The organism is Streptomyces mayonensis, from assembly GCF_018982965.1.
Taxonomy (GTDB): domain Bacteria; phylum Actinomycetota; class Actinomycetes; order Streptomycetales; family Streptomycetaceae; genus Streptomyces; species Streptomyces mayonensis.
Genome location: NZ_JACBYP010000076.1, coordinates 1 through 41,854 on the forward strand (window position 1 = coordinate 1; position 41,854 = coordinate 41,854).

Genomic DNA, 41,854 nt, shown 5'->3' on the forward strand with positions numbered 1-41,854 from the left:
GGGCTGGGGGGTGTCCGGCATGCGGGGAGTGTGGGGCGGTGCGGAGTGCCGCCGTTATTGTTTCGCGTGGAGGCGAAACGACAGCGCGTCCGGCCGACAGACGCCGCCCAGCCCGTCCGGTGCCGACATAGGGATAGGGGCCACCCGACCCGTCCGGCGCCGCCCAGCCCGTCCGGCGCCGTCCGGTGCCGTCCGGTGCCGCCAGGCCGTCCGGCGCCGTCCAGCGCCGTCCGGCACCGGCGGGTTCTCCTCGTCCGTGTCCGCGTGTCCGGGAAGGTGGTGGTCGTCGTATGGGCTGGTGGCAGATCGACACCGACACCCTCGCCCGCAGCCGGTTCGTGATCTCACCGCTCGACGAGACCCTGGCCTGTCTGAAGATGCTGTACTTCGGCGTGGCCGGGCACCCGGGCGAGCGGGCCTGGCTCGACGCCCACCGCCCCGCCCACCTGCGCCGCATGGCGGCCGACCCGGTGACGGCGCTGCTCGTCGCCGCGGGCCTGGGCAGGGAGTGGAACGCCGACTTCCTCACCCCCACCCCGGCCGAGGGCCAGAGCTTCGCGGACGGCATCGCCCGGATCCGGGCCACCGGCCCCGACGCGGCCCGCGCCGACCTGGCCGTCTCCCTCGGGGGCACGCTGCCCGCCGCCCTGGACCGCGACGACCTGCCCGAGCGGGCCGCCACGGTGCTGGAGGACGTCTGGGCCGAGGCGGTACGACCGGACTGGGACCGGCGCCGCCGGGTCCTGGAGGCGGATGTCGTCGCACGGGTCGCGCAGGTGAGCCGGGGCGGCTGGGCGGCCGCACTGGACGCCCTGCGGCCCGGCACCCGCTGGCTCGGCGACAGCCGGCTCCAGATCAACCTGAACCCCTACCCGCCCCGCGACCTGTCCGGCGCCGAGCTGATCCTCGTACCGATCACTCCGCAGCGGCACGGCTGGGTGGCGTGGGAGGAGCCCGAGCGGTACGCGGTGGTCTACCCCTGCTCGGGCACCCTCGCGGACGGCGGCGCCCGGCGCGTGCCCGCCGCCCTCGGCGCCCTGCTCGGGCCGGCCCGCGCGGCCGTGCTGACGCTGCTCGCCACCCCCATGAGCACCAGCCAGCTGGTCGGGGTGACCGGTCAGGGGCTCGGCTCGGTCGGCCGGCACCTGCGGGTGCTCCTCGACGCGGGGCTGGTGCAGCGGCGGCGGGCGGGGCGGTCGGTGCTGTACTCCCGCACGCCCGCCGGGGAGGTGCTCGCCGAGGCGGCCGGCGGAGGCCGGGGCGCGGGGGCGCCGGACTAGCATCCGTTCCATGACGAGCTCACCGAACACGCGGAACGACGACAGCCTCCCCCTCGACGTGGAGATCGGCGCCCTGCAGGGCGGAAGCGCGGACCTCGCCCAGTACGCGGGTCAGGTCGTGCTGGTGGTCAACGTGGCCTCCAAGTGCGGGCTCACCCCGCAGTACTCCGGCCTGGAGCGCCTGCACGAGCGGTACGCGGAGCAGGGGTTCACCGTGCTGGGCGTGCCCTGCAACCAGTTCATGGGCCAGGAGCCGGGCAGCGCCGACGAGATCGCGGAGTTCTGCTCGGCGACGTACGGGGTCACCTTCCCGATGACCGAGAAGGTCGAGGTGAACGGGGAGGGCCGGCATCCGCTGTACGACCGGCTGACCGGCTTCGCGGACGCCGAGGGCCACAGCGGGGACATGCGCTGGAACTTCGAGAAGTTCCTGATCGGCCGGGACGGGAAGGTCGCCGCCCGGTTCGCACCGCAGACGGAGCCGGAGTCCGACGAGGTCGTGACGGCCGTGGAGAGCCGGCTGGCGGGCTGATCGCGCGGAGCTGCGTCGCCTTTCCGGTGGTGCGGTGAGGTGACGTGACGGAGCCCCCTCGGCAAGGTCGGCGAACTGGTCGAGAGGGCTCCGTCGGCGGCACTCGTGATGGTGATGAGAGCTGTGGTGCTGTGGTGCTGTCTGGTGGTCAGCGGTACGGGTGGGACGGTGTGCGGTGGGCTACTTCTTGACCGAGGTCACGAAGGCGTTCCACGCGTCCGCGGGGAAGGCCAGGACCGGGCCCGCGGGGACCTTCGAGTCACGGACGGCGAGTGCCGCCACGAGCGGTGACCTGACCTCGACGCACGCGCCGTTCCCTCCGGAGTAGGAGGACTTGGTCCACGATGACTGGGCGCCCTGAAGAATTGCCATGTCTGCTCCGATGGCGAGATGCTGAGTGCGGTATACGCCAATGACGTGTGATCTTTGGCGTGATCGACGCTACTCGCTGACCTCCCCGTACGGAGCAGCCATTCACCCGACCGAGTGGCATATTCCAGGCGACTCTTCCAGTACGTCGCGGCAGGGGTGTACTCTGCCGCCCGCGCCCGCCCTGGCCGCCTTTACGGTTCTTACGGTTACGGTCCGCTAGCGCGCGTACTCCTTCGCGACGTCCTCGATGCGCTGCCGCGACTGCTCCACGTTCAGGGCCTGCGCCCGCAGGTGCTCGTACATCACCGTGTACTTCTGCACGTCCGGCGCCTTCTCCAGGTACAGGTCACTGGTGACGCCCTCGATGTAGACCACGCTGGAGTCGGCCGCGTCGGCGAACTCCAGGATGGAGTACTGGCCGTTGATGCCGGGGTGCGCCCCGACGTCGAACGGCAGCACCTGCACCGTGATGTGCGGCAGCTGCGACATCTCGGCGACGTGCTCCAGCTGCTCCCGCATCACCTGCCTGCTGCCCACCACCCGGCGCAGGCTGGCCTCGTCGAGGACCACCCACAGGCGCAGCGGGTTGTTCTCCGCGGAGATCCGCTCCTGCCGCCGTATCCGGACCCGCACGCGCTTCTCGACGTCCGCGACCGACGTCTCCGGCAACGCACCCTGGATGAGGGCCTCGGCGTACGCGCTGGTCTGCAACAGGCCGGTGATGATCTGGGGTTCGTAGGTACGCAGTGACTCCGCGTCCGTCTCCAGGCCGATGTAGACGCTGTACGGGATGTCGCCGAAGGCGTGCCACCAGCCCTGCTGGCGCGAGTCCTTGGCCATCTGCATCAGCGAGTCGACGACCCGCTGGTCCTCGACCTCGTACACCCCGCACAGGTCGCGCACGTCACGCTGACTGATGCTGCGCCGCCCGTTCTCCAGACGGCTGATCTTCGACTGCGAGACCAGCAGCCGCTCGGCGACCTCCTCGGCCGTCATGCCCTTGAGCTCACGGAGCCGGCGCAGCTCCTGGCCCAGCCGACGCCGCCTTACGGTGGGATTGACACTCGACGCCACGGGACGTGCACCTCCGGCTGCGTGACTCATACTTGCCACTTTGTGTATCTGCTGCTGAGCAGACTGCCACCAAGGTGCTTACTACCGCTGGGAAACGGTCGATATGCGCCGCGTACACGCCAGTTCGGGGAGCCACTCGTTCATGTGGCCCGCGTGGGGCGGCGGAACCTTTCCGCAAGTCCGGGCGTGCCGGACGTACGGTCGGTCCCGCCGCCCCGCGCGAACCTGCGGCTCCCGTGACCGGGCCTGGGGACTGACGGTGCGGCGATGCTGTTGTTGCGGTGTTCCGGTCGTGCCGTACTGCGGCCCGGTGCGGCTCAGTGGACCGCCGCGCGCGCCATGGATCCGTGGCGCGGTTGCGCCGGAACGCCGCGGGCGGGCTCCGGGGCGGGCCTCGCCGCCGGTCCGGCGGCCTGGCGGCCGGCCGCCGGGGCCGGAGCGCGGCGTGGCTGGGCCGCCGCGCCGTTCTGGACGTCCATCACCGCGTGCGCCACCAGGCCGCCCATGGGGTCGTGCCTGATGAGGTCCCGCAGCCGGGACCGCGACGAGCGTCCTTCGTTGCCCGGGTAGAGGTGCTTGCCGAGACCGACCGCGTGGGCCAGCGCGGCGAGCGCCGCGGTCCGCGGATCCGGCGGGACGCCGGTGCGGATCGCCGAGTCGAGACGGGCCTTGATCTCCCTGCTGATCGCCGTGTCCGTCGCCTGGTAGCGAGTCGTCGGCAGCACCCCGCACATCTGGCCCTCCACGGCATGCACCATGCCGCATCGCTCCAGGTGCGAGAGGTAGGTCTGGCGCAGCCCCAGGCGGGGTCCGCCAATCCAGTTGACCGCCCGTACGGGAGCGCCGCGCCTTCGCAGCAACTCCAACGCGCAGTCCAGTGTTGGATCTCCTGTCGGCCGTGGGGCCACCACGGCGATACGATCCCCGTCTGGGGCTATCCGTCCGGCCAGCGCCAGCTCCACCAGCTGTGCTCCGGCCAGACCGAGGTCGAGCGACTGCGGCTGTGCGGTGGTACCCGTGGTCGGGTCCAGCGCCAGCAACAGAAGCTCCTCCGGAAGTGTTCTGCGGCTCCTGCCCATCCATGCCTCCCCGCGTGGATGACAGACAGGGTGACCCCTCTCACATTGGTCTGTCGAGGGTGCGTGACCGGTTCGTAGTGGAACCAGTAGGTATGTCGTTCTCGTCTACCGCGTGGGTTCCCCCCGTACGCAGGACACTGGTAGATGGTTTCGGTACGGGTTCGGTAGCGCGCACAGGTCGTGCGGCGCATGGAGGAGGCATCGGTGGCGGGCGAGTCCCCCGACAGGTCGAAACAGCGCGAGTCGTCGGAAGAACCGACGTCGGGGAGCGCGGGTCCGGTTCCCGAAGCCAGGACCGGGACGAGTGAGGCGCGCGATCCGCGGCTGTCGGTCGCACGGGAGGACCGGGAGGACACGGAGCGCTCCGCGGGGTCGACGTCTTCGGCCTCCAGCGTGACGGCGGGGTCCGGGGGCGGCGTCGACACGGCCACGCGCGTGCTGTCGGTGCGCGAGACGGACACGGAAACGGAAACGGAGACGGAAACCGAGGAAGGGCCCGGGACCGGTGCCGGGGGCCGGGGCGAGGCCGGGACCGAGAACCGGACCGAGGCCGACGCGGAGGCATCGGGCTCCCCCTCGGAGGACTCCACCGGGGCGACCGAGACGGCCGAGACGGATACGGCGGTCAGCTCAGCCCCCGCAGACGCCACAGACGCCACAGACGCCTCGGACGCCTCGGACACGGCGGAGACCTCCAAGGCGGGCGACAGGCCCGAGACAGCCGACGACTCGGATACCGCCGACAGGCCTGACGCGCCTGACACATCCGATACGTCCGATACCTCTGATACACCCGACGCGTCCGAGTCCGCCGGTGGCAACAACGGTCGGCTGCGGGATGCCGTGGCCGCCTGGGTGGCCACCGCGGACGAGCGTGCCGCAGCCAACGCACAGCTCAAGGACGCACAGGACGAGGACGAGCAGGGCGAGGAAGCCGCCGAGAAGCGCGCAGGAGACACCGGGAAGGCCGCCGAGGGCGCCGGTGCCGGCGAGGGCGCGCCGGGCAGCGACACGGCCGACGGCGGCGCCGAGGACGGCGACAAGCGCGAGCAGCCCGCGGAGGCCGACAGCGACGGCGACGCGGACCCGGACGCCCCCTCCGACGCCTCCGACGCCTCCGACGCCCCCGGATCCGACGAGGACTCCGTCGCGGGCTCCGACCGGCCCGTCGACCAGCCCACCGCCGTGTTCAAGGCGCCCCGGCCCGACAAGCCCGCCGTCGACCAGCCGACGACGATGCTGAAGCTGGGCGACACCCCCACCCCCTCCAAGACGACCGACAAGACGACCGACAAGACGACCGGCAAGACGACCGACCGGCCCGGGAAGCCCGAAAAGCCCGGGAAGCAGCCCGGTCAGCCCCGGGATGTCGAGCGGACCAGCAAGTTCGTGGCGTTGCGGCAGCCGGACGACCTCGCGACGCGCAAGCCCCCGGCGCCCCCGAAGCCGCCGTCCGGGGCGCCCCGTACCGGGACCACCACCGCCGTACCGCATGTCGGGCCCGAGCGGACCACGCAGCAGCCGGTGCCGCCGAAGCCGCCGCTGGACCTGCTGGCGGAGCTGACGAACACCCCGCCGCCGCCGGAGACCGCGCTGCGTACGACGGTGCGCCGGGTCAAGATCTGGACCCCGCTGGTCGTCCTGCTGCTGATCGTCTTCGCCGTCGTGCAGTCGATGCGCTCGCTGCCCCAGCCGACGCTCGACCTGACGGCGCAGGAGAGCTTCACGTTCGAGGGCGGCAAGCCCCAGATCCCGTGGCCGTCCAGCGGGCAGGCCGCGCTCGACGTGCAGGGAATCGGCACGTTCGGCTCCTCCGGCGACCAGAAGCCGGTGCCGATCGCGAGCGTGGCCAAGGTCATGACCGCGTACGTCGTCCTGCGCGACCACCCGCTCAAGAGCGGCGCCGACGGCCCGAAGATCAAGATCGACCAGTCGGCGGAGGACCAGTCGGACGCCGGCCAGGAGTCCACGGTCGACGTCACCGCGGGCGACTCGATCACACAGCGCGAGGCCCTGCAGAGCATCCTGATCGCGTCCGCGAACAACGTGGCGCGGCTGCTGGCCCGCTGGGACGCGGGGTCCGAGAAGGCGTTCGTGGAGAAGATGAACGCCGCCGCCGAGGACCTCGGCATGAGCAACACGACGTACACCGACCCCTCAGGGCTCAACAACACGACGGTGTCCACGGCCGTGGACCAGGTCAAACTGGCCAAGGACGCGATGAAGCAGCCCGCGTTCCGCGAGGTCGCCGCGATGATGTCGTACGACGACTACAAGGGCACCAACCACTCCAACTGGAACCAGCTGGTCGGTCACAACGACGTGGTCGGCATCAAGACCGGCACCACCACCTCCGCCCTCGGCAACCTCGTCTTCGCGGCGAAGAAGGAGGTCGACGGCGAGACCCGGACGGTCGTCGGAGCCGTGGTGCGGCAGCCGGCGGGCGGCGCGGACAACACCATCCTCGGTGCCGCCCTGGACTCCAGCGACAAGCTGATCCGGGCCGCGCAGGACGCTCTCGAGTCGTCGACGATCGTGAAGAAGGGCACCGTCGTCGGGTACGTGGACGACGGCCTCGGCGGCCGTACGCCGGTCGTCACCACGCAGGACGTCAAGGCCGCCGGCTGGGCCGGACTGACCGTGAAGCTGACGTTCGACGCGGACGAGGTGCCCCACACGGCCGCGGCCGGCACCAAGGTCGGCAGCCTCGCGGTCGGTGACGGCGGCACGAGCGGCGCGGTCAAGGTGCCGGTCGCGCTGCAGGAGGAGCTGGTCGAGCCCGGGTTCGCCGCCAAGCTGACCCGCCTGGGCTGACGGCCGGCCCCGCACGCGCCACCCGCCCGCACGCCACGCGCCACGCGCCGCACGCCCGCGTCCGCAGGCCCCGCGCCCCCGCGGTCACCCGACCGCGGGGGCGTTCGCGCGCGCCGGAAGCGTCCCGGAAGCCCGTCGGCGCCCGTCGCGGAACGTTCCGGAGGACCTCCGGAGGACCTCTGGAGGGCGTGTGACGCCCCTGCGGGGTAGCCGAAAGGGAGGAAGCCACGGCGTGCGGGTGCGTGCTAGCGTCACGAAACGGGGCAGTCGCCGGTCGCGGAACGGGACACGGCCCACAGCAGAAGACGGGACACGGGGAGTGCCTTCAGGTGGCCACTGCGGAGCCGACACGCGCCGACGACGCCGATCCGGGCCCGGGTGCCGACCCGGGAGCCGATGCGCGCCCGCACGTGCCCGCGCCCCGCAGGGACGACGCGAACCCCGCACGGTCGGACGCCGCACGGTCGGACGGCGATCAGGCGGACGGCGATCAGGCGGGCACCGTACGGTCGGACGGCGAACGGGCGGGCGACGGTGAACCGGAGCGTGCCGAGACGGAAGCGCCCTCGGCGATGAGAACCGCGTTCCTCGCGCTGCGCGAGCGCATGCTGCGCCACCCGGTGCTCTCCGTGACCGCTCTGGCCGGAGCCCTCCACATCGTCTGGTTCTTCACGTTCGCGAACAGCGGCGGCGACCTGGCGGCGCAGGACGCGTGGGCGGAGTTCGTCGGCCGGCACCCGGACTCGGCGTACAACCTCGCCTGGTACGGCGGCATGCACCCGGTGTCGTACAGCGTGGTCTCGCCGTACCTGATGTCGGTGCTCGGCGTGCGGACCACGATGATGATCGCGGGGACGCTGTCGGCCGGGCTGCTGACGATGATCCTGATCCGCAGCCGGGTGGTGCGCAATCCGCTGTGGGCGTCACTGGCCGGCCTGTTCGCACTGCTGGGCAACGCCGCGTCGGGGCGGGTGACGTTCGGGCTCGGCATGATGTTCGGGCTCGGCGCGGTCGCCGCGGTGTTCTGCTGGCCGCACCGCTGGCGGCACGAACGCTGGGCCAAGGGGCTGTGCGCGGCACCGCTGGCCGCGCTGTCCACGATGGCCTCGCCGGTCGCGGGGCTCTTCGTCGGTCTGGTGGCGGTCGCGCTGTTCCTCCAGAAGCGCCGCCCGGGCGCCTGGTCGCTGGGCCTGGCGCCGGCCGCCGTCGTCGCGCTCTCGGCGTGGCTGTTCCCCTTCTCGGGCACGCAGCCGATGTCCATCGGCTCGGCGATCCTGCCGGTGGTGTTCTCGGGGCTGGTGTACGCGCTCGTGCCCCGGGACTGGGTGACCGTACGGATCACCTCGGCGGTCTACGGCCTGTCCGTGCTGCTGGTCTGGCTGATCAGCTCACAGATCGGCTCCAACATCACGCGCCTGGCGATGCTCTTCGCGGGCGTGGCGCTGGTGGCGGCGCTGCCGTTCACGGTGCGCAAGACACGCAAGTGGTACGCGCTGGTGGTGTCGGTCGTCGGCTTCGTGACCTGGATCGGCGCCGCGTCGGCCAACGACATCGTCCACACCACGCCCGCCGCGTCCTGGGCGCGCGAGCTGGCGCCGCTGGTCAACGAGCTCCAGCAGGTCGGTGCCGGGCGCGGCCGGGTGGAGGTCGTGCCGGCCCGCTCGCACCGGGAGGCGTCGGCGCTCGCGCCGTACGTCAACCTGGCGCGCGGCTGGAACCGCCAGGCCGACATGGAGCGCAACCCGCTCTTCTACGACGACACGCTCAACTCGGCGAACTACCACGAGTGGCTGCGCCGCTGGGCCGTGCACTTCGTGGTGCTGCCCAAGGACGAGCCGGACGGCGACGGCGGTGAGCGCGAGCGGGAGCTGGTGCAGCGGGGGCTGCCGTTCCTGAAGCAGATCTGGGGCGACGCCAACTGGCAGCTGTTCCAGGTGACGAACCCGACCCCGCTCGCCGAGCCCGACGCGGAGGTCCGGCGCGCCGAGCAGGGCGAGTGGACCATCGATGTGAAGAAGCCGGGGCGCGTCCTCGTCCGGGTGCCGTACTCGCCGTGGCTGAGCCTGGTCGACGCCGAGGGCAACAAGCTCGAGCCGCCGGAGGAGACGGAGGCCTCCAAGAACGCCCCGGAGGGCACGCCGAAGACGTACAAGAACGTGAACGGCTGTGTGACGGAGACGGAGGAGACCGCCGAGGGCGACCGGTGGACGTGGCTGGAGGCTCCCAGGGAGGGCACCTACCGGCTGGCCGCGCCGTACGGGCTGAAGCGGGGCACGCCGTGCCCGGAGGAGATGCGTCCGACGCTGGAGTGAGCCGCCCCTCGTGACGGCGTCCACCGACGCCGAGACCGATGCCGACGGCGGCGCTCGACGACCGATGCCGACGGCGGCGCTCGACCCGCCCGCGACCCGCCCGCAGCACCTCCGCGACCCGCCCGCAGCACCTCCGCGACCTGCCACGGCACGTCCGCGATCCGCCGCGGCACCTCCGTGATCCGCCGCGGCGACGCGCTCGCGGCGGCGGTTCATGTAGGTGAACCAGGAACAGTCCGCCGAACCTTTTTACCTCCTCTTGACCTTCCGCTTTCTTGTCGTGCCCGCGTCGACGCAACCACGATGAGCGGGCACTTCGCGGCCTGCCTCGCCCCTACCCCGCTCGTGCGAAGTGCCAACCAGCTGAGCGGAGTTCACAAGGCGGACCCCGGAAGGGGGGCACATGAACGGTCTCGACTGGTCCGTGCTCATCGGCTACTTCGCGGTCATGGTGGCGATCGGCGTCTGGTCCCACAAACGTGTGGGCACCGTCAGCGACTTCTTCACGGCCGGCGGCAAGATGCCCTGGTGGCTGTCCGGCATCTCGCACCACATGTCCGGCTACAGCGCGGTGATGTTCACCGGCTACGCCGGCATCGCCTACACCTACGGCGTCACCTCCTTCGTGACGTGGTCGTTCCCCATCGCGCTCGGCATCGCCATCGGCTCCAAGCTGTTCGCGCCGCGCATCAACCGGCTGCGCTCGCGGCTGCACGTCGCCTCGCCGCTCGAGTACCTGAAGAACCGGTACAACCTGCCCACCCAGCAGGCCCTGGCCTGGTCCGGCATGCTGCTGAAGATCGTGGACGTGGCCGCGAAGTGGGCGGCCATCGCCACGCTCCTGTCGGTCTTCACCGGCATCACCCTCAACCAGGGCATCCTCATCACCGGCGTCATCACGGGCATCTACTGCACGATCGGCGGCCTGTGGGCGGACGCGCTGACGGAGCTGGGCCAGTTCGTCATCCAGCTGCTGGCCGGTGTCGCGATGTTCGTGGCCGTGGTGCTGGAGCTCGGCGACCACGGCGGCTTCTTCGGCGTCTGGGACGAGCCCGCCCTCCAAGGACACGAGAAGCCGCTGGTCGGCCCGTACGGAACGGTGTTCCTGCTCGCCTTCCTCTTCATCAAGCTCTTCGAGTACAACGGCGGCATGCTCAACCAGGCCCAGCGCTACATGGCCACGAAGAACGCCCACGAGGCCACCCGGTCGGCGCGGCTGTCGGCGGTGCTGTGGCTGGTGTGGCCGCTGGTGCTGTTCTTCCCCATGTGGATGTCGCCGCTGCTGGTGGAGTCCCAGAAGGCGGACGGCTCCGACTCCTACGCCCTGATGACCGAGCAGCTGCTGCCGCACGGGCTGCTCGGCCTGGTGATCGTCGGCTTCTTCTCGCACACCATGGCCATGTGCTCCTCGGACGCCAACGCCATCGCGGCCGTCTTCACCCGTGACGTGGCACCGGTGCTGTCGAAGCGGGCGCGGGGCTGGGGGCAGCGGTCGGGGCTGCTGGCGGCGCGGCTGACGACGGTGGTCTTCCTCGGCTTGTCGATGGCGGTGGCGACGCAGGTGGATTCGCCGACGTTCAAGGACATCATCACCGTCGTGATCAAGTGGGTCGCCGGGCTGATGGGCCCGATCGCGATCCCGATGATGCTCGGTCTGCTGCGGCCCTTCCGCCGCTCCGGCCCGACGGCCGCGCTCACCAGCTGGGGGCTGGGGCTGGTCGCGTTCTGGCTGGTCAACTACCCGATCAACTGGAACGTGGACGGCGGGGTGCCGCTGGAGTACCAGGTCTCCGTCCCGCTGGCGGTCTCGCTCGTCCTGTACGTCCTGATCGGCTACCTGAAGCCGGAGGACACCCCGGAGCGACTCGCGATCATCGAGCGCGTCAACACCGACGGGGACGGCGACGCCTCCGGAGCGGCGGCCGCGATCCCGACACCCGCGGACGGCGCGGACGGCGTGGTCGGGCGGGGCAGCCGCGTGGGCGACTAGAGAACGACCACGCGTGGGCGACCGGAGGACCGCAGGACGACCGGAGGACCGCAGGACGACCGGAGGACCGCAGGACGACCGGAGGACCGCAGGACAGGAGGAGCAGGACAAGAGGATGGGAGGAGACAGGCCCTATCCCCGCGGGTAGCGGGTCAGCCAGCCCGGGGAGGAGCCCGCCGGGCCGTGCAGGGCGGGGCCCTGGGTCATCTCCATCGCGAAGTCGTCGGCCAGTTCCAGGACGGTCGGGCGGCCCTCCAGTTCGGCCAGCCAGGCCGGTGGCAGGGCCGTCTCGCCGTGCAGGGCGCCGAGCAGGCCGCCGGTGAGGGCGCCGGTCGCCGCGGAGGGGCCGTCGTGGTTGACGGCGAGCCGCAGTCCGTGCCGTACGTCCTCGCCGACGAGGGCGCAGTACACGGCGGCGGCGACCAGGCCCTCCGCCGTGCCCTCGCCGATCAGCGCGGTCACCCGGCCCGGCGCCGGCATGCCCTGCCGCACCGTGCCCAGGGCGTGCTGGAGGGCGTCCGTCACGGCCTGGTGGCCGGGGCGTGCGGCGAGCAGGGCCAGCCCCTTCTGCACCGCGGCGTCCAGGCTCTCCCCGCGCGCCAGCCCGTGCACGATCACGGCGTACGCGCCCGCGGCCAGGTAGCCGGTGGGGTGGCCGTGGGTCTGGGCGGCGCACTCGACGGCGAGCTGGGCGACCAGTTGCGGCTCCCAGCCGACCAGGAGCCCGAACGGCGCCGAGCGGGCGGCGGCCTCGGGGCCGCGCTCGTCGGGGTTCTTGGGCGCCTCGGGCGTACCCATCGTCTCGTCGCCGAGGCCCAGCAGCAGCGCGCGCGGCGCGTCCCGGCGGACGTACAGCCACTCCTCGTGGGCCAGCCAGCCGTCGTCCTTGCGCCGCAGGTCGGGCCCCCAGTCGCGCTGGGTCGCGGCCCAGCGCCGGTAGGCCCGGTGCAGGTCGGTCGGCGGGTGCCAGGCGCCGGTGTCGCGCCGTACCTGGGCGCGGATCAGCCCGTCCACGGAGAACAGGCTGAGCTGCGTGAGGTGGGTGACCGCGCCGCGCCGTCCATAGGCGGGGGCCAGGTCGGTCAGCCCCTCCGCGCCGTGCGCCTCCCGGATCCCGTCGAGGCCGAGGCCGTCGACGGGGGCGCCGAGCGCGTCCCCCACGGCCACGCCGAGGAGCGTCCCGCGCACCCGGCTGCGGAAGTCCTGCTGCTCGGTACGCCCCCAGACGGCACCCGCTGTCGCGCCCACCAGGACCTCCCTTCGGCACTGTCCACAGCGCTGTCCGACGTCACCGCCGTCCACACGGCTGCTGTCCACGTCACTGTCCGTACGTACGACTGTCGTACGTGCGACGCCCAGCACTGTATGCGAACGGGGGCGGTCAGTTCAGGGCCGGAACGGACCACAACGGTGTGGAAACGCTCACGGCGGGGGTGGTGCCAGGTACACCCCGTGTCCGCCGCCTGACACCATCGAACGGACGGCGGGACTGCGAAAGGCTCAAGGAGTCGCGAGAACAGTCCTGTTGCTCCTGTTGGAAGGAAATCCCCGTGTCCGCTCGTCTCCACACCTCCTCCGTCCCCGGCACACAGGACGTGCACAGCGCCCCGGGCAAGGACAAGCCGAAGAAGCAGCGCGGGCGCGTGCTGTCCGTGGTCGCCGCGCTGGCGGTCCTGGGCGGCGGCCTCGCGGTGAGCGGTTCCCTGGCCTACGGCTCCCCGGACGGCGCCGGTCACCGCGACGCCGTCAGCGAGGGCGCGAAGGACCTGGTGCGCGAGGACGGCTTCCCCGCCGCGCTCGCCGCCGTCGAGGGCCGGGACGGACACGTCCGGGACTACACGGCGGGCGCGGGCGACCTGGAGACCGGCGCCTCCGTGCCGGTGAACGGCCAGGTCCGGGCAGGCAGCAACACCAAGTCCTTCACCGCGGCGGTCGTGCTCCAGCTGGTCGGCGAGGGCAAGGTGAAGCTGGACGAGCCGATCGAGACGTACCTGCCGGGTCTGGTGCGCGGCGACGGCATCGACGGCAACCGGATCACGGTGCGCAACCTGCTCCAGCACACCAGCGGCCTGCCCGACTACGTCCAGGCGCTGGGCGCCGACCCGTTCGACATCCGCGACACGTACTACAACCCGCGCGACGTGCTCGACCTCGCGCTGAGCCAGAAGGCCGCGTTCGAGCCGGGCGCGCAGTGGCAGTACAGCAACACCAACTACGTCCTGGCGGGCCTGCTCGTCGAGAAGGTCACCGGCCGCCCCTTCGGCGAGGAGATCACCCACCGGATCATCGAGCCGCTCGGCCTGAAGGACACGTACTGGCCGGGCACGGGCGAGCGCGGCATCCGGGGCGAGCACCCCAAGGGCTACGCCGCCGCCACTCCCGGCGCTCCCCTGGAGGACATCACGCGCCTCGACCCGTCCCAGGCCTGGGCCGCCGGGCAGCTCGTCACCACCCCGCGCGACCTCAACCGCTTCTTCTCGGCCCTGCTCGACGGCGACGTGCTGGGAGCCGCCGAGCTGAAGGAGATGACGACCACGGTCCCGGTGACCGAGGGCGCCCCCGCGCCCGGCACCGGATACGGACTGGGCCTGTTCAGCACTCCCCTGTCCTGCGGCGGCGAGCTGTGGGGCCACGGCGGCTCGATCCACGGCTACGAGACCTACGGCGGCGCCACGGAGGACGGCCGCGCGGCGACCGTGGCGACCACGGCGCTCTCCAGCTCGGTGGCGGCGGACCCCGAGGACATGATGGCGGCCCACCAGCACGTCTACGACCTGGTGGACACGGCCGTCTGCCGGTAGCAGTCGTCAGCAGTCGTTGCCGGCCCCCGGGGAGGGGAAGGCAGGCACCGGGAGGGGGAGGGCGGGACGGCGTGATCACGATCCGCGAACCGGGCCACGTGGGGCATGGCGGACCTGGGAACATCGCTCCCATGGCCAACACTTCACGAAACAGCACCCTTTCCCTCGCGGCCACCGTGCTGACCGCCGTCCTCGCCCTTTACATCGCCCTCGTCGCCTTCGGCAACATCACCGACTTCGGCACGAACCGGGACTTCGTACGGCACGTCCTGGCGATGGACACGACGTTCAAGGACGACGACCTGATGTGGCGGGCGATCACGAGCAAGGGCCTCCAGGACACCGCCTACGTGGCGATCATCGTCTGGGAGACGGTCTCCGCGCTGGTGCTGATCGCCGCGACCTGGCTGTGGATACGCCGGGACACGGCGGGCGCGCGGCGCCTGACCACGTACGGCACCCTGATGCTGATGCTGCTCTTCGGCGCCGGGTTCATCGGGATCGGCGGCGAGTGGTTCTCGATGTGGCAGTCCGGGGACTGGAACGGGCTGGAGGCGGCGACGCGGGTGTTCCTGTTCAGCGGCGTCGTGCTGATCGTCACGCACCTGCCGTCCGACCGGGCGGAGGCCGACCGTCCGCAGTGACCGCGGGGCCGACCGTCCGCAGTGACCGCAGCAGGCGGGGATCGGCCGGTGCCGGTGACCGTGACGGTGGCCGTGACCGTGGCCGGCAGGGATCAGCCGACCACGGTGACCGTCGTCCCGGAGCTGCCGAACTCCCAGAGCGCGTCGCCGTCCGCCTTGGGCAGCCGTATGCCGCCCGTCTTGGCGCCGTCGGCCGCCGGGGGCGGCGAGGAGCCGTCCACGGCGTTGGAGAAGGCGACCCAGACGCCGCCCTCCTGGGTGAAGTACATGATCTGCTCGATCCGCACCCCGTCGGAGCCGGTGGTCGGCTCCGGACGGCGGGTGCCGATGCTGTACTCGCCGGGGTCGGGGTCGACCGTCCCCGGCCACGCCTCGAAGGTCCGCCGGGTGGTGTCGCTGGCGTCGACCAGCCACACCCGGTCCTGTCCGAGCGAGTAGACGACGCGCCGCCCGGTTCCCGAGTCCGCCGGCACCGGGGCGGGCGCGGTCTCCTTCGGCGTGGGCTGCGCGTCCGCCGACGCCGAAGGGTTCGGCTTCGTCGCCGCGGCGGTGGGATGGGGTCCCTGGTCCGCCTGCACGGCCAGGACGGTCACCGCCGCGAGCGCGCCCACGGTCAGACCGGAGACCCACGCCCATGAGGGAAGTCGGGCAGGCACGGGCACGCATCTCCTCAGCTGTGAGAACCCCGACACACCGGGGGTCCGATCATCTTACTGCGAGCGGTCCCTGCCCCGGCGCGCCGGAAGGGCTCACTCCAGCACCGGCAGCAGCTCGGGCAGGTGCCCGTCCGACTCCCCCGCGGCCCGCTGCCGCTCCTCGCTCACCGGGCCGTACAGCGTCGTCCGCGGCCGTGCCGGGCGGCCCGCCGCGTCCGCGACCGCGATCAGGTCCTTGACCGACTTGTACGACCCGTACGACGAGCCCGCCATCCGCGAGATCGTCTCCTCCATGAGGGTGCCGCCCAGGTCGTTCGCGCCGGAGCGGAGCATCTCCGCCGCGCCCTCCGTGCCCAGTTTCACCCAGCTCGTCTGGATGTTGGGGATGTGCGGGTGCAGGAGCAGCCGGGCCATGGCCGTCACCGCGCGGTTGTCCCGCACGGACGGGCCGGGCCGCGCGATGCCCGCCAGGTAGACCGGTGCGTTGGTGTGGATGAAGGGCAGCGTCACGAACTCCGTGAAGCCGCCCGTGCGCTGCTGGATCCCGGCGAGGGTGCGCAGGTGGCCGAGCCAGTGGCGGGGCTGGTCGACGTGGCCGTACATCATCGTGGAGCTCGACCGGAGGCCCAGCTCGTGGGCCGTCTCGACCACCTCGATCCAGGTGGCCGCCGGCAGCTTGCCCTTGGTCAGGATCCAGCGGACCTCGTCGTCCAGGATCTCCGCGGCCGTGCCCGGGATCGAGTCCAGGCCCGCCTCCTTGGCCGCGGCCAGCCACTCGCGGACCGACATCCCGGTGCGGGTCGCGCCGTTGACCACCTCCATCGGCGAGAAGGCGTGCACGTGCATGCCGGGTACGCGCTCCTTCACGGCCCGCGCGATGTCGAAGTACGCCGTGCCGGGCAGGTCGGGGTGGATGCCGCCCTGCATGCAGACCTCGACCGCTCCCACGTCCCAGGCCTGCTGCGCACGGTCGGCGACCTGGTCCAGGGAGAGCGTGTAGGCGTCGGCGTCCGTGCGGCGCTGGGCGAAGGCGCAGAAACGGCAGCCGGTGTAGCAGACGTTGGTGAAGTTGATGTTGCGGGTGACGATGTACGTCACGTCGTCGCCGACGACGCTCCTGCGGACGTCGTCCGCGATGCCGCACAGCGCGTCGAGGGCCGGGCCGTCGGCGTGCAGCAGGGCGAGGGCCTCGTCGTCCGTGAGCCGGGTCGGGTCGTCGGCCGCGGTGGCGAGGGCGGCGCGTACGTCGGTGTCGATGCGCTCGGGCGCCATGCCGGGGGCGGCGGCCTCGCGCAGGGCGCCCCAGTCGCCGTACACCTCGTCGAAGTCGTCGCGGCGGTCCGACGTACGGCCCTCGGTGTCGATGGTGGTGTGCAGGTCGGTGCGGCCGCTCGCGGTGAACGCCTCGTCCGGCTCCTGCCACGGGCGGCCCTCGACCACCGCGTCCGCGCGCGCCAGGCCCGTCGCCGGGTCCGCGAGGGCCGCCACGTGCGGGCGCAGCCGCGGGTCCAGCCAGGGCTCGCCGCGCTGGACGAACTCCGGGTACACGCACAGGCGTTCGCGCAGCTCGAAGCCGACCGCCCGGGACTTCGCGGCGAGTTCGTCGATCTGCGGCCAGGGGCGCTCGGGGTTGACGTGGTCGATGGTGAGCGGGGAGACGCCGCCCCAGTCGTCGATGCCCGCGCCGATCAGCCGCTCGTACTCGGCGTCCACCAGGTTCGGCGGGGCCTGGAGGCAGGCGGAGGGGCCCATGATGTGCCGGGCGACGGCGACCGTGGCGACCAGCTCGTCCAGCTCCGCGTCCGGCATGCCGCGCATCGCGGTGTCCGGCTTGGCCCGGAAGTTCTGGATGATGAGTTCCTGGACGCCGTGGTAGGCGCGGGAGACCTTCCGCAGCGCGAACAGCGACTGGGCGCGCTCCTCGTAGGTCTCGCCGATGCCGATGAGGATGCCCGAGGTGAAGGGGACCGAGGAGCGTCCGGCGTCCTCCAGGACGCGCAGCCGTACGGCGGGCTCCTTGTCGGGCGAGCCGTGGTGCGGGCCGCCGGGCTCGGACCACAGGCGCCTCGCGGTGGTCTCCAGCATCATGCCCATGGACGGCGCGACCGGCTTGAGCCGCTGGAAGTCCGTCCAGCTCATGACGCCCGGGTTGAGGTGCGGGAGCAGGCCCGTCTCCTCCAGGATGCGGACCGAGATGGCGCGGACGTAGGCGATCGTGTCGTCGTACCCGTGCGCGTCGAGCCACTCCCTGGCCTCCGGCCAGCGGTCCTCGGGCTTGTCGCCGAGGGTGATGAGGGCTTCCTTGCAGCCGAGGGCGGCGCCCTTGCGCGCGATGTCGAGCACCTCGTCCGGCGACATGAACATCCCGTGCCCGGCGCGGCGCAGTTTGCCGGGGACGGTGACGAAGGTGCAGTAGTGGCACTTGTCCCGGCACAGCCGGGTCAGCGGAACGAAGACGCTCTTGGAGTAGGTGATGACGCCGGGGCGCCCGGCCGCCTCCAGGCCCGCGTCCCGGACCCGGGCGGCGGACGCGGTGAGCGCGTCGAGGTGCTCGGCGCGCGCCTGGAGCAGCACGGCGGCCTCGGAGACGTCCAGGGCGACGCCGTCCCTGGCCCGTTTGAGGGCGCGACGCATGGAGTTCTCGGTGGGCCCTGCGGGGTCGGCGGGTCCGGTTCCGGAGGTCGCGGAAGTCGTCATCCTTCGAGCATACGAGCGCCGTGATCAGCACGGGCGTCCCGTCCGTGTGACCCACCGCGCGGTTTCCGGCCCTCAAGGGGCCGCAATGTGCCACACCCCTTTTCTTGCACCGGAGTTCACGGCTCAATACGAGGGTTGCACGCACCACCCCCTGCACCACCGATGTCATGCGACTGACGACACCCGGGAGCAGCAGCATGTGCGAGGACCACCACGGGCACGAAGAGGCCCACCACGGGCACGAGCACGGGCACGAGGACGAGCACGGCACCGCGCGCGGCAACGACCAGGACCACGGGCACGCACCCGCCCCCGCCCGCGACCGCGACCGCGACCGCGACCGCGCCGGGATCGGCAGGCGCGCGGTGTTCGTGACGGGAGCCGCCGCCGCGCTTACGTTGGGAAGCGTGAGCTTCGCCTCGGCGGCACCCCGGCAACGGCGGACGAGAACCGTGCGCGGCACGCTGCCGCCCGGTTCCCCCGACTTCGTGTACGTCCCGGTCGAAATCCCCCGGGGCGTGCGCGAGATCCACGTCGCCTACACCTACGACCGCCCCACCGTCCCCGCCGGCACCCAGGGCAACGCGCTCGACATCGGCCTCTTCGACGAGCGCGGCACCGACCTGGGCGGCCGGGGCTTCCGCGGCTGGTCGGGCGGAGCGCGCACCGAGTTGTACGTCCGCGCGGACGCCGCCACGCCCGGCTACGTCCCCGGACCGGTGCGTCCGGGCACCTGGCACATCGCGCTCGGCCCGTACACGGTGGCGCCGCAGGGCCTGTCGTACGAGATCACGATCACGCTGACCTACGGCGAGCAGGGCGAGACCCCGCGCCCGGCGTACCCGCCCGAGCGCGCCAAGGGGCGGGGCCGGGCCTGGTACCGGGGCGACTGCCACCTGCACTCCGAGTACTCCGACGGCCGCTACACCCTCGCCGAGATCGCGGAGCTGGCGCGGGCGGCGGGCCTGGACTTCATCAACTCCTCCGAGCACAACACCCACTCCGCGCACGCGCACTGGGCAGACCTGGCCGGGGACGACCTGCTGATCCTGCTCGGCGAGGAGGTGACGACCCGCAACGGTCACGTCGTCGCCCTCGGCACCGACCCCGGCACCTTCGTCGACTGGCGCTACCGGGCCCGGGACAACCGCTTCGGCCGCTTCGCCCGGCAGATCCGCCGCGCCGGTGGCCTGGTCGTGCCGGCCCACCCGCACGCCACCTGCATCGGCTGCAACTGGAAGTTCGGGTTCGGGGAGGCGGACGCCGTCGAGGTGTGGAACGGCGCGTACACGCCCGACGACGAGGTGGCGCTGGCCGACTGGGACGGCATGCTGGTCGCGTCCGTGCGCGAGGGGCGGGACGGGGGCGGGCGGGCCGGCTCGGCCGGCCAGGGCTGGATTCCGGCGATGGGCAGCAGCGACTCCCACCGCTCCCCCGACGTGATCGGCCGCCCGCAGACCGTCGTCCTCGCCGACGACCTGACCCGCGAGGCGATCCAGGAGGGCATCCGCGCGGGACGGTCGTACGTCGCCGAGTCGTCGAAGGTGTCGCTGTCCTTCACCGCGTCCGGCGGCCGGGGCGAGCACGCGGGCATCGGCGAGCGGCTGCGCGTGGCGGACGACACGCCGGTCACCGTCCGCCTGGAGGTGACGGGCGCCCCGCGCTGCACGGTGCGTCTCGTGACCGACCAGGGCGTCCTGGTCACCGGCGATCCGCTGCCGGTGTCCGGGGAGGGCGTCGTGGAGTGGCGGACGACCGCGTCGTACGCGGCGTACGTCCGCGCGGAACTCCGCCACGAGACGGCGGCGGGTCCCCTGCCGGGGGCCCTGGCGGCATTCACCAACCCGGTGTTCCTGGGGCGGTAGCCGGCGACAGCCGCCACGCCGGGGGCCGGCCGGTTCCGCCGGACCCCGGCGGAACCGGCTGGCCCCCTGGGCCGTCCGTCTGGTCCCGTCCCGCCCCGCTCCCCGGCGTTTTCCGGGACCATGGAGACCGGAGAGACGGGAGCGTGAACGAACCATGTCGAAGTCACAGCCGCAGCCGAACCCGGGACGGGGACCGGAACCGGAACCGGAACCGGAACCGGGACGGGGACCGGACCCGAAACCGGGACCGGAACCGGAACCGAATCCTGAACCGGGACCGAAGTCGTCCCCCGGCCCCGAGAAGAAGTACCGGTACGTCACGGCCTTCCAGCGCCGACTGAACGCCGTCGTGCGCCGCCTGCCGGGCCAGACCCTCCTGGAGACCACCGGCCGCGTCTCGGGCCTCCCCCGCCGCACGCCGGTGGGCGGACGCCGGGTGGGCGACTCCTTCTGGCTGGTGTCGGAGTTCGGCGAACGCTCCCAGTACGTCCGCAACATCCGCGCCGACCCCCGCGTCCGCGTCCGCATCCGGGGACGCTGGCACCCGGGCACCGCCCATCTCGTGCCCGACGACGACCCGCGGGCACGCCTGCGCCGCCTCCCCCGCTTCAACAGCACGGCGGTGCGGGTGATGGGCGTCGGGGCGCAGCTACTGACGGTACGGGTGGAGCTGGATGGGTAAGGGAGCAGGTGAGGAACCTGTGATCGGCGTCTCCCACGGCTGACGTGATCAGCATGAACAAGGCAAACTGGCCTGGTTGCTCAGGATGTCTAGGGGGACGGCATGGACGGTGGACCGCGGGTTCCGGAGCAGCGGCGTCCCGGATCCCCGGCAGAACCGGACGGGTCGGCCGCGCTCCGCTTCGGCGTGCTCGGACCGGTGCGTGCCTGGCGCGGCGAACAGTCACTGGCCACCGGCTCGCCCCAGCAGCGGGCACTGCTGGCCGCCCTGCTGCTGCGCGAGGGCCGTACGGCCACGGCGGCCGAACTGATCGACGCCCTGTGGGGCGAGGAGCCGCCGTCGCAGGCGCTGGCCGCGGTCCGGACGTACGCGTCCCGGCTGCGGAAGGCCCTGGATCCCGGGGTGCTGGTCAGCGAGTCGGGCGGGTACGCCGTACGGGGTCTCGCCGACGGGGCGCTGGACCTGGCGGCGGCCCAGGACCTGGTCGCCGGGGCGGAGAAGGCGCGCGGCGCCGGGGACTTCGCCCGGGCCCGTGACGCCCTGCGCCGTGCGCTGGCCCTGTGGGACGGCGAGGCGCTGGCCGGCGTGCCGGGACCGTACGCGGAGGCGCAGCGCGTCCGCCTGGACGAGTGGCGGCTCCAACTCCTGGAAACCTGCCTGGAACTGGACCTGGAGCAGGGCGGCCACGCCGAGGCGGTCTCGGAACTGACGGCGCTGACGGCGGCGCACCCCCTGCGCGAACGCCTGCGCGAGCTGCTGATGCTGGCCCTGTACCGCAGCGGACGCCAGGCGGAGGCCCTCGCGGTGTACGCGGACACGCGGCGCCTGCTCGCCGACGAGCTGGGCGTCGACCCGCGCACCGGCCTCCAGGAACTCCAGCAGCGCATCCTGCGTGCCGACCCCGCCCTGGCCGAGCCGTCGGCGCCGCCGGACACGGAGACGACGGCGCCCGCGGTCCGCCCGGCGCAACTGCCCGCCACCGTGCCCGACTTCACGGGCCGCGCGTCCTTCGTGCGCGAGCTGAGCGACGTACTGTCGGCGGCGTCCGGGGACGGGCCCGGGGACGGGCCCGGACCCGGCGGCCGCGTGATGGCGGTCTCCGCGCTGGCCGGCATCGGCGGCGTCGGCAAGACCACCCTCGCGGTGCACGTCGCCCACCGGGCGCGGGCCGCGTTCCCGGACGGGCAGCTCTACGTCGACCTGCAGGGCGCCGGTGCGCGGCCCGCGGAGCCGGAGACGGTGCTGGGCTCGTTCCTGCGCGCCCTCGGCACGGCCGACTCGGCGATCCCGGACTCCCTGGAGGAACGGGCCGCCCTCTACCGTTCCGTGCTGGACGGCCGCCGCGTCCTCGTCCTCCTCGACAACGCCCGGGACGCCGCCCAGGTACGGCCGCTGCTGCCGGGTACGGACGGCTGCGCCGCGCTGGTGACGGCGCGGGTGCGGATGGTGGACCTCGCCGGGGCGCACCTGGTCGACCTGGACGTGATGGCGCCGGAGGAGGCGCTGGCCCTCTTCACGAGGATCGTGGGCGAGGAGCGGGTCGCCTCGGAACGGGAGGCGGCCCTGGACGTGGTCGGCGCGTGCGGTTTCCTGCCGCTCGCCATCCGCATCGCCGCGTCCCGGCTGGCGGCGCGCCGCACGTGGACGGTCTCCGTCCTCGCGGCGAAGCTGTCGGACGAGCGCCGCCGCCTGGACGAGCTGCAGGCCGGCGACCTGGCCGTCGAGGCCACCTTCGAACTGGGCTACGGCCAGCTGGAGGCGGCCCAGGCCCGCGCCTTCCGCCTCCTCGGCCTGGCGGACGGCCCGGACATCTCCCTGGCGGCCGCGGGGGCGGTCCTCGACCTCCCGGCGCAGGAGACGGAGGACCTCCTGGAGTCCCTGGTGGACACGTCGCTCCTCGAGTCGGCGGCGCCGGGCCGCTACCGCTTCCACGACCTCGTCCGCCTCTACGCGCGCGCATGCGCGGAACGCGACGAGCACCCACCGTCCGAACGGGGTGCCGCGCTCTCCCGGTTGCTGGACTTCTACCTGGCCACGGCGACGGAGGTCTACGCGATCGAACGGCCGGGGGACCGGACGGTGGACCACCTGGAGCGTACCGAGTGCGCGGGCATGGAGTTCAGGGAGGACACCGACGCCCTGGACTGGCTGCATTCCGAGGCCGCTTGCATCCTGGCGTGTGTCCGGCAGTCACTCGGAGCGAGCACACTCCGTCGAGCCGTCGACCTCCTGCTGGCGTCGAAGGACCTGGCGGAGTCCGGAGCGAGCTCACTCAGTTACGAAGCGGCCGCCTTCGCGGTACGCGACGCCACGTCCGTGTCCGGTGACCCCCAGGCCGAGGGCCGGGCGCGCACGACGCTGGCGCAAGTCCTCAGCCGCGCCGGCCGCTTCGACGAGGCGGGCACGGAGGCCGAGCTCGCCATCGAGCTCGGGAATCGGACCGCGGACCCCTGGATCACGGGGAACGCCCACAACGAGCAGGGCATCATCGCCAACTGCAAGAACCGGCACGGCGTGAGCGAGGCTCACCTCTGTGAGGCCGTGGAGGCGTTCCGGGCGGACGGCAACCGTGCCGGTGAGGCCAGCGCTCTGTGCAACCTGTCACGCGTCCTCGTGTCCCTGGGGCGCGCGACCGCGGCGATAGACCTGGTGCGTCAGGGAATCGCTCTCTACGACGAACTCGGCCTGACCTTCCGCCTGGCCAACGCCCGGTACGCACTGGGCATCGCCCTCAGCCACGCCTCACGGCACACCGAGGCGCTCAGTGAACTGTCCACCGCGTTGCAGACCTTCGCGGCGAACCGGCAACGGCTGTGGGAGGGTGCGACACACTTCCGTATCGCCCAGGTCCACCTCGCCGCCCAGCGCCCCGCCCAGGCGGCCCAGCACGCCGAACAGGCACTGACGACGGGGAGCATCGGCGGCGACTGGATGCGCGCCAACATCCTGACGCTCCTGGGACGTTCGCTCAGCAGCCTCGGACAGACCGACCGTGCACGCGCCTGCTGGCGCGACGCGCTGTCCATCCACGAGGAATCCGGAGCGCCGCAGACGGCGGAGTTGCGCGCACTCCTGCGCCCCGTCGAAGCAGCCTGAGCGAGCGGTCCACGGGGCCGTTCATCGAACGTTTATGGGGTGCTGTCACGATCCTGGCATCGATCCGTCGCGTCGGGGGGCAGGCGGGTCGCCCGGGGCTTCATCTGTAGGGTGAACGACCCTGGAACGCCCGTTCGGCGGTCTCGGGGGAGCCGCTGAACGGGCGCCGCAACCCGATGTTCCATTGATTTCATGGGGGTCAAGGACTATGAGCGACGCCACGAACAGCAACGAAGACGCGAAGAGCGGCTCCGGCACCGTCACCACGCAGGACAGCCACATGCCGGCCCCGCCGAAGGACGGCACGGCCACGACCCAGGACAGCCACATGCCGGCCCCGCCGAGCGAGGACGGAATCACCACGCTGGACAGCCACATGCCGGCCCCGCCCGCCCTGGACCGGGACGGCGACGGCAAGTAGACCTTCTCCACACGGGGATCGGCCGCGGCGGCGCGGAGGGGAGCCGCCGCGGCCGACTTGTGTCCCCCAGGACATCCACCGGGCCCTCTCCGGTGGGTGAGGGGGAGATTGGACAATCCGTCCCACCTCCACCCGCCAAAACCCCTGGTGAATCCATCACTCACGCGGGACAAAGTGTCCAATCCCGGCCTCGTCGTTCACCGTTGGTCACAGGCTCGCGAGCCAGGGGTGGCCCGGGTGTGTGCGGGTGAGGAGCTCGGTCAGGGTTCCGCGTTGGGGCGAGGTCAGGTGCGGGACGGTCGAGTCGAAGTCTGCCTGGTCCTTTGGGCGGACGTGCTTGGCCTTGAACAGCAGGACCAGTTCGGGGGCCAGATACGGGATGCCGTCCCGGGTGTGGTGGACGATGTCGCCGTAGGGCAGCCGGATGCTGTCGTCGCGTCGGCAGATCCAGGTGTCGCCGTCGTGTGGTTCGCGGAACACGTCGAGCAGGTAGTTTCCGGTGGCCGGATCGCGGAGCCATGTCTGATGTACGGCGGCCAGCGCCTCCGGTGCGGCGTCCTCCCAGATCCGGCCGCCGCCTGCCGCGTCGAAGACGTATCCGGGGAAGCGGTGACGGACCTCGGGGAAGCTCGCGGCCGGAATCGCGATCTCGATGTCCCCGTGAGCGCGTGTCTGCCTGCCGCGGAACAGGTCCAGTGCCCAGCCCGCGGCCACACACCAGGGCGTGCTGATCCCGGCCAGCCGCTGCGCGACCTCACTCGGGGTCCAGCAGGACGACCACCTGGCGGGGAGGGCTTCGATCTCGTCGGGTGACAGCTCGGTGCCGCCGCCGGGCGGTTGCTCGCTCACCGCGGGAACCCGTCAGCGGAGTCGAAGGTTCCTGACCGCGGCCGGTGCAGGGCCAGCCGGGTCAGTTCGGCTGCCCGGCGGTGGTCCTTCGGGCGGCCCAGGGCGCGGCGCATGCGGATGAGGTCGTCGAGGGCGGCGTAGCGGATGGTGAAGCCCGCCGGGTCGCGCGTGGTGTCGGCCCGGGGCAGGCAGGGGGCGACGTTCATGGCGCCCCAGGGGAGGGCGGGGGTGCAGAGGTCGCCGACGGCACCGGTCACCCGGTAGGGCACCTGCGCGCGGGTCAGGTCGGGCGGCGCTGGGCAGCCGACGCGGGTGAGGGCCGCGTGCAGGGCCTGTGCTTCCGCGGGGGTGCCGTCCCAGAGCAGGTCGAGGTCTCCCGTCAGCTCGGTCGAGCCGTGCATGATGCCGGCGACCTGGCCGATGACCACGGCGCGCGAACGGGCTTCGTCGAGCGCCCGGAGGAAGGGGAAGGGGTCGAAGCCGAGCGCCCCGTCGGTGGCGAAGGTGCCGTGGAGGGCGTCGGCCTCCTCCGGAGGGCGGCCGGTGGGAGCGCGTCCCCGGGTGGCTTCTTCCGTGCGGGTGATCGCCTGCCTCAGGCGCAGGGCGGCTGTCGGGTCCATGCTGCGTCCCGTCCCCTTCCGTCAGCGGTCGTTCGGCCGGCTACGGGACGGGGAGTGGTTCCGGGTCGTCCAGTTCGCAGTGGTCGGGGGTGGGCGTGGTGTCGAGGGGGATGCGGAGCTTCTTCGTGCCGCCGGGTGGGACCGTGGTTTCCTCGCGGTTGTCCGCGGTCGTCGTGCCGGCCGTGTCCTTGAAGAGGACCGTGACCGGGAACGTGTACTCGCGTGCGTTCGGGTTGGTGATCTCGACGGTGGCGTACGGGGCGGACTTCGTTGCGCAGGTGAGGAGTTCCACGGTGGCCGGCTGCGGGGTGGCGGTGGAGTCGCTGCCGCCGCCGCCCGTGTCATCGTCGTCGTAGGAGTCGTCGTCGTAGTCGTGGCGGCCGGTGCCGTAGTAGTCGTCGTCGTCCTTGTACGCGTCGCCGCCGCCCGACGTGGACGACGAACTGTCGTGGTCCTGGCTGGAACTGCTGCAGCCGCCGCCCCCGTCGCCGCCGTGGCCGTGGCCGTGACGGCTGGTGGAGAAGCCGGTCAGGCTGAGAACCACCAGTGTCGAGATCGCCGTGAGTCTGAGTGCTCGCCCCCGTGTTGTCATGGTGATCACATTAGCCCGCGGGTGTCACGGACACGTCACCAGGTGGACACGGGGCCTCACGCCGTACGGGCCGTTCCCGTGCCCTTCTCCGCGTCCAGCGCGTACACGCAGCGGTCCTTGCTGCACGCGTAGACGATGCCGTCCCTCACGACCGGGGAGCCGGTGATCTCTCCGCCGGTGGCCAGCTTCCAGCGCAGGCGGCCGTCGTCGGACTTGAGGGTGTAGAGCAGGTGGTCCGTCGAGCCGAAGTGGATGCGGCCCTCGGCGACCGTCGGCGCGCCCACGATGTCGCCGCCCGCCTGGAAGCGCCACTTGGGAGTGCCGGTCACCGCGTCCAGCGTGTAGAGGCCCTTGCCGCTGCCCACGTGGACGTGGCCGGCGGCGACCAGGACCGGGTCGGTCGAGGAGCGGGCCTCGGTCGCGATGCGCCAGCGGTCGCGGCCGTCGGTCGCGTCGAGGGCGTAGACGGTGCCGAGGTAGTCGGCCAGGTAGACCCCGCCGCCGGTCACGGCCGGGCCCGGCACGAAGGTGGGCGGGGCCAGGAAGACCGCCGGGGCCTCGAAGTGCCAGCGGACGTGGCCCGAGGCGACCTCCAGGGCGAGGACGCGGGTGCCCGCCGCGACGTACACGTAGCCGTCGGGGGCCCGGGTCAGGCGGACCGGGACCCCGCCGCAGGAGGCGGCGTCGCCGATCGGGTACGACCACCTCTCGTCGCCCGTGCGGGCGTCCAGGGCGCGGAGCCTGGCGTCCTGCCAGACGTACGCCGTGCCGTCGTGGAGCGCGGCGCCCGCCTCGGCGGACTCGAAGTCGGTCTGCGCGCCGGTGAGTTCCCACAGCTTCTGCCCGCTGGACGCCTCCCAGGCCTGGACGCCGCCGCCGCGGGTGGCGGTGAGGACCGTGCCGCGGTCGGCCTGGAGGGAGTACACCCAGGCGTCCGTCTGGACCCGCCACAGGTCGGCGCCCTCGCGGGCGTTCAGCGCGAAGAGGGTGGGGCCGTCGGAGGCGTGGACCCGGCCGTCCGCGACCGCCATCGACCAGGCGACGTCCCGGGTCTTGAAGCGCCGGCGCCCGGTGGCCACGTCCAGGGCGTGCACCTCGAAGGAGGTGACGTAGACGAGGTCCTCGGCGACCCGGGGCGTGCCCCACACGTCGTTGGACATGCGGAACCGCCAGGGCCGCCAGCCCGCCGGGGACGCCTCGGGAGGCACGGGCGGCGCGGCCGGTACGGCGGGGTCGGCGCCGTTGACGCCGGGGCGCGGCCGGGCCCAGGACGCGGAGAGCGCGGTCTCCGGCCGGGGCGCGGCGACGGCGGACGCGCGTACGTCGGCGACGCGCGGGCCGGGCCCGATCGGCACCGCGGCGCCGGCCAGCCGCACCGGCCCGGCGTCGGGGGCGCCGACGGGCGCGGGAATCGCCGGCCCGCGCGCGGGCGGCGCCGGCACGGCGGGGTCGTGCGGGGGCGGGGGCGGCGCCGGCGGCGATGCCGGTACGGGGGGACGGGCACCGCCCGGGCCCGGACCGCGGCTGCCGGACGCGGCCGGCTTCGGGGCGGGGCGGCCGTTGCGGCGGCCCTCGATCAGGCTCACCGCCCGCTCGGGCAGCCACGCCGACGCCGTACCGCTGTCGTCGGAGCCGGAGCCGAAGAGGTGCGGGGCGAGCTGGGACTGGAGGTCGGCCGGGTTGGGGCGGCCGGTGGCCTCCATCTGCATACAGGCCTCGATGAGCGGACGCAGCTCGTCCGGGAGGCCTTCCAGGTCGGGGCCCTCGCGCAGCAGCATGAAGACCGTCTCGACCGGGTTGGCGCCGTGGAAGGGCGGGTGCCCCGTGGCGGCGAAGACCAGCATGGAGCCGAGCGAGAACACGTCGCTGGCGCCGGTGACGCTGCGGGAGTCCTTCGCCTGCTCCGGCGACATGTAGGCGGGGGTGCCGACCGCGACGTTCGTCATGGTCAGACGGGTGTTCGAAACCCCGGACGCGATACCGAAGTCGATCACTCGGGGCCCGTCCTCCACCACGAGGACGTTGGAGGGTTTCAGGTCGCGGTGGACCAGACCCGCCCCGTGGATCGACTGGAGCGCCTCCGCGACGCCCGCCGCCAGCCAGCGCACCGCCTGGGCCGGGAGCGGCCCGCACTCGTTCACTATCTCCTCGAGGGAGGGTGCGGGTACGTACGCCGTGGCCAGCCACGGCACCGCGGCACGCGGGTCGGCGTCGACCACCGCCGCCGTGTAGAAGCCCGAGACCGCTCGGGCCGCCTCCACCTCCCGCGTGAAGCGGACGCGGAAGAGCTGGTCCTCCGCGAGTTCCGTGCGCACCGTCTTGATCGCCACGCGCCGCCCGGACGCCGAGCGCGCGAGATAGACCAGCCCCATGCCGCCGGCGCCGAGCCGCCCCAGCACCTCGAACGGCCCGATCCGCCGCGGATCGTGCTGTGTCAGCTGATCCACCACTTGCCTGCCACCTCCCCGTACGGGCCGCGCCACCCACTTATGCACGCGACCGAAGTGCAGCGTCTCACCACCGCCCCTGTGTGGCGCCACGCACCCCGATTCTTCCTGCCCGAGGCGCTGGTGGCGAACCTCGGGACAATCAGGGTGTCTCGTCCCATCCCGGGCGCCTGGTGCCGTCCGGGCGTCTCCGGTCAGCGCTGGAGCAGCGCGAACGACGCTCCCTGGCCGTCCGAGACCACGGCCGCCCGCCCGTACGACGTCTCGAAGGGCGGGACCCGCACCCTGCCGCCGAGCCGGGCCACCGCGCCGAGGGCGGCCTCCACGTCCCGGACCAGGAAGTGGACGAGGAAGTGCGGCGGCATCTCGGCCGGGAAGACGTCCGAGACCGGGGCGCGGCCGACGTCGGGGTCGGCGTCCGGGCCGAAGAGGGCGTCGTGGAAGAGGTCGCCGTAGAAGGCGTTGGCGGCCTCGGTGTCGCGGGTGTACAGCTCGGCCCAGGCGAAGGTGCCCGGCTCGTGCCGGCGCCCGAAACCGGGGCGGCTGCCGGGCTGCCAGAGCGCGAAGACGGCGCCCTCGGGGTCGGCGGCGAGGGCGCTGGTCCCCAGCTCACCGACCGGGTGGGGCGGGGTGAGGACCTGGCCGCCGCCCGCCCGGATCCGCTCGGCGAGGGCGCGGGCGTCCGGAGTGTGGAAGTACACGGACCACACGGTGGGCATGCGGCCGTCCGTCTTGCGGACCAGGGCGGCGACGGGCTCGCCGTCGAGGTACGCGCGCAGGGGGCCGGCGGGCTCGCCCGGGGTCCCGGCTCCCGTTCCCGTCCCCGTTCCCGCTCCGGGCAGTTCTCCCGTTCCCGTTCCGGGCGGCTTTCCCGTTTCGCCGGGTCCGCCCGCCGTGCCCTCGCCGGCCGCCTCCTCGAAGGTCCAGCCGAACAGCTCGCCGTAGAAGCGGCGGCCCGCCTCGACGTCGGAGAGCTGCGCCTCCACCCAGCAGGGGGTGCCTTCCCGGTAGGCCGGGGGTGCGGGCGGGCTCTCGGGCAGGCCCCCGGAGGGACCTCCGGCCGGGCCTCCGGGGGGACCTCCGGATGGGGGTTCGGGCGGGCTCTCGGACGTACGTCCGGGCGTTGCGTTTCCGGTTTCCCCGGTCTCCCCGTTTGCTGCCCCGTTTTCAGCCATGCCGTCAAAGTAACCGCCCGACCCGTACCGCGCAGACCAGGCACACCAGCCTCCTTCCGCGCCCGCACCCCATTTGCAGTCGGCCGAATCGCGCTCGGACCCCCCGTCGGTAAGCTGACCGGCATGACAGGACAAGTGCGTACCGTCGATGGCCGCGTGGCCGGTCGACGTGGGCAGGCGACCCGGGAGAAACTGCTCGACTGCCTCAGCGACATGCTCAATTCCTCCCCCTATCGCGATGTCAAAGTCATCGATGTCGCCCGCCGGGCCGGTACCTCGCCCGCGACCTTCTACCAGTACTTTCCGGACGTCGAGGGTGCCGTCCTGGAGATCGCCGAGCGCACGGCCGCCGAGAGTTCCTCGCTGGCCGGGCTGGCGGCGGGCCGCTCGTGGGTCGGCAAGGCCGGCTGGCAGACGGCACAGGAACTCGTCGACGGTTTCCTGGAGTTCTGGAGGAAGAACGACGCGATTCTCCGCGTCGTCGATCTCGGTGCGGCGGAAGGGGATAAACGGTTCTTCAAGATCCGTATGAAGATCCTCAACTCGGTGAACTCCGCCCTCTCGGACTCCGTGGCCGAGCTTCAGGCCAAGGGCCGGGTCGACAAGGACGTGAACCCCGCGGCGATCGCCGGGTCCCTGGTCGTCATGCTCGCGGCCGCCGCCTCGCACCAGAAGGGCTTCACCTCCTGGGGCGTCAAGCAGGCCGAACTCAAGCCCAGTCTGGCTCTGTTGACGTACCTGGGTGTCACGGGCAAGAAGCCCACCAAGTAGCACGCCCACCCGGCAGCACCGGTCGGCGCCCGACGCGGCCGCCTGTCATCTCCGCCGCGCGCCCGCTCGAACCCGGCGCCCGTGCCCTGCGCCCGTGTACTGCCCGGCCGTACCGGCCTCCGGCCCGTGGACCGGCGCCTCGAAGTCCGGCCCATTGGTGTCCGCAGACGGGAACAGCCGTACACCCGGCCTACGTTGAACCCATCACGTACGTCCGCAACCGCTGGAGGAGACCGCAGTGCCCCTGACCCGCGAAGAGCGTGAGACGTTCCTGGCCGAGCCGCACATCGCCGCGCTCGCGGTGGCCGCGGAGGCGGGCCGCGCCCCGCTGACCGTGCCGATCTGGTACCAGTACGCACCCGGCGGCGACCCGTGGATCCTGACCGGTCTCGACAGCCGCAAGAGCCGGCTGATCCAGAAGGAGGGCAGGTTCTCGCTGATGGTCGACAGGCTGGAGCCCACCATCCGGTACGTGTCGGTCGAGGGACCGGTCGTCGAGACGGTCGACGCCACCGAGGAGCACCTGCGGGAGATGGCCGCCCGCTACCTCCCCGCCGAGAAGGTGGACGGATACGTCGACTTCTCCCTGGCCAACCACGGCGCGGGCGTCGTCCTGCGTATGCGGCCCGAGCGCTGGGTCTCCTCCGACCTCGGCGGGTTGTGAGGAGCCTCGACGAGCATCTGAGGTCGCTGCGCGTCTGGGACCCGGCGGTCACCGACCTGCCGCCCTTCGACCCGGCCGACGCGCCGGGCGACCCGCTGGCCCTGTTCACACAGTGGTTCGGCGAGACGGTGGCGGCCGGACAGAGCGAACCGCACACGGTGTCGCTGGCGACCGCCGACTCCGAGGGCCTGCCGGACGTACGCGTCGTGATGCTCCACGGCGCCGACGCGGACGGCTGGTCCTTCGCCACGCACGCCGACAGCCGCAAGGGCCGTCACCTGGCCGCCCGCCCGTACGCCGCGCTGCTGTTCTACTGGCCGGTGCTTGGCCGCCAGGTACGCCTGCGCGGCCCGGTCACCGTCGCTCCCGCCGAGGATGCGCAGGCCGACCTGCACGCACGGTCGGCCGGTGCGCTGGCGGCGGCACTGACCGGCCGGCAGAGCGCGGAGCTGGGGTCGGTCGCGGAGCTGGCCCGCGCGTCCGAGGCGGCCTGGGAGCGGGCCGGCCGGGAGCCGGACGCGCCCGTGCCGACCTGGACGCTGTACCGGCTGCTCCCCGAGGAGGTGGAGTTCTTCCAGGGGGACGCCCGCCGACGCCACGTACGGCTGGCCTACCGACGGCCGCGGGGCGACGTCCCGGTGCACGGCGGAGCCGACGGCCCGGAGGACGGCGGGCGCGACGGGCGTGCCGGGCGTGCCGGGCGCGACGGGCATGCCGGGCGCGGCTGGGAGCGGCGGCTGCTGTGGCCCTGAACGGCCTGGAACAGCCCTGCGCGGCCCTGAACGGCCTTCAGTGACCTTGAGTGGCACGACCGGGCTGCCGGCGCCGGCAGCCCCCGGCACCCGGCGTGCCCCGGCGCCCCGGGCTCACCGTGCGTCCGGCGTCGCGGGCTCCGTGTCCGTCGACAGCCGGGCGTGCAGGTGCACGTCGCGGAACGCGTCGTGGCGGCCGGACTCGAACATGGCCCCGCGCAGCGTCCCCTCGGCGCGGTAGCCGCACCGTTCGGCGACCCGGCAGGAAACCTCGTGGCCCACGGCGTGCCCCAGTTCCAGGCGGTGCAGGCCGAGTTCCGCGAAGGCCCAGCGGGAGGCGAGGAGCAGGGCGCGGCCCGCGACGCCCCGGCCGCGGGCCTCGGGCAGCACCCAGTAGCCGACCCGGGCCACCTTCATCGTCAGGCTGATCTCGTTGACGCCGACGTGCCCCAGCGTCGTACCCCTGCCCGTCGGACCCCTGCCCGCCGTGCCGCTGGCCGCCGTGGCGCTGCCCGTCGTGCCGCGGGGGCCCGCCGTACCGATGCCGTCGTCCGTGACGCGGAACGAGACCGCCCTGCCGTCCGCCGCTTCCCGCGCCCGCGCGCGCAGCGACTCGCGGGCGCCCGCGAGGTCGGTCCACAGCGTGAGCGGCGTGTTCCAGCGCTGGAACTCGGGGTCCAGGATGCCGCGCAGCCATGCCTCGGCGTCGGCGTCGTCGTCCGGGTCCCAGGAGCGCAGGCGGAGCCCGTGGCCGCGGGGCTCGGCGCGGGAAGGGGCGGGGGTGTCGCCGGCGTGAGTGGTGTGTGCGTGTATGTGGGCCATCGGGCCATTCAAGCCGACCGGCGGCAGTCGTGACCGATCCGCAACCGATTTCGGTCTTGACCGAGACCCATCAAGCAGCAGCCCGATTACGCTCGCGGCATGGCCGACTCCACCGCGTCCGCTGAACCGCTGCCCGCACACCCCGCGGACCGTCCCGTGTACGTCATAGGCGCCGGTCCCGGCGGCCTCGCCGTCGCCCACGCGCTGCGGGCCCGCGGGCTGCGGGCCGTCGTCCTGGAGCGGGCCGGGCACGTCGGCGACTCCTGGCGGCACCACTACGACCGGCTGCACCTGCACACCACCCGCCGGCTGTCGGCGCTGCCCGGCCTGCCGATGCCGCGCCGCTTCGGGCGGTGGGTGGCCCGGGACGACGTGGTGCGGTACCTGGAGAAGTACGCCGAGCACCACAAACTGGAGATCGTCACGGGCGTCGAGGTCTTCCGCGTCCAGCGGGCGTCCGACGGCGCCGGCTGGCTGCTGCACGCTTCCGGGGGCCGCGAGCTGACCGGCGCCGCCGTCGTGGTCGCCACCGGCTTCAACCACACCCCGCGCATACCGGAGTGGCCCGGCCGGGACACGTACGCCGGCGAGTTCCGGCACGCGTCCGACTACCGCAGCGCCGCTCCGTACGCGGGCCGCGACGTGCTGGTCGTCGGGGTCGGCAACACCGGCGCCGAGATCGCCGTGGACCTGGTGGAGGGCGGCGCCGCCCGGGTCCGGCTGGCCGTGCGCACGGTGCCTCACGTGGTCCGCCGCTCCACCGCCGGCTGGGCCGCCCAGTACACCGGGATCCTGTGCCGGCGGCTCCCGGTCGCCCTGGTCGACCGGCTGGCCCGTCCGCTGGCCCGGATCAGCGTGCCCGACCTGTCGGCACAGGGCCTGCCGCGCCCCGCCACCGGGCTCTACAGCCGGGTCAGGGAGGGCGCCATCCCGGTCCAGGACGTCGGCCTGCTCGACGCGGTGCGCGACGGCCGGGTGGAGATCGTCGCCGCGGTGGACGGCTTCGAGGACGGCAAGGTCCTGCTCGCCGACGGCACCCGCGTCGCCCCCGACGCGGTGCTCGCGGCCACGGGCTACCGGCGGGGCCTGGAGGGGCTGGTCGGGGACCTCGGCGTGCTCGACGCGAGGGGCAGGCCGGTCGTGCACGGCGCCCGCAATCCGCGCGACGCCGCGGGCCTGTACTTCACCGGCTTCACCAACCCCGTCAGCGGCATGCTCCGCGAACTCGCCCTCGACGCCGAACGCATCGCCAAGGCGGTCGCGAGGCGCCAGGCCGGGCGGGTGTCACGCCTGCCCGGCTGAGGGGAGGCCCGCCGCGACGGGCCGCCGGCGGATCACCAGGGCCATCAGCGCCGCCGCCGCGCACAGGGCGCCGGAGGCGACCCAGACCACGTCGTAGGAGCCGAAGCGGTCGCGGGCCACACCGCCGAGGAAGGCGACGAGGGCGGCGCCCACCTGGTGCGAGGCGAGGACCCAGCCGAAGACGATCGCACTGTCCTCGCCGTACTGCTCGCGGCACAGGGCGAGGGTGGGCGGGACGGTGGCGACCCAGTCGAGTCCGTAGAAGACGATGAAGAAGACCATCGGCGGGTGCACGCTGGGCGCGAGCAGCATGGGGAGGAAGAGCAGCGACACACCGCGCAGGGCGTAGTAGACGGCGAGGAGGCGGCGCGGTTCGAAGCGGTCGGTGAACCAGCCGGAGGCGACCGTGCCGACCACGTCGAACACCCCGATCACGGCGAGCAGCGAGGCGGCGGCGGTGATCGGCATGCCGTGGTCGTGGGCGGCGGGCACGAAGTGGGTCTGGACCAGGCCGTTGGTGGAGGCGCCGCAGATCGCGAAGGTGCCCGCGAGGAGCCAGAAGGGGCCGGTGCGGGCGGCGGAGAACAGGACCGTGAGCGCTCGGCGGGCAGCGCCGGGCACGGGGGCGGGCTTGGGTACGAACTGCCGCGCGCCGTAGGGCTTCTGGCCGACGTCGGCCGGGTGGTCGTGCAGGAGCAGCCAGACGAACGGGATGACCGCGAGGGCGGCGAGGGCGACGGTGACGGCCGCGGGGCGCCAGTCGTGCCGCTGGACGATCCAGGAGAGCAGCGGCAGGAAGATCAGCTGGCCGGAGGCGGAGGCGGCGGTGAGGACGCCGGTGACCAGGCCGCGCCGCTCGGTGAACCAGCGGTTGGTGACGGTGGCGGCGAAGGCCAGGGCCATCGAACCGGACCCGAGGCCGACCAGCAGGCCCCAGCACAGGATGAGCTGCCAGGCGGAGTTCATCCACACCGTCAGTCCGGAGCCGAGCGCGATCACGGCGAGGGCGACGGCGACCACCCGCCGGATGCCGAAGCGGTCCATCAGCGCGGCGGCGAAGGGGGCGGTGAGGCCGTAGAGCGCGAGGTTGACGGAGACGGCGGCGCCGATCGTGCCGCGCGACCAGCCGAACTCGTCGTGGAGCGGGTCGATGAGGATGCCGGGCAGGGAACGGAAGGCCGCGGCGCCGATGATCGTCACGAAGGTGACTGCGGCGACCCACCAGGCGCGGTGCACGCGCCGGCGGGGACCCGGGAACGGCTCCCGCCGGTTTCCGGGTACTGCGGTGGCGTCGGTTGTCTGGGTCACGTCACTGAGCTTCCGGCACCGGGGCGGCGCCATCGAGTGGCCCGAAGGACAGTGTTCGCTAGGATCGGGCCATGACGTCCGCACCCGCGCCCCGCACCGGCCCTCCGCCCCGCGCGGACCATCCACACCACTCCGACCGCCCGCACCGTGCCGACGGGGACCGCCCGCACCCTGCCGACGGGGACGGTTCGTACCACGTCGAGCGCCCGCACCCTGCCGACGCCGACCGCCCGCACCGTGTCGTCGTCCTGGCGCTCGACGGGATCCTGCCCTTCGAGCTGGGCATCGCGCAGCGCATCTTCGGCCTCGCCCGCGACGAGCAGCGGCGTCCGCTGTACGAGGTCGTCACCTGCTCGGTCCGGCCGCCCGGGCCGGTGGCCACCGACGCCGATTTCGCGATCCTGGTGGGCAACGGCCCCGAGGCGCTCGCCACCGCCGACACGGTCGTGATCCCCGCCTCCTACGAGCTGGGCCCGGTGCACGACGAGGGGGTGCTGACCGGGGAGCTGGCCGCCGCACTGGCTCGCGTACGGCCGGGCGCCCGGCTCGTCGCGATCTGCACGGGCGGGTACGTCCTGGCCGCCGCCGGACTCCTGGACGGCCGTCCGGCGACCACCCACTGGGCGTCCGCCGAGCACTTCCAGCGGCTGTTCCCGAAGGTCCGGGTGGACGCCGACGTGCTTTTCGTCGACGACGGCGACGTGCTCACGTCCGCCGGGGTCGCGGCCGGCATCGACCTGTGCGTGCACATCGTGCGCCGCGACCACGGCACGGCCGTGGCCAACGAGGTGGCGCGCCGCACGGTCGTGCCGCCCCACCGGGACGGCGGCCAGGCGCAGTACATCGAGCGGCCGGTGCCCGATCCGCAGCAGTCCTCCACGACGGCCGCCCGCGCCTGGGCACTCGGCCGCCTCCACGAACCGATCCAGCTGCGGGACATGGCCGCCCGGGAGTCGATGTCGGTACGGACCTTCACGCGCCGCTTCCGCGAGGAGGTGGGCGTCAGTCCGGGCCAGTGGCTCACCCGGCAGCGCGTCGAACGGGCCCGGCACCTGCTGGAGTCCACCGCCCTCAGCGTCGACCAGGTGGCCCGCGACGCGGGTTTCGGCACCGCCCAGTCGATGCGGCAGCACCTTCAGGCGGCGCTCGGGGTCACGCCCACCGGGTACCGGCGGACCTTCCGCTCGGAGTTTTCCACAACCTGTGGAGAAAGTGTGGAGCTTCAGGGGTCGTAGGGTGCCGGAGGTCCCCGGATTCGTCGGCCGGCGGCGCGGCACCGGCCGCCCCGGACATGGCATCACGCGCCGCCACCCGACTCCGGCGCTCCCGCCCGGCTCCCGTCGCCCCCGGGGGAACCGCCGCCGAATCTCGACCCACACTCGCCGAGGGATCCGTCACCGAACCCTCGTCGTCCCCTCGCGGCGAATCGATGCCTACAAGCGTGATGAAGCGGTCACGATCCGTCAACCGGCGCATACCGTTTCGCTCCTTGCATCCCGTTTCGCGAAGACGCGCACGGAAGCACACCCGGCGCACGCACCGGCACCAGCAATGGCACCCGCAACGCGCAGGGCGCAGGGCCTGCGTTCACGGGAGCGCGGGGCCTGCGTTCACTGGGGCGCGATGCGGGGCGGTCACACCGCCTCGTAGGCGAATCCGTCGTACGCCACCGTGCCGTCGCCGTCGCCGTCGCTGTCGCCGTCGCCGTCGCCGTCGCCCTCAGCGTCGCAGCCGCCGCCGGCCGGCGCGGGGTCCTCGCGCACGGCGCCGCGGTCCAGTTCGCACCAGATGCGCTTGCCGGCGCCCTCCCGGCTCCAGCCCCAGCGGTCGGCGAGCCCGTCGACGAGGGCGAGGCCCCGACCGCCGGTCGCGTCGCCGTCCACCCAACGGGGAACGGGCGCGCGGTCGCTGGCGTCCTCCACCTCCAGGCGAACGGTGGCCTCCTCGGCCCCTCCCGCCCCCGTTCCGGCTCCCGCGGTCCCCGCCGGCCCCGCTCCCGGTCCCGTTCCCGGCCCCGGCAGCACCAGCCGCAGCACGGCCGAACAGCCGGTGTGGACGACGGCGTTGGTCACCAGTTCCGAGACGAGCAGGATCAACGTCTCGGCGAGTGGTTCGTCGGCCCGTATCCCCGTCCCCGCCAGGCGCGAGCGCGCCCAGCGCCGGGCACGCCCCACTTCCGAGGGGTCGGGACGGACCTCCAGCTGCACTTGAAGCACCTGCACCGCTCACACCATCCGAACAGGCGGACACAAAGGCTCACGCCTCATGAGGGCCACGATCGTAGCCATTTCGAGCATGACCAGAACAATGGCCGGGGCGGGGATCACGGAACGTGAATCCCGTGAAGGACAGCTTGGTTGACGTACAGTCACGCCAACAAGCGCTTCGGGCATATTCCAGCGCGAAGGAGTACCCGTGCGGCATACTGTGCGACGCACTTTCCAGGGACTCGAACAGACGGTCGCCGACGGCCTTTTCGCCCGGCAGGGCAAGGCGTACGCCGCCGGTTCCGGAACGGGCCCGGGAACGGCCCCCGTACGGTCGGCGCCCACGGCCACGCACACCCGCCACAACGTACCGGACCGTGGCATCGACTCCGGACCGTGACGGGACACTCGACGGCCGCGCCCCGGTGTCGACGCTCCGTGACGACACCGCGCCACGATCAGCGACACGACCCGGTGCGGGCCGACGGCCGTGACCGCGGGGGCGGAGAGCCGCCGCTCGCGCGCGGTGAGCCCGCTACTCGGGCACGGTGAAGTACCGGGCGAAGGCCGGGACGACCTCCGCCTCCCCCACCCTGCCGTCGCTGTCCGCGTCGAGCCCGGCCGCGATCTGCCGGGCGGTGTCGCCGGGCACCCCGAGCACCGTGAGCACGCGCGCGGCGTCCGCGACGACGGGGGCGCCGGCACCGTCGGGATCGGCGAGGTCCAGTGCGGCGTGCAGAAAGGGGCGGGCGATCTCGGCGAACCGTTCCGGCCGGTCCCGCAGCCGCTTGACCGCGCCGGTCACGAACTCCTCACGGGTGATGCGCTGGTCGCCGTCGCGGTCGGCGATGCCCGCCAGCCCCTGCCACAGCGCCTCCGCGCCGCCGTACAGGGCCTGCCCCTTGTCGGACCGGGCTGCCACGCCGAACTCGGTGAGCAGCGCCTTGGCGGCCGCGCTGAAGTCCGAGCGGTCGATGTGACCGTTGCCGTCCTGGTCGAAGACGGCGAACCGCGCGGCGATCCTGCGCTCGTACTCGCTGTTGACCATGATTGTCTCCGGCCGCCTCATGTCGGTGTCTGGAATACGTCTGGCCCCGGAGCGTACGTCGGCGGGCGTCTCCGTGGGCAGGGGCGCGAGCAGGGGGCGCGGTGACGCGGACGGGGCGCGACGACGCGAGTGGGGCGCGGTTGCGCGGATGGGGCGCGGTTAAGCGCGCGGGGCGGTCATGCGGACAGGGGCCGGGGCTCGTCCCCGGTCGCCGAGGCGAGGTCGGGGTGGCAGTCGAAGAGCCGGCGCACGCCCAGCGCACCGAGGACGCGGTTGACGTGGGAGCCGTCGGCGGCGCCCTGCGCGGGCAGTATCAGGCGCAGGCGGCCCTGGCAGGAACGGATGAGCCGCCGGGAGGCGATGAGCACCCCGACGCCGCTCGAGTCGCAGAAGAGGACCTCGGAGAGATCGAGGACGAGGCTGTGCCGGCCCTCGGCCACCTCGTCGTGCACGCGCTGCCGCAGCACCGGTGACGTCACCAGGTCAAGCTCGCCCGACACCTGGAGCACGGCCCACCGGCCCTGCTCACCGCCGGTCACGTTGAACGTCACCACCATGCCCTTCCCTCGTCGGAACGCCTGAGTTCTCCTGGATTCAGCCAAAAACGGAAGACCTGCTTACGCTTCTTGGCGGCGCGCCTGCCCACCGGCGGTTCCCGCAAACACCTGCCCGGAAACCGTCCCCAGTCAGAAGAGGCTTGTTTCAGACTGTTTCGATCCTGTTCGATCGAATTTGATCGCACGATCGAGGGTAGTGGAGGCGCATATCACTTCTGGAGGGCCATATCACCTCCGGAGCGCCGGGGGCGCGCTTTGGAACAAAGGGGCGTGCGTTGTACGGCGTGCGGACTACATTCGGGGAGTGGACGCCCGCAGGCTGGTGCACCGGGCGCGCGGACGGAACAGAGGGAGCAGACAGGTACCGGGCAGGGACGGACCAGGGACCGAACAGGGGGTGGAGGGCCGCATGGCGAAGAGGGACATGCCGCTGCGCTGGGACCGCAAGATGCAGCAGCGGCTCGCACGCGGCGAGGCAGCCGCCCTGGGCGAGCTGTACGACCGGTACGCCTCGCTCGTGCACGGGCTGGCACACCGCGTGCTGGGCGAGGAGCGCGCCGCCGACCACCTCACGCGCGACGTCTTCGCGCACGTCTGGGAGCATCCCGACGCCTACGACCCGCGCCAGGGCCCGATGCGCACCTGGATCGCCACGCTCACCCACCGGTTCGCCGTCCAGCGGCTGCGCGCCACCGAGACGGCCGCCCTCGCCCGCGGCGGCCCGGGCACCGCCGAGGAACTGGAGACCAGGGTGCGCCACGCCTCGGTCGCCGCCCGCGCCGACTACATCGTCCAGTCCATGCCGGCCCCGCTGCGCGCCGCGCTGGAACTGGCCTACTTCCAGCGCCGCGACTACCGCCAGACCGCCGCCGACCTGGGCGTCACGGAGGACGAGGCCCGCCGCCGGCTCCGCCTGGGCCTGCAGCTCCTGTCCACCGCCCGCGACGCCGGCACCGCCGCTCCGGAGGCCCCCGGGGCGCCGCCCGGATACGGGGGTGCGGCGTGACGGCGTACGACGAGGACGGCCACGACGACAACGCCGACACCGGTACCAACGGCGACAACGGTGCCGACGGCGGGACCGGGAACGCGAGCGGGACCGGGAACACGTGCGAGGACGACGGCGCCCGCGGCCCGGCAGGCGGGCCCGGCGGCACCCCGCCGGGAGACTTCGACACCCCGCCGGGGGCCTTCGGCGGGCCGCGCATACCGCTGCCCCGGGTCTCCGTCGAGGACAGTGGACGGCCGCTGCCCGAGATCGCGCCGGCCGCGCTGGAGCATCACGTGCTGACCTCACTGCTCGGGGCGTGGGCCCTGGCCGCCTGCTCGGCACCGGAGGCCGCGGCCGTGGAGGACCACCTCGGTGAGTGCGACGCCTGCGCCGACGAGGCGTCGCGCCTGCGCGAGGCGGTCACGCTGCTCCAGCGCCCGGAGAGCCTCGACCTGGACCCCGGCCTGCGCACCCGCGTCCTGGACGGTTGCCTGGAGCGCCGCCCGCCCCGTATCCCGGTACCCGAGTGGGCCACCCCGTACGACGCGGAGACGGCCCGTCTGGACGCCCTGCTCCAGGACATCGGGGACTCCGACTGGCACACGCCGGTGCGCCTGCGCTGGTTCGAGGAGGACGGTCCCGCGAGCCGCCGGACCACCGTCGCCGGGGTCATCGCCCACCTGCTGGCCGTGGACGGCGCGGTCGCCCTCACGCTGGGCCTCACCGACCCGCTGGGCGGCACCACCGCGCCCACCCGGGCCCCGGCCGTCCGCACCGAGGCGTACTGGCGGGCCTCGCGCACGCCGCCCACCCGGCTGGTGCGGGGGCCCTGGCGGGAGCAGAGCCACGACATCGTCCGGACCGTGTCGTTCACCGGCGACGCGGGCGGGATGCCGGTGTCGTACGGCGACTTCGAGCTGCCGCTGCGGGACGCCATGCTGGACCGGGCCTTCGAGTGCTGGGTGCACGCGGAGGACATCGCCGACGCGGTGGACTACCCGTACGAACCGCCCTCGGCCCGCCATCTCAACGGCATGATCGACCTCGCGGCCCGGATGCTGCCGGGCGTCCTGGCGGCCCGCCGCCGGGCCGGACTGGCGGCCCCCGGCGGGCGTCCGCACCTGGTGCCCGCGGGCGAGCCCGGGCGCAGCCTGCGGCTGGAGATCGAGGGCTCGGGCGGCGGGGAGTGGCTCATCCCGCTCGACTCCCCCGGCGCGGTGGGTTCCGTCGAGCACGAGGTGGCCCATGTCGCCCTGGACGGCGTGGAGTTCTGCCGACTGGCCGCGGGCCACGTGCCTCCGGCGGAGGCAGCGGCGGGCCAGGTCGGGGACCGGGAGGCGATCCGGGACGTGCTGTTCGCCGCGGCGGGCCTGAGCCGGATGTAGGGGCGGGCGGCGGTCCCGGGGGCAGGCAGCGGCGCCCGCCCCTACATCC

General features: G+C 73.0%; 34 protein-coding genes. 18 read left to right on the forward strand and 16 right to left on the reverse strand.

Annotation, left to right across the window (positions count from 1 at the left end; translation table 11 throughout):
- Positions 1 to 290 precede the first annotated feature (290 nt).
- Complete coding sequence (locus HZS56_RS25060; protein WP_216723052.1) at positions 291 to 1,280, forward strand: ArsR/SmtB family transcription factor; 990 nt, start codon at positions 291 to 293, stop codon at positions 1,278 to 1,280.
- A 10-nt stretch (positions 1,281 to 1,290) separates the two neighbouring features.
- The gene (locus tag HZS56_RS25065) at positions 1,291 to 1,812 is read left to right on the forward strand and encodes a glutathione peroxidase (protein WP_253914823.1); all 522 of its coding nucleotides are present in this window, start codon (positions 1,291 to 1,293) and stop codon (positions 1,810 to 1,812) included.
- Between the two features lie 180 nt (positions 1,813 to 1,992).
- Here HZS56_RS25065 and HZS56_RS25070 read toward each other — a convergent pair whose 3' ends face one another.
- The 3 genes from HZS56_RS25070 to HZS56_RS25080 all read right to left on the reverse strand — a co-directional run bounded on the left by HZS56_RS25070 (position 1,993) and on the right by HZS56_RS25080 (position 4,337).
- Entirely contained in the window at positions 1,993 to 2,184 is a 192-nt protein-coding gene (locus HZS56_RS25070) for a DUF397 domain-containing protein (protein ID WP_216723053.1), read from the reverse strand.
- Between the two features lie 216 nt (positions 2,185 to 2,400).
- Positions 2,401 to 3,258 carry a helix-turn-helix domain-containing protein gene (locus HZS56_RS25075; protein WP_216723054.1) on the reverse strand — a complete coding sequence of 286 codons (858 nt, stop codon included), beginning with the start codon at positions 3,256 to 3,258 and terminating at the stop codon, positions 2,401 to 2,403.
- 317 nt (positions 3,259 to 3,575) lie between these two features.
- Positions 3,576 to 4,337: a GOLPH3/VPS74 family protein gene (locus HZS56_RS25080; RefSeq protein ID WP_216723055.1), complete on the reverse strand. Its 762-nt coding sequence runs from the start codon at positions 4,335 to 4,337 to the stop codon at positions 3,576 to 3,578.
- A 189-nt stretch (positions 4,338 to 4,526) separates the two neighbouring features.
- Here HZS56_RS25080 and HZS56_RS25085 point away from each other — a divergent pair, with 189 nt between their 5' ends.
- The 3 genes from HZS56_RS25085 (at position 4,527) to HZS56_RS25095 (ending at position 11,453) form a co-directional block, all read left to right on the forward strand.
- Complete coding sequence (locus tag HZS56_RS25085) at positions 4,527 to 7,151, forward strand: D-alanyl-D-alanine carboxypeptidase (RefSeq protein WP_253914825.1); 2,625 nt, start codon at positions 4,527 to 4,529, stop codon at positions 7,149 to 7,151.
- 329 nt (positions 7,152 to 7,480) lie between these two features.
- Positions 7,481 to 9,463, forward strand: coding sequence for a DUF8823 domain-containing protein (locus HZS56_RS25090; protein ID WP_216723056.1), 1,983 nt, complete (start codon positions 7,481 to 7,483; stop codon positions 9,461 to 9,463).
- A 403-nt stretch (positions 9,464 to 9,866) separates the two neighbouring features.
- Entirely contained in the window at positions 9,867 to 11,453 is a 1,587-nt protein-coding gene (locus HZS56_RS25095) for a sodium:solute symporter family protein (protein WP_216723057.1), read from the forward strand.
- A gap of 132 nt (positions 11,454 to 11,585) precedes the next feature.
- Here the strand turns inward: HZS56_RS25095 and HZS56_RS25100 are convergent, their stop codons facing one another.
- Positions 11,586 to 12,701 carry an ADP-ribosylglycohydrolase family protein gene (locus HZS56_RS25100; RefSeq protein ID WP_216723058.1) on the reverse strand — a complete coding sequence of 372 codons (1,116 nt, stop codon included), beginning with the start codon at positions 12,699 to 12,701 and terminating at the stop codon, positions 11,586 to 11,588.
- Between the two features lie 398 nt (positions 12,702 to 13,099).
- Here HZS56_RS25100 and HZS56_RS25105 point away from each other — a divergent pair, with 398 nt between their 5' ends.
- Together HZS56_RS25105 and HZS56_RS25110 are read left to right on the forward strand one after the other, a co-directional pair.
- Positions 13,100 to 14,254 carry a serine hydrolase domain-containing protein gene (locus HZS56_RS25105; protein ID WP_253914831.1) on the forward strand — a complete coding sequence of 385 codons (1,155 nt, stop codon included), beginning with the start codon at positions 13,100 to 13,102 and terminating at the stop codon, positions 14,252 to 14,254.
- A gap of 131 nt (positions 14,255 to 14,385) precedes the next feature.
- Positions 14,386 to 14,898, forward strand: coding sequence for a DUF2165 domain-containing protein (locus tag HZS56_RS25110; protein ID WP_216723059.1), 513 nt, complete (start codon positions 14,386 to 14,388; stop codon positions 14,896 to 14,898).
- A 92-nt stretch (positions 14,899 to 14,990) separates the two neighbouring features.
- On the opposite strand, the gene HZS56_RS25115 is transcribed toward HZS56_RS25110, so the two are convergent.
- Complete coding sequence (locus tag HZS56_RS25115; RefSeq protein ID WP_216723060.1) at positions 14,991 to 15,554, reverse strand: hypothetical protein; 564 nt, start codon at positions 15,552 to 15,554, stop codon at positions 14,991 to 14,993.
- 93 nt (positions 15,555 to 15,647) lie between these two features.
- On the reverse strand, positions 15,648 to 18,251 hold the full coding sequence (locus HZS56_RS25120) for a bifunctional FO biosynthesis protein CofGH (RefSeq protein WP_216723061.1): 2,604 nt from the start codon (positions 18,249 to 18,251) through the stop codon (positions 15,648 to 15,650).
- A 167-nt stretch (positions 18,252 to 18,418) separates the two neighbouring features.
- On the opposite strand from HZS56_RS25120, the gene HZS56_RS25125 reads away from it, so the two are divergent.
- From HZS56_RS25125 to afsS, 4 genes are all read left to right on the forward strand, one after another.
- A complete protein-coding gene (locus tag HZS56_RS25125) occupies positions 18,419 to 20,116 on the forward strand; it encodes a CehA/McbA family metallohydrolase (RefSeq protein ID WP_374201207.1) in 1,698 nt (565 codons plus the stop codon).
- Between the two features lie 337 nt (positions 20,117 to 20,453).
- On the forward strand, positions 20,454 to 20,798 hold the full coding sequence (locus HZS56_RS25130; RefSeq protein WP_216723082.1) for a nitroreductase/quinone reductase family protein: 345 nt from the start codon (positions 20,454 to 20,456) through the stop codon (positions 20,796 to 20,798).
- 102 nt (positions 20,799 to 20,900) lie between these two features.
- A complete protein-coding gene (gene afsR, locus HZS56_RS25135; RefSeq protein ID WP_216723062.1) occupies positions 20,901 to 23,894 on the forward strand; it encodes an SARP-family global regulator AfsR in 2,994 nt (997 codons plus the stop codon).
- 208 nt (positions 23,895 to 24,102) lie between these two features.
- Entirely contained in the window at positions 24,103 to 24,315 is a 213-nt protein-coding gene (gene afsS, locus HZS56_RS25140) for a regulatory protein AfsS (protein WP_216723063.1), read from the forward strand.
- A 207-nt stretch (positions 24,316 to 24,522) separates the two neighbouring features.
- Here the strand turns inward: afsS and HZS56_RS25145 are convergent, their stop codons facing one another.
- The 5 genes from HZS56_RS25145 to kbpA form a co-directional block, all read right to left on the reverse strand.
- Complete coding sequence (locus tag HZS56_RS25145; RefSeq protein ID WP_216723064.1) at positions 24,523 to 25,164, reverse strand: nucleotidyltransferase domain-containing protein; 642 nt, start codon at positions 25,162 to 25,164, stop codon at positions 24,523 to 24,525.
- Entirely contained in the window at positions 25,161 to 25,784 is a 624-nt protein-coding gene (locus HZS56_RS25150) for a hypothetical protein (protein WP_216723065.1), read from the reverse strand. Before HZS56_RS25150 ends, HZS56_RS25145 begins: the two co-directional genes overlap by 4 nt.
- Before the next feature lie 40 nt (positions 25,785 to 25,824).
- Positions 25,825 to 26,376 carry a hypothetical protein gene (locus HZS56_RS25155; protein ID WP_216723066.1) on the reverse strand — a complete coding sequence of 184 codons (552 nt, stop codon included), beginning with the start codon at positions 26,374 to 26,376 and terminating at the stop codon, positions 25,825 to 25,827.
- A 56-nt stretch (positions 26,377 to 26,432) separates the two neighbouring features.
- A complete protein-coding gene (gene afsK / locus HZS56_RS25160; protein ID WP_216723067.1) occupies positions 26,433 to 28,826 on the reverse strand; it encodes a protein serine/threonine kinase AfsK in 2,394 nt (797 codons plus the stop codon).
- Positions 28,827 to 29,017: 191 nt separating this feature from the next.
- Positions 29,018 to 29,809, reverse strand: a complete 792-nt coding sequence (gene kbpA, locus HZS56_RS25165) for an AfsK-binding protein KbpA (RefSeq protein ID WP_308408153.1) — start codon at positions 29,807 to 29,809, stop codon at positions 29,018 to 29,020.
- Positions 29,810 to 30,133: 324 nt separating this feature from the next.
- On the opposite strand from kbpA, the gene HZS56_RS25170 reads away from it, so the two are divergent.
- The 3 genes from HZS56_RS25170 to HZS56_RS25180 all read left to right on the forward strand — a co-directional run bounded on the left by HZS56_RS25170 (position 30,134) and on the right by HZS56_RS25180 (position 32,185).
- Positions 30,134 to 30,769 carry a TetR family transcriptional regulator gene (locus HZS56_RS25170; protein ID WP_216723083.1) on the forward strand — a complete coding sequence of 212 codons (636 nt, stop codon included), beginning with the start codon at positions 30,134 to 30,136 and terminating at the stop codon, positions 30,767 to 30,769.
- Positions 30,770 to 31,007: 238 nt separating this feature from the next.
- Positions 31,008 to 31,433: a pyridoxamine 5'-phosphate oxidase family protein gene (locus HZS56_RS25175; protein ID WP_216723069.1), complete on the forward strand. Its 426-nt coding sequence runs from the start codon at positions 31,008 to 31,010 to the stop codon at positions 31,431 to 31,433.
- Positions 31,430 to 32,185, forward strand: coding sequence for a pyridoxine/pyridoxamine 5'-phosphate oxidase (locus HZS56_RS25180; protein ID WP_308408154.1), 756 nt, complete (start codon positions 31,430 to 31,432; stop codon positions 32,183 to 32,185). Before HZS56_RS25175 ends, HZS56_RS25180 begins: the two co-directional genes overlap by 4 nt.
- A 114-nt stretch (positions 32,186 to 32,299) precedes the next feature.
- Here the strand turns inward: HZS56_RS25180 and HZS56_RS25185 are convergent, their stop codons facing one another.
- On the reverse strand, positions 32,300 to 33,007 hold the full coding sequence (locus tag HZS56_RS25185) for a GNAT family N-acetyltransferase (RefSeq protein ID WP_216723070.1): 708 nt from the start codon (positions 33,005 to 33,007) through the stop codon (positions 32,300 to 32,302).
- A gap of 99 nt (positions 33,008 to 33,106) precedes the next feature.
- Here HZS56_RS25185 and HZS56_RS25190 point away from each other — a divergent pair, with 99 nt between their 5' ends.
- Complete coding sequence (locus HZS56_RS25190; protein ID WP_216723071.1) at positions 33,107 to 34,309, forward strand: flavin-containing monooxygenase; 1,203 nt, start codon at positions 33,107 to 33,109, stop codon at positions 34,307 to 34,309.
- Here HZS56_RS25190 and HZS56_RS25195 read toward each other — a convergent pair.
- Positions 34,292 to 35,617 (reverse strand): MFS transporter, encoded by a 1,326-nt coding sequence (locus HZS56_RS25195; RefSeq protein ID WP_216723072.1) that lies wholly within the window; start codon positions 35,615 to 35,617, stop codon positions 34,292 to 34,294. The genes HZS56_RS25190 and HZS56_RS25195 overlap by 18 nt on opposite strands.
- Positions 35,618 to 35,688: 71 nt before the next feature.
- On the opposite strand from HZS56_RS25195, the gene HZS56_RS25200 reads away from it, so the two are divergent.
- Positions 35,689 to 36,852, forward strand: a complete 1,164-nt coding sequence (locus tag HZS56_RS25200) for a GlxA family transcriptional regulator (RefSeq protein WP_253914828.1) — start codon at positions 35,689 to 35,691, stop codon at positions 36,850 to 36,852.
- 399 nt (positions 36,853 to 37,251) lie between these two features.
- Here HZS56_RS25200 and HZS56_RS25205 read toward each other — a convergent pair whose 3' ends face one another.
- The 3 genes from HZS56_RS25205 to HZS56_RS25215 form a co-directional block, all read right to left on the reverse strand.
- Positions 37,252 to 37,824: an ATP-binding protein gene (locus HZS56_RS25205; RefSeq protein ID WP_216723073.1), complete on the reverse strand. Its 573-nt coding sequence runs from the start codon at positions 37,822 to 37,824 to the stop codon at positions 37,252 to 37,254.
- A gap of 535 nt (positions 37,825 to 38,359) precedes the next feature.
- Complete coding sequence (locus HZS56_RS25210; protein WP_216723074.1) at positions 38,360 to 38,872, reverse strand: EF-hand domain-containing protein; 513 nt, start codon at positions 38,870 to 38,872, stop codon at positions 38,360 to 38,362.
- Between the two features lie 176 nt (positions 38,873 to 39,048).
- Positions 39,049 to 39,429 carry an STAS domain-containing protein gene (locus HZS56_RS25215; RefSeq protein WP_216723075.1) on the reverse strand — a complete coding sequence of 127 codons (381 nt, stop codon included), beginning with the start codon at positions 39,427 to 39,429 and terminating at the stop codon, positions 39,049 to 39,051.
- 409 nt (positions 39,430 to 39,838) lie between these two features.
- Here HZS56_RS25215 and HZS56_RS25220 point away from each other — a divergent pair, with 409 nt between their 5' ends.
- Together HZS56_RS25220 and HZS56_RS25225 are read left to right on the forward strand one after the other, a co-directional pair.
- On the forward strand, positions 39,839 to 40,435 hold the full coding sequence (locus HZS56_RS25220; RefSeq protein WP_216723076.1) for a sigma-70 family RNA polymerase sigma factor: 597 nt from the start codon (positions 39,839 to 39,841) through the stop codon (positions 40,433 to 40,435).
- Positions 40,432 to 41,805: a maleylpyruvate isomerase N-terminal domain-containing protein gene (locus tag HZS56_RS25225; protein WP_216723077.1), complete on the forward strand. Its 1,374-nt coding sequence runs from the start codon at positions 40,432 to 40,434 to the stop codon at positions 41,803 to 41,805. The genes HZS56_RS25220 and HZS56_RS25225 overlap by 4 nt, the downstream gene beginning before the upstream one ends.
- Positions 41,806 to 41,854: the final 49 nt, after the last annotated feature.

Coding starts and splice junctions, on each gene's coding strand:
- HZS56_RS25190 (WP_216723071.1), top strand. CDS start 33,107: ATGGCCGACTCCACCGCGTCCGCTGAACCGCTGCCCGCACACCCCGCG.
- afsS (WP_216723063.1), top strand. CDS start 24,103: ATGAGCGACGCCACGAACAGCAACGAAGACGCGAAGAGCGGCTCCGGC.
- HZS56_RS25185 (WP_216723070.1), bottom strand. CDS start 33,007: ATGGCCCACATACACGCACACACCACTCACGCCGGCGACACCCCCGCC.
- HZS56_RS25150 (WP_216723065.1), bottom strand. CDS start 25,784: ATGGACCCGACAGCCGCCCTGCGCCTGAGGCAGGCGATCACCCGCACG.
- HZS56_RS25215 (WP_216723075.1), bottom strand. CDS start 39,429: ATGGTGGTGACGTTCAACGTGACCGGCGGTGAGCAGGGCCGGTGGGCC.
- HZS56_RS25125 (WP_374201207.1), top strand. CDS start 18,419: ATGCGACTGACGACACCCGGGAGCAGCAGCATGTGCGAGGACCACCAC.
- HZS56_RS25120 (WP_216723061.1), bottom strand. CDS start 18,251: ATGACGACTTCCGCGACCTCCGGAACCGGACCCGCCGACCCCGCAGGG.
- HZS56_RS25065 (WP_253914823.1), top strand. CDS start 1,291: ATGACGAGCTCACCGAACACGCGGAACGACGACAGCCTCCCCCTCGAC.
- HZS56_RS25085 (WP_253914825.1), top strand. CDS start 4,527: ATGGAGGAGGCATCGGTGGCGGGCGAGTCCCCCGACAGGTCGAAACAG.
- HZS56_RS25060 (WP_216723052.1), top strand. CDS start 291: ATGGGCTGGTGGCAGATCGACACCGACACCCTCGCCCGCAGCCGGTTC.
- HZS56_RS25220 (WP_216723076.1), top strand. CDS start 39,839: ATGGCGAAGAGGGACATGCCGCTGCGCTGGGACCGCAAGATGCAGCAG.
- HZS56_RS25200 (WP_253914828.1), top strand. CDS start 35,689: ATGACGTCCGCACCCGCGCCCCGCACCGGCCCTCCGCCCCGCGCGGAC.
- HZS56_RS25210 (WP_216723074.1), bottom strand. CDS start 38,872: ATGGTCAACAGCGAGTACGAGCGCAGGATCGCCGCGCGGTTCGCCGTC.
- HZS56_RS25110 (WP_216723059.1), top strand. CDS start 14,386: ATGGCCAACACTTCACGAAACAGCACCCTTTCCCTCGCGGCCACCGTG.
- afsR (WP_216723062.1), top strand. CDS start 20,901: ATGGACGGTGGACCGCGGGTTCCGGAGCAGCGGCGTCCCGGATCCCCG.
- HZS56_RS25070 (WP_216723053.1), bottom strand. CDS start 2,184: ATGGCAATTCTTCAGGGCGCCCAGTCATCGTGGACCAAGTCCTCCTAC.
- HZS56_RS25095 (WP_216723057.1), top strand. CDS start 9,867: ATGAACGGTCTCGACTGGTCCGTGCTCATCGGCTACTTCGCGGTCATG.
- HZS56_RS25155 (WP_216723066.1), bottom strand. CDS start 26,376: ATGACAACACGGGGGCGAGCACTCAGACTCACGGCGATCTCGACACTG.
- HZS56_RS25080 (WP_216723055.1), bottom strand. CDS start 4,337: ATGGGCAGGAGCCGCAGAACACTTCCGGAGGAGCTTCTGTTGCTGGCG.